At 46.3% G+C, this 53,481-nt stretch carries 83 protein-coding genes, 1 tRNA gene and 1 pseudogene (1 of these 85 cut by a window edge); 76 read left to right on the plus strand and 9 right to left on the minus strand.

Going from position 1 to position 53,481, the window contains the following annotated elements:
- A protein-coding gene (locus tag XI25_RS29315; RefSeq protein WP_046681349.1) for a FecCD family ABC transporter permease crosses the window boundary here: on the plus strand, nt 1-229 show its 3' end. The gene continues 794 nt to the left of window position 1, outside the view; only the last 229 of its 1,023 coding nucleotides appear in the window; the start codon falls outside the window, past its left edge; the stop codon is at nt 227-229.
- 25 nt (nt 230-254) lie between these two features.
- Complete coding sequence (locus XI25_RS29320; RefSeq protein ID WP_046681350.1) at nt 255-1,808, plus strand: alpha/beta hydrolase; 1,554 nt, start codon at nt 255-257, stop codon at nt 1,806-1,808.
- A 248-nt stretch (nt 1,809-2,056) separates the two neighbouring features.
- On the opposite strand, the gene XI25_RS29325 is transcribed toward XI25_RS29320, so the two are convergent.
- The gene (locus tag XI25_RS29325; protein ID WP_235440495.1) at nt 2,057-2,704 is read right to left on the minus strand and encodes a PAS domain-containing protein; all 648 of its coding nucleotides are present in this window, start codon (nt 2,702-2,704) and stop codon (nt 2,057-2,059) included.
- Nucleotides 2,705-2,876: 172 nt separating this feature from the next.
- On the opposite strand from XI25_RS29325, the gene XI25_RS29330 reads away from it, so the two are divergent.
- From XI25_RS29330 to XI25_RS29340, 3 genes are all read left to right on the plus strand, one after another.
- Nucleotides 2,877-3,242 (plus strand): helix-turn-helix domain-containing protein, encoded by a 366-nt coding sequence (locus XI25_RS29330; RefSeq protein WP_046681351.1) that lies wholly within the window; start codon nt 2,877-2,879, stop codon nt 3,240-3,242.
- A 58-nt stretch (nt 3,243-3,300) separates the two neighbouring features.
- Entirely contained in the window at nt 3,301-3,921 is a 621-nt protein-coding gene (locus tag XI25_RS29335) for an HAD family hydrolase (protein ID WP_046681352.1), read from the plus strand.
- 84 nt (nt 3,922-4,005) lie between these two features.
- Nucleotides 4,006-4,088, plus strand: a tRNA-Leu gene (locus tag XI25_RS29340).
- Nucleotides 4,089-4,188: 100 nt separating this feature from the next.
- Here XI25_RS29340 and XI25_RS29345 read toward each other — a convergent pair.
- Together XI25_RS29345 and rocF are read right to left on the minus strand one after the other, a co-directional pair.
- Nucleotides 4,189-5,391 (minus strand): ornithine--oxo-acid transaminase, encoded by a 1,203-nt coding sequence (locus XI25_RS29345; RefSeq protein WP_046681353.1) that lies wholly within the window; start codon nt 5,389-5,391, stop codon nt 4,189-4,191.
- 51 nt (nt 5,392-5,442) lie between these two features.
- Complete coding sequence (gene rocF / locus XI25_RS29350; protein ID WP_046681354.1) at nt 5,443-6,348, minus strand: arginase; 906 nt, start codon at nt 6,346-6,348, stop codon at nt 5,443-5,445.
- Nucleotides 6,349-6,590: 242 nt separating this feature from the next.
- Here rocF and XI25_RS29355 point away from each other — a divergent pair, with 242 nt between their 5' ends.
- The 4 genes from XI25_RS29355 to XI25_RS29370 all read left to right on the plus strand — a co-directional run bounded on the left by XI25_RS29355 (nt 6,591) and on the right by XI25_RS29370 (nt 8,400).
- Nucleotides 6,591-7,010: an organic hydroperoxide resistance protein gene (locus XI25_RS29355; protein ID WP_046681471.1), complete on the plus strand. Its 420-nt coding sequence runs from the start codon at nt 6,591-6,593 to the stop codon at nt 7,008-7,010.
- A 210-nt stretch (nt 7,011-7,220) separates the two neighbouring features.
- On the plus strand, nt 7,221-7,463 hold the full coding sequence (locus tag XI25_RS29360) for a zinc ribbon domain-containing protein (protein WP_046681355.1): 243 nt from the start codon (nt 7,221-7,223) through the stop codon (nt 7,461-7,463).
- A gap of 87 nt (nt 7,464-7,550) precedes the next feature.
- Complete coding sequence (locus XI25_RS29365; RefSeq protein WP_046681356.1) at nt 7,551-7,829, plus strand: hypothetical protein; 279 nt, start codon at nt 7,551-7,553, stop codon at nt 7,827-7,829.
- A gap of 154 nt (nt 7,830-7,983) precedes the next feature.
- Nucleotides 7,984-8,400: a thiol-disulfide oxidoreductase DCC family protein gene (locus XI25_RS29370; protein ID WP_046681357.1), complete on the plus strand. Its 417-nt coding sequence runs from the start codon at nt 7,984-7,986 to the stop codon at nt 8,398-8,400.
- A gap of 20 nt (nt 8,401-8,420) precedes the next feature.
- Here XI25_RS29370 and XI25_RS29375 read toward each other — a convergent pair whose 3' ends face one another.
- A complete protein-coding gene (locus tag XI25_RS29375) occupies nt 8,421-9,305 on the minus strand; it encodes a thermonuclease family protein (RefSeq protein ID WP_046681358.1) in 885 nt (294 codons plus the stop codon).
- Nucleotides 9,306-9,723: 418 nt separating this feature from the next.
- On the opposite strand from XI25_RS29375, the gene XI25_RS29380 reads away from it, so the two are divergent.
- A complete protein-coding gene (locus XI25_RS29380; RefSeq protein WP_046681359.1) occupies nt 9,724-10,878 on the plus strand; it encodes an AAA family ATPase in 1,155 nt (384 codons plus the stop codon).
- A pseudogene (locus XI25_RS29385) lies at nt 10,871-11,755 on the plus strand (CpaF family protein); the annotation flags it as partial. The gene XI25_RS29380 and the pseudogene XI25_RS29385, both read left to right, overlap by 8 nt.
- Before the next feature lie 20 nt (nt 11,756-11,775).
- On the opposite strand, the gene XI25_RS29390 reads toward XI25_RS29385, so the two are convergent.
- Nucleotides 11,776-13,257 carry a recombinase family protein gene (locus XI25_RS29390; RefSeq protein ID WP_052759796.1) on the minus strand — a complete coding sequence of 494 codons (1,482 nt, stop codon included), beginning with the start codon at nt 13,255-13,257 and terminating at the stop codon, nt 11,776-11,778.
- Nucleotides 13,258-13,688: 431 nt separating this feature from the next.
- Entirely contained in the window at nt 13,689-13,979 is a 291-nt protein-coding gene (locus XI25_RS29395; RefSeq protein ID WP_046681360.1) for a hypothetical protein, read from the minus strand.
- A gap of 177 nt (nt 13,980-14,156) precedes the next feature.
- On the opposite strand from XI25_RS29395, the gene XI25_RS29400 reads away from it, so the two are divergent.
- Complete coding sequence (locus XI25_RS29400) at nt 14,157-14,492, plus strand: LytTR family transcriptional regulator DNA-binding domain-containing protein (protein WP_046681361.1); 336 nt, start codon at nt 14,157-14,159, stop codon at nt 14,490-14,492.
- 170 nt (nt 14,493-14,662) lie between these two features.
- On the opposite strand, the gene XI25_RS29405 is transcribed toward XI25_RS29400, so the two are convergent.
- Nucleotides 14,663-14,878, minus strand: a complete 216-nt coding sequence (locus XI25_RS29405) for a helix-turn-helix transcriptional regulator (protein ID WP_046681362.1) — start codon at nt 14,876-14,878, stop codon at nt 14,663-14,665.
- A 198-nt stretch (nt 14,879-15,076) separates the two neighbouring features.
- A complete protein-coding gene (locus tag XI25_RS32635) occupies nt 15,077-15,448 on the minus strand; it encodes a helix-turn-helix domain-containing protein (protein WP_046681363.1) in 372 nt (123 codons plus the stop codon).
- Between the two features lie 139 nt (nt 15,449-15,587).
- Here XI25_RS32635 and XI25_RS29415 point away from each other — a divergent pair, with 139 nt between their 5' ends.
- The 58 genes from XI25_RS29415 to XI25_RS29675 all read left to right on the plus strand — a co-directional run bounded on the left by XI25_RS29415 (nt 15,588) and on the right by XI25_RS29675 (nt 44,918).
- A complete protein-coding gene (locus XI25_RS29415) occupies nt 15,588-16,550 on the plus strand; it encodes an ORF6N domain-containing protein (protein WP_052759797.1) in 963 nt (320 codons plus the stop codon).
- Nucleotides 16,551-16,763, plus strand: a complete 213-nt coding sequence (locus tag XI25_RS29420) for a hypothetical protein (RefSeq protein WP_046681364.1) — start codon at nt 16,551-16,553, stop codon at nt 16,761-16,763. It begins immediately after the preceding gene.
- Nucleotides 16,764-16,771: 8 nt separating this feature from the next.
- Nucleotides 16,772-17,035 (plus strand): hypothetical protein, encoded by a 264-nt coding sequence (locus XI25_RS29425; RefSeq protein WP_046681365.1) that lies wholly within the window; start codon nt 16,772-16,774, stop codon nt 17,033-17,035.
- A gap of 53 nt (nt 17,036-17,088) precedes the next feature.
- Complete coding sequence (locus XI25_RS33560; RefSeq protein WP_160308967.1) at nt 17,089-17,238, plus strand: hypothetical protein; 150 nt, start codon at nt 17,089-17,091, stop codon at nt 17,236-17,238.
- A 200-nt stretch (nt 17,239-17,438) separates the two neighbouring features.
- Complete coding sequence (locus XI25_RS29430; RefSeq protein ID WP_046681366.1) at nt 17,439-17,672, plus strand: hypothetical protein; 234 nt, start codon at nt 17,439-17,441, stop codon at nt 17,670-17,672.
- 84 nt (nt 17,673-17,756) lie between these two features.
- Nucleotides 17,757-17,966 carry a hypothetical protein gene (locus XI25_RS29435; protein ID WP_046681367.1) on the plus strand — a complete coding sequence of 70 codons (210 nt, stop codon included), beginning with the start codon at nt 17,757-17,759 and terminating at the stop codon, nt 17,964-17,966.
- The gene (locus XI25_RS29440) at nt 17,963-18,184 is read left to right on the plus strand and encodes a hypothetical protein (protein ID WP_046681368.1); all 222 of its coding nucleotides are present in this window, start codon (nt 17,963-17,965) and stop codon (nt 18,182-18,184) included. The genes XI25_RS29435 and XI25_RS29440 overlap by 4 nt, the downstream gene beginning before the upstream one ends.
- On the plus strand, nt 18,177-18,779 hold the full coding sequence (locus XI25_RS31705) for an ERF family protein (protein ID WP_052759798.1): 603 nt from the start codon (nt 18,177-18,179) through the stop codon (nt 18,777-18,779). Before XI25_RS29440 ends, XI25_RS31705 begins: the two co-directional genes overlap by 8 nt.
- Nucleotide 18,780: 1 nt before the next feature.
- On the plus strand, nt 18,781-19,194 hold the full coding sequence (gene ssb / locus XI25_RS29450) for a single-stranded DNA-binding protein (protein ID WP_046681369.1): 414 nt from the start codon (nt 18,781-18,783) through the stop codon (nt 19,192-19,194).
- A gap of 248 nt (nt 19,195-19,442) precedes the next feature.
- A complete protein-coding gene (locus XI25_RS35585; protein ID WP_235440496.1) occupies nt 19,443-19,826 on the plus strand; it encodes a hypothetical protein in 384 nt (127 codons plus the stop codon).
- A gap of 29 nt (nt 19,827-19,855) precedes the next feature.
- Complete coding sequence (locus XI25_RS29460; protein ID WP_046681371.1) at nt 19,856-20,128, plus strand: hypothetical protein; 273 nt, start codon at nt 19,856-19,858, stop codon at nt 20,126-20,128.
- Between the two features lie 21 nt (nt 20,129-20,149).
- Entirely contained in the window at nt 20,150-20,326 is a 177-nt protein-coding gene (locus XI25_RS33860; protein WP_200901497.1) for a hypothetical protein, read from the plus strand.
- Nucleotides 20,327-20,328: 2 nt separating this feature from the next.
- The gene (locus XI25_RS33565) at nt 20,329-20,496 is read left to right on the plus strand and encodes a hypothetical protein (RefSeq protein WP_160308968.1); all 168 of its coding nucleotides are present in this window, start codon (nt 20,329-20,331) and stop codon (nt 20,494-20,496) included.
- Nucleotides 20,497-20,572: 76 nt separating this feature from the next.
- Nucleotides 20,573-20,764 (plus strand): hypothetical protein, encoded by a 192-nt coding sequence (locus XI25_RS29465; RefSeq protein ID WP_046681372.1) that lies wholly within the window; start codon nt 20,573-20,575, stop codon nt 20,762-20,764.
- Nucleotides 20,765-20,821: 57 nt separating this feature from the next.
- Nucleotides 20,822-21,097, plus strand: a complete 276-nt coding sequence (locus XI25_RS29470; RefSeq protein ID WP_046681373.1) for a hypothetical protein — start codon at nt 20,822-20,824, stop codon at nt 21,095-21,097.
- Between the two features lie 22 nt (nt 21,098-21,119).
- Nucleotides 21,120-21,329, plus strand: a complete 210-nt coding sequence (locus XI25_RS29475; protein ID WP_046681374.1) for a hypothetical protein — start codon at nt 21,120-21,122, stop codon at nt 21,327-21,329.
- Entirely contained in the window at nt 21,326-21,556 is a 231-nt protein-coding gene (locus tag XI25_RS29480; RefSeq protein ID WP_046681375.1) for a hypothetical protein, read from the plus strand. Before XI25_RS29475 ends, XI25_RS29480 begins: the two co-directional genes overlap by 4 nt.
- A 22-nt stretch (nt 21,557-21,578) precedes the next feature.
- On the plus strand, nt 21,579-21,776 hold the full coding sequence (locus XI25_RS29485) for a hypothetical protein (protein ID WP_046681376.1): 198 nt from the start codon (nt 21,579-21,581) through the stop codon (nt 21,774-21,776).
- A 6-nt stretch (nt 21,777-21,782) separates the two neighbouring features.
- Nucleotides 21,783-22,019 carry a hypothetical protein gene (locus tag XI25_RS29490; RefSeq protein WP_046681377.1) on the plus strand — a complete coding sequence of 79 codons (237 nt, stop codon included), beginning with the start codon at nt 21,783-21,785 and terminating at the stop codon, nt 22,017-22,019.
- Nucleotides 22,020-22,108: 89 nt separating this feature from the next.
- Nucleotides 22,109-22,432 carry a hypothetical protein gene (locus tag XI25_RS29495; protein WP_046681378.1) on the plus strand — a complete coding sequence of 108 codons (324 nt, stop codon included), beginning with the start codon at nt 22,109-22,111 and terminating at the stop codon, nt 22,430-22,432.
- Nucleotides 22,433-22,942: 510 nt separating this feature from the next.
- Nucleotides 22,943-23,245: a hypothetical protein gene (locus tag XI25_RS29500; protein WP_046681379.1), complete on the plus strand. Its 303-nt coding sequence runs from the start codon at nt 22,943-22,945 to the stop codon at nt 23,243-23,245.
- Nucleotides 23,246-23,411: 166 nt separating this feature from the next.
- Nucleotides 23,412-23,777 carry a hypothetical protein gene (locus tag XI25_RS29505; RefSeq protein ID WP_046681380.1) on the plus strand — a complete coding sequence of 122 codons (366 nt, stop codon included), beginning with the start codon at nt 23,412-23,414 and terminating at the stop codon, nt 23,775-23,777.
- On the plus strand, nt 23,774-24,157 hold the full coding sequence (locus XI25_RS29510; RefSeq protein WP_046681381.1) for a hypothetical protein: 384 nt from the start codon (nt 23,774-23,776) through the stop codon (nt 24,155-24,157). Before XI25_RS29505 ends, XI25_RS29510 begins: the two co-directional genes overlap by 4 nt.
- Nucleotides 24,154-24,522: a BC1872 family protein gene (locus XI25_RS29515; RefSeq protein WP_046681382.1), complete on the plus strand. Its 369-nt coding sequence runs from the start codon at nt 24,154-24,156 to the stop codon at nt 24,520-24,522. The genes XI25_RS29510 and XI25_RS29515 overlap by 4 nt, the downstream gene beginning before the upstream one ends.
- A complete protein-coding gene (locus tag XI25_RS29520) occupies nt 24,519-24,782 on the plus strand; it encodes a hypothetical protein (RefSeq protein ID WP_046681383.1) in 264 nt (87 codons plus the stop codon). Before XI25_RS29515 ends, XI25_RS29520 begins: the two co-directional genes overlap by 4 nt.
- Before the next feature lie 132 nt (nt 24,783-24,914).
- Entirely contained in the window at nt 24,915-25,097 is a 183-nt protein-coding gene (locus XI25_RS29525; protein ID WP_046681384.1) for a hypothetical protein, read from the plus strand.
- Nucleotides 25,098-25,101: 4 nt separating this feature from the next.
- The gene (locus XI25_RS29530; protein ID WP_046681385.1) at nt 25,102-26,064 is read left to right on the plus strand and encodes a DnaD domain protein; all 963 of its coding nucleotides are present in this window, start codon (nt 25,102-25,104) and stop codon (nt 26,062-26,064) included.
- 130 nt (nt 26,065-26,194) lie between these two features.
- Nucleotides 26,195-26,659 carry a YopX family protein gene (locus tag XI25_RS29535; RefSeq protein WP_046681386.1) on the plus strand — a complete coding sequence of 155 codons (465 nt, stop codon included), beginning with the start codon at nt 26,195-26,197 and terminating at the stop codon, nt 26,657-26,659.
- 160 nt (nt 26,660-26,819) lie between these two features.
- Nucleotides 26,820-27,020: a hypothetical protein gene (locus XI25_RS29540; RefSeq protein ID WP_046681387.1), complete on the plus strand. Its 201-nt coding sequence runs from the start codon at nt 26,820-26,822 to the stop codon at nt 27,018-27,020.
- 130 nt (nt 27,021-27,150) lie between these two features.
- The gene (locus XI25_RS29545; RefSeq protein WP_046681388.1) at nt 27,151-27,558 is read left to right on the plus strand and encodes a RusA family crossover junction endodeoxyribonuclease; all 408 of its coding nucleotides are present in this window, start codon (nt 27,151-27,153) and stop codon (nt 27,556-27,558) included.
- A 522-nt stretch (nt 27,559-28,080) separates the two neighbouring features.
- A complete protein-coding gene (locus XI25_RS29555) occupies nt 28,081-29,115 on the plus strand; it encodes a hypothetical protein (protein ID WP_046681390.1) in 1,035 nt (344 codons plus the stop codon).
- On the plus strand, nt 29,116-29,400 hold the full coding sequence (locus XI25_RS33570; RefSeq protein WP_046681391.1) for a hypothetical protein: 285 nt from the start codon (nt 29,116-29,118) through the stop codon (nt 29,398-29,400).
- A gap of 46 nt (nt 29,401-29,446) precedes the next feature.
- On the plus strand, nt 29,447-29,626 hold the full coding sequence (locus XI25_RS29565; RefSeq protein WP_046681392.1) for a hypothetical protein: 180 nt from the start codon (nt 29,447-29,449) through the stop codon (nt 29,624-29,626).
- Nucleotides 29,607-29,999, plus strand: a complete 393-nt coding sequence (locus XI25_RS29570; RefSeq protein WP_046681393.1) for a hypothetical protein — start codon at nt 29,607-29,609, stop codon at nt 29,997-29,999. Before XI25_RS29565 ends, XI25_RS29570 begins: the two co-directional genes overlap by 20 nt.
- Nucleotides 29,965-30,396, plus strand: a complete 432-nt coding sequence (locus tag XI25_RS29575) for a sigma factor-like helix-turn-helix DNA-binding protein (protein ID WP_046681394.1) — start codon at nt 29,965-29,967, stop codon at nt 30,394-30,396. The genes XI25_RS29570 and XI25_RS29575 overlap by 35 nt, the downstream gene beginning before the upstream one ends.
- 426 nt (nt 30,397-30,822) lie before the next feature.
- On the plus strand, nt 30,823-30,984 hold the full coding sequence (locus XI25_RS33575) for a hypothetical protein (RefSeq protein ID WP_160308969.1): 162 nt from the start codon (nt 30,823-30,825) through the stop codon (nt 30,982-30,984).
- A 51-nt stretch (nt 30,985-31,035) separates the two neighbouring features.
- Nucleotides 31,036-31,191, plus strand: coding sequence for a hypothetical protein (locus tag XI25_RS33580; RefSeq protein ID WP_160308970.1), 156 nt, complete (start codon nt 31,036-31,038; stop codon nt 31,189-31,191).
- 91 nt (nt 31,192-31,282) lie between these two features.
- Complete coding sequence (locus tag XI25_RS29580; RefSeq protein WP_046681395.1) at nt 31,283-31,546, plus strand: hypothetical protein; 264 nt, start codon at nt 31,283-31,285, stop codon at nt 31,544-31,546.
- Nucleotides 31,533-31,748: a hypothetical protein gene (locus tag XI25_RS29585; protein ID WP_046681396.1), complete on the plus strand. Its 216-nt coding sequence runs from the start codon at nt 31,533-31,535 to the stop codon at nt 31,746-31,748. The genes XI25_RS29580 and XI25_RS29585 overlap by 14 nt, the downstream gene beginning before the upstream one ends.
- Nucleotides 31,749-31,767: 19 nt before the next feature.
- A complete protein-coding gene (locus tag XI25_RS29590; RefSeq protein WP_046681397.1) occupies nt 31,768-31,971 on the plus strand; it encodes a hypothetical protein in 204 nt (67 codons plus the stop codon).
- A 17-nt stretch (nt 31,972-31,988) separates the two neighbouring features.
- On the plus strand, nt 31,989-32,357 hold the full coding sequence (locus XI25_RS29595) for a terminase small subunit (protein ID WP_046681398.1): 369 nt from the start codon (nt 31,989-31,991) through the stop codon (nt 32,355-32,357).
- Nucleotides 32,354-34,186 (plus strand): hypothetical protein, encoded by a 1,833-nt coding sequence (locus XI25_RS29600; protein ID WP_046681399.1) that lies wholly within the window; start codon nt 32,354-32,356, stop codon nt 34,184-34,186. The genes XI25_RS29595 and XI25_RS29600 overlap by 4 nt, the downstream gene beginning before the upstream one ends.
- Nucleotides 34,186-34,416 (plus strand): hypothetical protein, encoded by a 231-nt coding sequence (locus XI25_RS29605; RefSeq protein ID WP_046681400.1) that lies wholly within the window; start codon nt 34,186-34,188, stop codon nt 34,414-34,416. The genes XI25_RS29600 and XI25_RS29605 overlap by 1 nt, the downstream gene beginning before the upstream one ends.
- Nucleotides 34,409-34,660, plus strand: coding sequence for a hypothetical protein (locus XI25_RS29610; RefSeq protein ID WP_046681401.1), 252 nt, complete (start codon nt 34,409-34,411; stop codon nt 34,658-34,660). Before XI25_RS29605 ends, XI25_RS29610 begins: the two co-directional genes overlap by 8 nt.
- Nucleotides 34,661-34,698: 38 nt before the next feature.
- Nucleotides 34,699-36,597, plus strand: a complete 1,899-nt coding sequence (locus XI25_RS29615) for a portal protein (protein WP_046681402.1) — start codon at nt 34,699-34,701, stop codon at nt 36,595-36,597.
- A complete protein-coding gene (locus tag XI25_RS29620; protein WP_046681403.1) occupies nt 36,590-36,856 on the plus strand; it encodes a hypothetical protein in 267 nt (88 codons plus the stop codon). Before XI25_RS29615 ends, XI25_RS29620 begins: the two co-directional genes overlap by 8 nt.
- A 30-nt stretch (nt 36,857-36,886) precedes the next feature.
- Entirely contained in the window at nt 36,887-37,018 is a 132-nt protein-coding gene (locus tag XI25_RS35990; RefSeq protein WP_268794588.1) for a hypothetical protein, read from the plus strand.
- A 124-nt stretch (nt 37,019-37,142) separates the two neighbouring features.
- Nucleotides 37,143-38,045 carry a hypothetical protein gene (locus XI25_RS29625; RefSeq protein WP_046681404.1) on the plus strand — a complete coding sequence of 301 codons (903 nt, stop codon included), beginning with the start codon at nt 37,143-37,145 and terminating at the stop codon, nt 38,043-38,045.
- Nucleotides 38,046-38,048: 3 nt separating this feature from the next.
- Entirely contained in the window at nt 38,049-38,483 is a 435-nt protein-coding gene (locus XI25_RS29630; protein WP_046681405.1) for a hypothetical protein, read from the plus strand.
- A gap of 18 nt (nt 38,484-38,501) precedes the next feature.
- The gene (locus tag XI25_RS29635) at nt 38,502-39,386 is read left to right on the plus strand and encodes a Mu-like prophage major head subunit gpT family protein (RefSeq protein WP_046681406.1); all 885 of its coding nucleotides are present in this window, start codon (nt 38,502-38,504) and stop codon (nt 39,384-39,386) included.
- Between the two features lie 13 nt (nt 39,387-39,399).
- Complete coding sequence (locus tag XI25_RS29640; RefSeq protein WP_046681407.1) at nt 39,400-39,642, plus strand: hypothetical protein; 243 nt, start codon at nt 39,400-39,402, stop codon at nt 39,640-39,642.
- A 178-nt stretch (nt 39,643-39,820) separates the two neighbouring features.
- A complete protein-coding gene (locus tag XI25_RS29645) occupies nt 39,821-41,020 on the plus strand; it encodes a hypothetical protein (RefSeq protein ID WP_152669249.1) in 1,200 nt (399 codons plus the stop codon).
- Nucleotides 41,021-41,033: 13 nt separating this feature from the next.
- Nucleotides 41,034-41,216, plus strand: coding sequence for a hypothetical protein (locus XI25_RS29650; RefSeq protein ID WP_046681409.1), 183 nt, complete (start codon nt 41,034-41,036; stop codon nt 41,214-41,216).
- Nucleotides 41,217-41,243: 27 nt separating this feature from the next.
- A complete protein-coding gene (locus tag XI25_RS29655; RefSeq protein WP_046681410.1) occupies nt 41,244-41,888 on the plus strand; it encodes a phage adaptor protein in 645 nt (214 codons plus the stop codon).
- 1 nt (nt 41,889) lies between these two features.
- Nucleotides 41,890-43,311 (plus strand): hypothetical protein, encoded by a 1,422-nt coding sequence (locus XI25_RS29660; RefSeq protein WP_046681411.1) that lies wholly within the window; start codon nt 41,890-41,892, stop codon nt 43,309-43,311.
- 11 nt (nt 43,312-43,322) lie between these two features.
- Complete coding sequence (locus XI25_RS29665) at nt 43,323-44,012, plus strand: hypothetical protein (protein WP_046681412.1); 690 nt, start codon at nt 43,323-43,325, stop codon at nt 44,010-44,012.
- A 48-nt stretch (nt 44,013-44,060) separates the two neighbouring features.
- The gene (locus XI25_RS29670) at nt 44,061-44,645 is read left to right on the plus strand and encodes a hypothetical protein (protein ID WP_046681413.1); all 585 of its coding nucleotides are present in this window, start codon (nt 44,061-44,063) and stop codon (nt 44,643-44,645) included.
- 54 nt (nt 44,646-44,699) lie between these two features.
- A complete protein-coding gene (locus XI25_RS29675; RefSeq protein ID WP_046681414.1) occupies nt 44,700-44,918 on the plus strand; it encodes a hypothetical protein in 219 nt (72 codons plus the stop codon).
- A gap of 241 nt (nt 44,919-45,159) precedes the next feature.
- On the opposite strand, the gene XI25_RS31710 is transcribed toward XI25_RS29675, so the two are convergent.
- Nucleotides 45,160-45,624 (minus strand): helix-turn-helix domain-containing protein, encoded by a 465-nt coding sequence (locus XI25_RS31710; RefSeq protein WP_052759799.1) that lies wholly within the window; start codon nt 45,622-45,624, stop codon nt 45,160-45,162.
- 96 nt (nt 45,625-45,720) lie between these two features.
- Here XI25_RS31710 and XI25_RS29685 point away from each other — a divergent pair, with 96 nt between their 5' ends.
- From XI25_RS29685 to XI25_RS29710, 6 genes are all read left to right on the plus strand, one after another.
- Nucleotides 45,721-45,936, plus strand: coding sequence for a helix-turn-helix domain-containing protein (locus XI25_RS29685; protein WP_046681415.1), 216 nt, complete (start codon nt 45,721-45,723; stop codon nt 45,934-45,936).
- A 61-nt stretch (nt 45,937-45,997) separates the two neighbouring features.
- Nucleotides 45,998-46,204 carry a hypothetical protein gene (locus XI25_RS29690; protein ID WP_046681416.1) on the plus strand — a complete coding sequence of 69 codons (207 nt, stop codon included), beginning with the start codon at nt 45,998-46,000 and terminating at the stop codon, nt 46,202-46,204.
- The gene (locus XI25_RS29695) at nt 46,182-47,003 is read left to right on the plus strand and encodes a phage antirepressor KilAC domain-containing protein (protein ID WP_046681417.1); all 822 of its coding nucleotides are present in this window, start codon (nt 46,182-46,184) and stop codon (nt 47,001-47,003) included. Before XI25_RS29690 ends, XI25_RS29695 begins: the two co-directional genes overlap by 23 nt.
- Before the next feature lie 499 nt (nt 47,004-47,502).
- Nucleotides 47,503-49,359 (plus strand): hypothetical protein, encoded by a 1,857-nt coding sequence (locus XI25_RS29700; RefSeq protein WP_046681418.1) that lies wholly within the window; start codon nt 47,503-47,505, stop codon nt 49,357-49,359.
- 35 nt (nt 49,360-49,394) lie between these two features.
- A complete protein-coding gene (locus XI25_RS29705) occupies nt 49,395-49,778 on the plus strand; it encodes a glucosaminidase domain-containing protein (RefSeq protein ID WP_052759800.1) in 384 nt (127 codons plus the stop codon).
- Nucleotides 49,779-53,423 carry an LPD38 domain-containing protein gene (locus XI25_RS29710; RefSeq protein WP_046681420.1) on the plus strand — a complete coding sequence of 1,215 codons (3,645 nt, stop codon included), beginning with the start codon at nt 49,779-49,781 and terminating at the stop codon, nt 53,421-53,423.
- Nucleotides 53,424-53,481 lie beyond the last annotated feature (58 nt).

Consider the following 53,481-nt stretch of genomic DNA (forward strand, 5'->3'; position numbering starts at 1 on the left):
CAGCATCGGTTTTGTCGGATTGATCGCTCCCCACATGGCCAGACAGCTCGTGGGCTTGAAACATAAACATATCATCCCCGTCAGCGGAGTGGTCGGTATGGTTATGGTGCTGATCGGCGATTTTATCGGCAAAACCGTGTTTGCCCCGGCCGAGCTGGCCGTCGGCATCGTCATTTCCATGATTGGAGTGCCTTATTTTATTTTTCTCTTTATTCGTTCGCGAAAATAGGGAATCCATTATACAGGAGGAGCATATGAATCGATTTCAACAGCTCGTCGTGGGGCAGAGAGAAGTCATCCTTTACCTGCCGCCGTCCTATGAAGCCACGAACAGGTTTTATCCGGTTGCATACGTTCAGGATGGCGGAGACCTTTTTACCGATGGTTTAAATTACTTGGAGCATCTGTTTGCTGCCAATCGCCTGGAGGAGGCCATCCTTGTCGGTGTCGTTACTCCTTCAAGAAACGATGAATACACCCCCTGGCCGGCTGATCCCCTGTTGGACGGTTATCCAGCCTTCGGAGGCAGTGGGAAGGCATATGTGGACGAGCTCGCGGATGTGGTTAAGCCGTATATCGATAGTCGTTACCGCACGCTGAGGGAGGCTGATTCCACCGCCATGATCGGCGCTTCCCTCGGCGGTTTGGTATCCCTGTTTGCAGGCTATTGGCGGCCGGATGCCTTTGGACGCATCGGGCTGCTGTCGGCTTCCTTTTGGTATGAGGGGGTCATGGATTACATACGGAACCACGAAGCTCCGAACTTGGAGCAACGCGTGTACATGTCCTTCGGGAGCTGCGAAGGGATATATAAAACGAGTATTCAGAAAAATATGGTTCCTTGTTCAAAAGAAGCACATCGCTTATGGCTGGAGAAAGGATATCCGGAAAGCCATCTGAAGCTGGCCATAGACCCGGATGGAACGCATGATGCGCTGTTTATGCTAAAGCATTTTCCTGAAGCGTTGAAATGGCTGTTTGATAAGGAAGCTGCCGTTCCGGATAACCGCATGAACGCCGATATGGGCGCTTACCGCGTACCGGGGACTCTTACTTGGGAGATGAAGTCTAGCCGTACGGGACGCGAGTACCGCATATTCATTGCGGTGCCTGTCGTTCCCCCGCCTGAAGAAGGGTATCCCGTGTTGTATGCTCTGGATGCCAATGCCTCTTTCGGCTCTTTGGCGGAATCGCTCCGGCTGCAGTCTCGCGGTCCGCATGGAATACCTCCGGCGCTCATCGTCGGCATCGGTTATGATTCCGAGGATCCGATCGTAAGCAAGGAACGGTTTATTGATTATACGGTACATGCGGATGAAACGGAGCTTCCTCCGCGGCCGAACGGTTCCGCCTGGCCGGCGACCGGCGGAGCCGAAGCGTTTCTTGCGTTTATTGAAGAGGAGTTAAAGCCGGCCATCGAACGGTCTTTTCCGGTTAACCGGGCCAAACAGTCATTTTTCGGACATTCCCTTGGCGGTTTTTTAACTCTGTACGCGCTGTTTACCCGTCCCGCGGCTTTTCGGCGGTATATTGCGGCAAGCCCCTCCATATGGTGGAAGAATCATATGCTGCTTGAGCTGTTGAACGCCAAGAAAGCCGGATTCGAATCATTGGAACCGGGTGCGGAACTGCTGCTTTGCGTGGGAAGCGGAGAAAAGCCGTCCATGATCGCGGATGCCAAGAAGCTGCATCAGGTTTTGGATAACGTCCGGGGGCTTCCGCATTCTTTTCTGGAAGTGGAGGGCGAAGGCCATGTCTCCGTGCTCCCGGCACTGATCAGTCCGCTGCTTCGTTATGTTACGGGATAAAAATGGGACATGTGCCGTGAAGTTCTGACTAACTTATTTTCGCACGTTTTACTTATCGCCAAGAATCGCGGAACATGTCCCGACTAGCCCTTTCCGTACGGTTCAAGATGGGTCGGGGAAGCCGGAAAGCCAAATTATATATTTGTATATTCAAAAAGCCTTAGCCCGGTCAGTTTCCGGTCTAAGGCTTTATTTTGTTCAACCGGAAATCCTGCCATTTCTCGGTAATCTCGCATGATTGCATGCGGTTATTCATCCCTTGAAGAATGGTCTTCATCCAGAACCGACGAATAACTCGGATACAAGCGCCTTATGCAGGAAGGGCAGATGTCGTGCGTGAATTCAATCGGCATCCGGTTCTCCAAATAACTTTCCACGGGTTCCCATGCATCATCCGTGTGAACGTGTTTGCAAACCGCGCAGATGGGAACATGCCCCGGCAATGTGCATGTATGGGAAAGGGCCTGCTCCAAGCGGATTTCTTTTTTCTTGAATCGTGTAATATCCGAAAACGAAATGACGGCTCCCTCGATCCGTGAGCCCTGATTGAAGGTCAGAGGCTGGGCCTCGCATAAAACCCAAATTGTTTTTCCGCGCCAGTCGATGGGGTATTCCGCAATGTAGTCCGGCTCGCTGCCTTGAAGAATATTTCGAATAGAGGGCAAGTATATTTCCTCAAAAAATACCCTGTAAGAGGAACTTCCGAACTCATTCGGATTCAATTCGAATAAGGAGATGCCTTGGGTAATGATGTCCGGTGAAATGCCGTGCTTTTCGGCCATCGATTTCAGGGGCTCGTTAATTTGGTCAATCGTGCCGTCCCGGCTGATGATCATCATGCCTGATTTAATGTAATGAATGGCATCATTCCATGACGGAGAGAAAATTTTCGGCAACCTACTCGCTCCTCCGGTTTAATTACTTGGTCAAAGAAAACTACGGATACACGGTAAATATGGTATAATTTAGACGTATACACCCTATTATACACGTAATTACGTCATATATCAAGAGAAAAATTACGTAAATAAGTATTTTTTTAAACAGCACTGGGAAGGCGGTTGCTTGATGCAGTCTATATACCAACGAATCGAACATCTAATTGAAAGCCGGGGAATGACGAAAAAAGCTTTTTGCGAAAGCCTCGGAATCAGCACGGGGAACTTTGGAGACTGGAAAAGAGGGAAGACAACGCCGAGCACGAATAAACTGATCGAAATTGCCGCATTTTTCTCCGTGAGCCTGGATTGGCTCATTATCGGAAAAGGAAGCCCGTCATCCGGCGTGATGGAAATCCGCGAGGGTTACGGAACCGAGGCGGCCGACGGGGAAGCGGTGCAGGTTGAAGGCCTATCCGACCAAGAGAAACAATTCATTAAGGAATACGTGGAATTTACGGAGTACAGGAAGCATAAAAATAATCGGGCTGAGTAATGCGGTTTGTGCTTTAAACCGGCATGAAGTTCAGCGGTTGAGGAAGGAGATACGATTTATGTATGATTGTATCATTTTTGATGTCGACGGAACTTTGATCGATACCGAAGCTGCGGTTCTCGGTTCCCTCAAGAAATTTTTGGCCGAAAAGGGCTGTACCGTTCCGGTTGACGAAAACCTCCGTTTCGCGCTTGGCATTCCCGGAAAGGATGCGCTCTTGAAACTCGGGATTCAAGACACGGAGGAAGGCTGCCGGATATGGAATGAATACATGAAGGAATTTATGGATGACGTTCATCCGTTTCAAGGAACCAGGGAAGTCTTGGCTGAGCTCAAGAGTAAGGGGATACGGACCGGAATCGTGACCTCCAAGACCCGGCAGGAACTGCAGGATGATTTCGTTCCATTCGGCCTGATGGATCAACTGGATGTTGTCGTTTGTGCCGACGATACGGAAAAGCATAAGCCATGCCCTGAACCGCTGCTGAAATTCCTGGAAATTTCGGGTGCGGATCCTGCCCGATCGATTTATATCGGGGATACGATGTATGATGCCGAATGCGCGTCCGACGCACACGTGGATTTTGGATTAGCTTTGTGGGGAGCACCGTCGCCCGATCAGGTCAAGATTGCCGCACATCGGCTGAAGCACCCATCGGATATTACGAGCTTGGTCTGAAATTAGGAAATATTTCAACTTTACATTTTGGTTTAAGATCTATATAATAAGGAATGTTCTCTTGTGGAACGTCTCCTTATATATGCGGTAGTGGTGGAATGGCAGACACGCTATCTTGAGGGGGTAGTGGGTGTATACCCGTGGAGGTTCGAGTCCTCTCTACCGCATCATAACTTTTTCGAAACAAAAACCAGTCTTGAGCATCAAGGCTGGTTTTTGTTTTATCTATTTTTATTTAGCTATAGAAGTTTATTTTCAATTGATTGCCTAAACGTTTTCTTCCATTAGAACAAGGTTGAGGAGCTCGATCGCCCAGTCCAACTCTTCCTTCGTTATGATGAGCGGGGGAGCAAGGCGAATCGTAAACTCATGGGTTTCCTTCACGAGCAATCCAAGCTCCTTCAGCCGTTCGCAGTAGGGTCTTGCCGCTGCAGCCAACTCGATTCCGATAAACAGACCGCGTCCGCGCACTTCGCGAATGACGGGGGACGGAATCGAACGAAGCCGGGTCATCAAGTATTCGCCAAGCTCTGAAGAACGCTGCGCCAGCTGCTCCTCCTCCAATACCTTTAAAGCGGCTATGGCCGCGGCTGCGGCTAGAGGGTTACCGCCGAAGGTCGAGCCGTGAGAGCCGGGAGTGAACACCCCAAGGACTTCGTCGCTCGCCGCAACCGCCGATACCGGCATGACCCCTCCGCCCAAGGCTTTGCCCAAAATATATACATCCGGCACGACATCTTCCCAGTCGCAAGCGAACAAACGGCCCGTTCGCCCGAGACCTGTCTGAATTTCATCGGCCATGAATAAGATCCGATGTTTTTTGCACAGCTTTTCGGCTTCCTTAAGGAAGCCCGGGGGAGGCAGGACTATACCGGATTCCCCTTGAATCGGCTCGATCAGAAGCGCTGCGGTGTTCGAATGAATGGCTTCCTCCAGTGCCGAGATGCTTCCATAAGGAATGATTTTGAAGCCCGGGGTGAATGGCCCGAAGCCTTGCTTATACGTTTCCGAAGAGGAGAAGGAGGTAACCGTGACCGTTCGTCCGTGAAAATTGCCTTCGCAGACGATGATTTCCGCCTGATTTTGGGGAATGCCTTTGGTCTCGTAGCCCCATCGCCTTGCCGTTTTGATCGCCGTCTCCACGGCTTCAGCGCCCGTGTTCATCGGAAGGACGCGGCTTTTGCCCGTTATTTTGGATACGGCGCTATAGAATAATCCCATTAGATCATGGTGGAAGGCACGCGAGGTTAAGGTGACGCGGCCGGCTTGCTCGATAAGGGCTTGAATGATTCGCGGGTGACGATGGCCGTGATTCAAAGCGGAGTAAGCGCTCAGCATATCCATATAGCGGTTGCCCTCCGGATCTTCAACCCAGACTCTCTCGGCTCGGGTGATGACAAGAGGGAGCGGCGTATAGTTGTTGACTCCATGCTGCTGTTCAAAATTTATTAGGGACTGGCTGTCCGTCATCAAATCACTCCTAGAAAAAGATTGTAAAAAGCGGCTTTTAGAACACGCTGCTTAAAGAATGCGCTTGCCGAGCGCTGAACAGATCAGCTCATTCGCGAGTTTAACGGTTTGTTTATTATGGTCCAATAGCGGATTTACCTCGACGAACTCGGCAGAGGTTAAGAGATTGGCTTCAAACATCATTTCAAGGGCGAAATGGGCTTCCCGGTAAGTTGCTCCTCCCCTGACCGTAGTCCCGGTACCGGGAGCTTCGTACGGATCGAGACTGTCAATATCAAAGCTCAAATGTACGCCGTCGGTACCGTCGCTGACGATTTCAAGCGTTTTTTCCATGATGGCAGCCATCCCGTATCGATCAATCTCGTGCATGGTAAAGCAGGTTATTCCCAAACGCTTAATCATTTCGCGCTCTCCTTGGTCCAATTCACGCGCTCCCACGATGACCACCTTCGCTGGGTCAAGGGGATGGCAGCCTTTACGGAGTTCGGTCAACAATGGATGTCCTTGATCGAGGCTGACTGCCAGGGACATGCCATGAATGTTTCCGGAAGGGCTTGTGTCGGGCGTATTCAGATCTCCATGCGCATCGAACCATATGACACCGAGACGTTGATAATGCCTGGTCAGTCCCGCTATCGTTCCAATGGCGATGCTATGATCTCCCCCAAGAATAAGGGGAAAGGTGCATTTCTCCATGAGGCTATCAATCTTGTCGCGAAGCCTGGCATTCACCTGAGCAATCGTTTCCAGATGCTTAAGCTTGGAGTTCCTGGGGGCGGACGAATCCGTAGAGGAATCAATCGAGATGCTTCCTTCATCGCTGACATGAACGTGAATGTGATTCAGCTGGCGAATGAGACCGGCATCGATTAGAGACTTCGGCCCAAGCTCAGCACCGGGACGGGCGCCGCCAAGACCCAAAGGTACGCGAAGCAGGGAGATTACGGAAGGACTCATAGGAACGGGCTCCTCTCCAATACCGTAGGTTTTTCGACTACTAATCTATGTGTATGCTCGAGGAGGGGGAGATCATGAGCGGGAGATTCTTTTGCATGAAAAAGAAGGTTGTTTATGGGGGATACATCATGCGCAGCTTTTTGTGGAATGATCATGATGAACCGTTTTTTGGGGTTTCATTTTGCGTCGAACGTTTAAGTGAAAGTGTAGGGAAAATAAATTGCGGAGGAGATGATGGAGAAATGCAACCGTTGTACACAGCCGACGTCAAAATCATGGGAGGCCGAAACGGCTCGGTGGAATCGTCTGATGGGGTATTGAGACATAAGTTGGCCATGCCCAAAGAGCTCGGCGGCTCCGGCGGTGAAGGCACCAATCCCGAGCAGCTGTTTGCGGCGGGTTACGGGGCTTGTTATGAAAGCGCCTTGGCCAACATCGCCCGTAAGGAAGGGGTTGTTCTAAAGGATGTGGTGGTTCATTCGCAGGTGATGATCGGGAAGGATGAGGCGGATGGCGGATTTAAGCTGGGCGTGAAGCTTAACATTCAGATGCCCGGCATCGAACGAAAACAAGCTGAGGATCTGGCGAAAAAGGCCCATGATTTTTGTCCGTATTCCAAAGCAACCCGCGGAAATATCGAAGCGGAACTGAACGTGATCTGACGGGGCATCCAAACAGCAAACGCTGGTCCGGATATTGCCTTTCCTTGCGGACGGAGCCTTTTGGGAGGACCGTCCGTTTTTATTCCTCGCAGAAACGTCATCAAGCCTCCCAAAAGGACGATGGCGTCTTTCTTGTCGAAATTTGTAACGTGATGGCTTCCTTGTCCGTATGTTAGGGTATGGTTGGATTTAGAAGGGAGGCGATTGGAAATGCGTATTGAGGATATGATCGAGGAAAGGTTCGTTTGCGTCAAGTGCGGAGGGAACCATTGCGAAACGAAGGAAGTCTCCATGACGGGGTCCGGGCTCAGCAAAATGTTTGATATTCAGCACAATCATTTTCTGTTTGTGTCATGCAGCAACTGCGGCTATGTGGAAGTATTTAACCCTGATATTTTGAAGGGCAAGAAAAGCGGGCAGCTGGGATCCATACTGGACGTGTTCTTCGGTTGACATCGTCTTTAAAATTCTTTAATATGACTAAGTACCTTAAAGTACAAGTCGTTTGAAGAACGAAATTTAAATAAACGGGTGATGCACATGCCATACAGACCGCAGATAACCAACGTGACTAGAGCCGGAAGCAACGAAAAGGAAGGACTCTACGAGTTCATTATCAACTTGGCTGACGGAACAGATTGCCGCGTGTTCTACAACCGTTTTCCGGAATGGAAAATGACCAATGTCAGCCGACTGGGAAAGACACCATGTCCGGTTTGTCGCAAAGATTTCATTTGCAAATGCATGGAAAAGTTTTCTTCCGATTTTGACCAGCAGATGAGAGACGGAGAATGGCTGAGCAAAGCTGCAGCAGAATAATTGAACATGGCACGACCAAGCGTGGGAGGAGACTTCCACGCTTTTTTCTAAATATATAAAGAAGCGATCGTCCATGAGGAAGACGACCCGCTATTTGCCTGTAGGCTTCATATTGCCGGTGCCGGGAAGCGGACCGGCTGGAGGAGGTAAAGGTATGGCTGCAAGAAAAGGACCGGACGATTATATCATCGTGCTGATCGACGGCGTGTGTCACCTGTGCCAAGGGCTCACGAAGTTTATTATTAAAAGGGACCCTTCCGGCGTCTTCCGGTTCGCTTCCCAGCAGTCGGAAATCGGGCAGGATATTCTCCGAAAGGGAGGATTGGACGGAGGCCTTGCGAACACGGTTGTTGTTGTGGACCACGGAACCTATTATACCCGGTCCGCGGCGGCGCTGAGGATCGTCCGGCATCTTCCGATGCCTTGGCCGCTTTTGTACGGCTTTGTTATTCTTCCGAAATTTTTAAGGGACTTTCTTTATCGGTGGGTCGCCAAAAACCGTTACCGGTGGTTCGGAAAGGATGAGCAGTGTTTGATTCCGACGCCGGAAATCCGGCGCCGTTTCTTGTAGGCGTTTTTTTTGGCCGGTTATTAGCGCGGCGCGCGAAAGCCCGCTTCCGCGGCTTCTTCTTCGCTGCAGAACCATGACTCCGGCTTGGTTCTTTCATAGTAAGGGGAGTCCGGGGTATGGTAGATTTTCTCTCCTTTGGCGTTGATGTTTCCCTTGATTCTGCATCCGCCAGGGGAGGTTGAAGAGGGGGCTCCCGTATTCGGGCCAGTCGTTGCAGCGCGGTCCGCCTTCTGCTTTTCCGGATGAAATCCGTCTTCCCGGGCATAGTCTTCAACGCTCCAGATGCCCAGGGATCTGCTGCGGCTGATCTTCTGCAGGTCGTTGAATTTATCCACATATCTTACATTCGGTTGATAGATGTAGGCAACGCGGGCCAATCCCTGTTCCAGAAGCGCTTCTTGAACCATTTTGCCGTCCGCGTAAACATAGGCGAGCAGTCTGGAGTATTTATCGCGGTTCGGACCGATGTCGAATTCCAGCTCCAGTTTTTTGGCGTTTTCCACCATTTTTTTGGTGAATGCTTTTGCCTCCGGACCGAATGGCTGCACGCCGAGGCGGGGATGGCTGGTTTCGGGAGTATCCACCAACAGGAAGCGGACGTTTTCCGTTTTTCCCTCGTACTGCACGCTGATCGTATCCCCGTCCACGGCTTTCACGAGCTTGACCTGAACCTTGGCGATGTCGAGGTTATCCGTAGGATAGGATTTGCTTTGATTCCGTGAGTCTGTTCTATGCTGCTTATCGGATTTGTCTGTTTGAATAGAACCGCTGCCGGTTGTAGGCGATTGCTGCTGAATCGCTTGCCCGGAATGCGATTGGGTCAACTCCTTCATTGCGGGGGGTTCCGAACAGCCTGGCAATAGCAGCAGGCCCGCAATAAGGAATGGAAAAATTGCTTTTTTCATAGATGTCGTCACTCTCCCGGCTGAGATGCTTTGGAAACGATAGTTGCAGGAGCTGCTGCTGAGCGTATGGTTAGATCGGAAAGGGCAGATCATGCAGGGAGTCCGCTTTCCGGCAACGCATTTATAACTTCCGCTACATTCGGTCCATGTTGTCATAAATATCTCGATAGACGGTTTTATATATCAGATAGGATTTTATGCCAGGAACGTTTGTTCCTGCCGTGTTCATTATGATCGGTTTTCATCTTTTTGGCAAGTGGCACAGCATGATTTAAAAAAAATGGCTTGCCGTTTGATAGGAAGTTATGATATTCTATGTAAAAATATAACAAAACAACGGAAGCACCGTTCCATGTCCGCTTTTTAGCGGCTCGAACGGTGCTTTTTTGCGTTGTTTTCAAAAGAGAGGAGATGCGGCATGCAACCGGTCAGGCTTGTACTGGCTGTTCAGGATAAGGGATACGTTGAACCGTTGCTTCATTATATTCAGTGCAGCGAGTATGCGGTTATCGTCCAGGTAACCGCCTTTACCCGGGCTGAAGCCTTCCTGCAATTCATGGAAAGCGGCAGCAGGCCGGACCTGGTAGTCGGTGACACGGAACTGTTGAACGCGTGGCTGTCCGCCGGCGAACCGTCGCTTCCGTGGATTGCCCTGATCGAAGGAGGAGAAGGAAAGCCCGAAGGGGACGGCCTGACGGTTTCCAAATACCAACCGTTGTCTCGACTGCTGGAGAGCTGGATTCAATATGTCCGGGAGAGACGCGGCGGGGCAAAGATGGATCGGACGGAGGGAACCCGGATCATCGGCATCACTTCCGCGCTGGGCGGATGCGGAAAAACGACGACGGCCGTCAATATGGCCAAGCAGTTGGGCGTGATGGGTTCCAAGGTGTTTTATCTGAACCTGGAGACCGTGAATTCGAGCGCGGTCTTTCCGATTGGCCCTGAAAGAGGCGGGAGGCCGTTTTCAAGGCTTCTCTACGACCTCAAGGCCGTACAGGAGACCGGTGAAGAGGCTGACGTCGAGCCTTATATCCTGAGAAGCGAGGCGTTGAAATGTGATGTGTTTGCGCCGAACAGGCATATAGGGGAGTTGATGGAAATGACGTTTGACGACACGAAGACGCTCATACAATCCATATCCGGAAGCGGACGATACGATTTTATAGTGCTGGATTCCGATTGGGTTGCCGGTGAGCGGTTTCAGGCGCTGGTCACGGAGTCGCATCTGCTTTGGTGGATTTTGCTGGATGATTTGATCGGGATGTTTAAGAGCGGGGCGCAGCTGAATGATCTGGAGCGGCAGGACCCTGATTTATTCAGGAACATGATGGCAAAGAGCAGGTTTATCGTGAACCGTTACACGGGCAGTCTGGCCAATTCGCTGCCGCGGAGCGATATGAGTTTCGACGGCGCGCTCCCCTATATCCCTTCATGGAAGCAGGTTCGGCAGGAGGAAATCCTGCTTTGCTCGCCCATTTTTCAGAGGGAAATATTGAAGCTGTGCGGCGATATGCTGGGCGAGACCAGGATTATGCCTTCGGGAAGCACGGGTGATGCCGCTTATGCATGAGGAAGAAATCTTTACCTCCATCCGCAATGAAGTACGGGCCGGACTGGATATTACGGCGGCTGTCGGAAACCGCGAGCTTATGCAATATATCGAAGAAACCGTATGGGAACGCAGGGAACTTGAAGGATTGACGGCTTCCGGCAAACGAAAGCTGGTGAGAAGGGTGTACGACTCTTTTCGCGGACTGGACGTACTGCAGCCTTTGGTCGATAACCCCTCGATTACGGAAATTATGATCAACAGCCACCAAGAGGTGTTCATTGAGCAGGAAGGGGAAGTAAAGCGCCTCCCGGTTCAGTTTGAATCGCAAAACCGCCTGGAAGACATCATCCAGAGCATCGTCGGTACGGTGAACCGGGTCGTGAACGAATCCTCGCCCATCGTGGATGCCCGGTTAAAGGACGGATCGCGGGTCAATATCGTGCTGCCGCCGATTGCGCTGAAAGGCCCGACCATGACGATCCGCAAATTTCCCGAGTCGCCGATGACGATGGAGCAGCTGATCGGCAGGGGGGCGCTTAGCGAGGAAACGGCCTACTTTCTCCGCACGCTGGTCAGGGCCAAATACAACATTTTCATCAGCGGCGGGACGGGATCGGGAAAAACCACCTTTTTAAATGCGTTGTCACAGTTCATACCGCCTGATGAAAGAGTGATTACGATTGAGGATTCGGCTGAATTAAAGATTGTGACGGTACCGAATCTGGTCTCCTTGGAAACCCGAAATGCCAATACGGAAGGACGAGGAGAGATATCCATACGGGACCTGATCCGTTCGTCCCTGCGGATGAGGCCGAACCGGATTATCGTCGGGGAGGTTCGCGGAAGCGAGGCGCTTGATATGCTGCAGGCGATGAATACCGGACATGACGGAAGTCCATATCATACAATATGGATCTAATTAAACAGAACTTCGTCAATTCTCGCTTCAAAAAATTTATTCTTTACGCCCTTCGGATTAGTTAATGGTGTATTGATCGTAATTTTCTTGAACAACGTAAATACAACCATCTTTTTCTCTTCGTCATCAATCAAAGGCCAAAGCTCTTCCATCTCGGCCAACTCTTCGAGTTTCGGTATCGCTGACAGAGATACTTCGTTCGCAGCTATTTTTTTCTTAGCTTCCTTTTCTTTCTCATCTTCCTCAGTAATGCGTTTGCGAACCTCTTCCTTAGATATCAACCCTTCAACGAACATGTATTGCCATTTTTCCTTGCGCTCCACAATTCGTGCCAACTCTCTTTTCGCATCGTCAACTTCAGATGTTTTTTTCGCCTGATCTTTTAACAGGGCCGATGACTCTTTAGCCAGCAGTTGAGAGTCTGCTCTAATGGACATGATATATTCCATCATCAAATGTTCAATGTGGACCTGTCGGAATATAGGCATGTCGCAGGAGCTGTTTGCATGTCGATTCGCACAGATATAGTATGGTGTACGAACGGTTTCGCCTCCAGCCATTCTTTTTGTCGTCAACTTACCGAACATAGCCGCGCCGCACCGTCCACACCGTAACACGCCAGAAAACCAATATGTTTTGATTCTGCTGTATCCGCCATGTGTTTTTCGTTCCATGAATTTTTTCGTTTCTTCATATTCTTCGCGCGTGAATACAGCTTCGTGATCTCCCTCACCGTAGATGCACTTAACCCGTTCATCCCGTTTTGTGTTCGCGTATGTCCCCTTGTTTGTTTTTGAGCCCAAGCGTATGATGCCAGCATAGAATGGGTTCTCTATCGTGTAAGCTACCGTGGCAGCTGTCCATTCACTTCCACGGCGCAATTTTCCTTCCCTGTTCATTTTCATAGCTATCGACTTATATCCCATTCCTGACATGTACAACCCTCGAACTTCCCGGATTAGCTCTTTTTCCTCGGGGATGAGTTTACCTTCTGACGTGTATCCATATGGATATACACCGCCAGGGCGCTTGCCTTCTACCACCATCTGCTCTACGCCGAACCGCACGCGCTCAGATATAGTTTCCCGTTCCCATTCAGCCATAGCGCCAACCAGAGTAATGAAAAATCGTCCCATGGCCGTTGTGGTCTCGAATATTTCTGTACTTGACTTAAACTTCACTCCATACTGATCAAATGTCTTAAGTAACTTGTGAAGGTCCGCTACAGATCGAGTGAGACGGTCTAGCTTGTACACTAAAACAACATCGAATTTTTGTTCTTCCATGTCTGCTAATAATCGTTGCATATCTGGACGGTTTAGATCCTTGGCAGAATATCCGTCATCTATATAAAAGTCGTATATCTCCCAATCTTGGGACTGAGCGAAGTTAAATAAACGCGCCTTCTGTCCTTCTACTGAAAAACCATCTTCGGCTTGCATTTCAGTACTGACCCGGATATATAAAGCTGCTTTCATGGTGCACCCTCCCACACTTTCTTACTTGGATTGTACTGGTTTATGGGTAAAAGAAAAAGCCCCGAATATCGGAGCTTGTATGCTATAATCTGGAATGTACAACACGCCTAAGTGGGTGGGCTCCCTCCAGAGGGGAGGTGAGTCCATATGAACTTCTCTTTTTCCGATGTGATCATTTTCGCAGGGTTTGTTATTGCGTTATTGACATACATCGATACAAAGAAGAAGTGACCCACTAGGTTCGCGCCAGTGCGGGTCACTTCTTCACCGTAATTCAACTTACTTGGAGGGGGACCCACTCAAGCTGTTGTACTGAGGACGGTTGGCCGACCGTCCTTATTTATATTCTTATCTTATCATACCCGTTTTTAGTCCTCAAGAATTAGATCACACTATAAAAGATGACTGTATGGACCATACAATCAAGCATTTTATTCAACACCCCGTAGATGAGCAGACAATTTTATTAATCCGCCACACACAGCAGCGAAAATCCAAAAACCGACAACGTCAATAATAAACCACTTATATCCAGGAAATTGAAAACCACTCCATATCATCTCCATCCATCCAGGAGGATCATACAATTTTCTACCCCATCCATCATAAAAACCGTCATCGCCGACGCTCATAATGAAATAACCTTTAAAAACATAATAAATAAAACCGACGATACTAATTAATGCAATACCTAGGATTATGTAACCCCACAACTTTTTCACGCTTTCACCTTGTTTAACTCCCCATCGGATGGGGTATTTGCTTTATACAAACAGTCAAGCACATTATATCCTATTTCCCGTGATTTCCATATATTATTCAATGAATATATATGTAGAATGATGTATCATTTTATCGCTTATTCACTACTTGATAATAGGAGACATCATGAAGACATCATGAAAATACTAACAGTAAAGATGTTTGGCAGAACTGATGATTTATCTGATTTTGTGGAAATTAAATTATCTGACATTAAATACATCGATCTCTGGAGCCCCACTGAACACTCTTCAAAAGTTCCGGCCTACCATACCTCTAATGGGTCTTACCTCGCATTAAGCACTATCAAAGACATATCCCAAGCATACGCAAAATACGGCTTCGAGTCGTTTGATAAATCAACGGTAATAAATAAGAAAAAGATAAAAAGCCTGATCCCGATTAACAACGGAACCAAGGTTGTATTTACTGATGACACCTATGTTAACGTCAGGAAAAAGTTTTTTCGATGAAAGTCAATACCCCTTAAACCCCATTATACGAATATTATTTTCATATATTCGACAACATACGACAATATGTATTTGGTATATTTAACTAAAGACCAACAATGGCGAAGATGGTTGTAGCTCAGTACGTATATATCAGTACTTATCCCTAGAGTAGAGTGAAACCTACTCTGCTATCGCCATTCCATTACGAAAAGATCATCGATCTTGCAGTTCAGGTAATAAGCAATGAGTGCAGCTTTTTTGATCGTGATATTAGCATGCCGTAAATTGATAATATCCGATATGGTTTGTTTGCTCATTCCTGTCATATCTGCAAGCCATTGTTGGTTCTTACCGATTCTTTTAAGGTGATCTGGAATGCGACAGCGAACGGGATAAAATTCCATCCTCGCTGCCACCTTATTATTTTTTTAACCGAAAACAGAACATGTGTTCCTATTTGACGATTTGTGGTATGATTTACACACAATAAAAAACGGCTGCAATAAACGTAAAAGGGGTTGTGCAGATGGATGAGCGGTTGTTAATGTCAGCAAAAATCATAATTGTTAAAAAAAACCTATGTGTGCATGAAAAAGAACTTATTATCCGTTTTTCTGAGCTGATTTCTTCATCTTTGCAAGATTATGAATCAAATCACGAACTGCTGCTTCGACAACCGGATCGTCTCGGAGGCTGACCTTATATTCTGCCTCCGCCTCTTTAATCACATCTAAAATAACATCTTCAGGGAGCGAATATTCGCTCTCTTTTTCATTTCTACCATTTAGTTGGTCGATGGATACTTCATAAAGGTCAGCTAATTTTTGTAGCATATCTAAGTCTGGTTCTCTTATTCCGTACTCCCAGTTGGCATATGTGCTGCTTCTTTTGAGGCCAAGTTTTTTGGCAACAAGCACTTGAGACCATCCTCTTTTTTCTCTTTCTTCCTTTAGGCGATCCCCTAATACAGACATGTTTACACCTCCTAACACTGTAGTTTAACACTCTTACACACAAAAAATAATTTTTTACACGATAAGTGTTGACTTACACGCTATGTGTATGTATTATAGAGACATGAGTTACACGAAATGAGTAAAAGGTGGTGATTGAATGAGACTTAAGCTTAGGCAACTACGACTAGATAAAGGTGTTAGTCATGCATATCTTGCTGAAAAGCTTGGTTATAAAACGCCTAGTGGGTACAGCAACATAGAGTATGGAATTAACGGCCTAAGGTTTGAACAAGCGTTGATACTGGCGAATGAGTTTGGTGTTGATGTTTCCGAGTTGGAAGAAAAAAATTTTGAACAAAAACTACACGAAATGTGTAATAAAAAAAACTGCCTAAAGGAGCGAATGAAAATGAAACAATTGAAAGTTATTGAGAAGAACAATCAGCGTGTTTTAACCAGCGCCCAGCTTGCTGAATTTTTTGGGACAGACTCCAAAACAATTAGTTACAACTTTAATTACAACCGAGAAAGATTCCAAGAAGGAAAACACTTCTTCGTCTTAACGGGAGAGGCGCGTAAAGAGTTTTTATTTAACTATCGTGAAATTCACGACAGTTCAAAACACGCTAAATCGATTTACCTTTGGACAGAAAAAGGCGCATTCATGTTGGCTAAGTCACTTAATACTGATAAAGCTTGGGACGCTTATAGCGCGCTGGTGGATGACTACTTCAATAAAGTAGAGCGGCTGCAAAGTATGAATGTTCCTACGGAAGTTCCGACAACGATCGAAGGAATTCTCGAATTAGCAGTACTTAATATGAAAGACCTTAGAACGGAGCTAAATGCCGTAAAGCAAGAAAACCATCAATTAAGGCTAGTTGTTGACAACGAGATCTGGTTGACAGACCACCAAAAGGCCTCGATTCAGGAAGCGGTAAATAAACGCGTTGGAAAACTCAAATCAAAAGGTTACGATGCGCACTTCCAAGGTATTTATCGAGCGTTGAAGGATCATTTTTCCGTCCCTAATTATTCCAAAATTAAGCGCATCGATTTTGAAAGGGCACTCGAAATCATCGCAGGTTGGTTTCCTAAAAAGAAAGACGAGGCGATTTGAATGTTCTATCTAAAAACTGAAATCGACGGAGAAATGTACAAAGTCGAAATCTACGATGATGAAATCTTTACAACATGCTTACTATGCGGAAACGAAATTCAGGTCGATGCCCATACAATCATTGATGTTCTGAGGAACGGCGGTGATTTTGCATCAACCGCAATCAGTTGTGGCTGTAATCCAGAAAAACCTAAACTAATTCGCATCAAATAGGAGGACGCATGAAATTCCAAAATTACCACGATGATGTGATCGAAACCATGATGTCCCAACTTATAGACGCTTTGAGATCAGGACAAGTCTTAAATGATTCAGAATCAACGGAAGCCTTTCAACTTGCTACAGAGCTTTATGAACGAAAATACCGCAAATGTTTAAAATGCATGGATGAAATGCTCATTGAGTATAGAAACCTTGCTGACTCATATAAGGAATTACAAGAACGATACTTAGAGCTTTCCAAGCGAAAAAAACACAAAATCTAGTTACTTACTCATGAGTATTGTACTACAAATTGAACATCAGGAGGTATGACAAGATGAACGCACCATCTAATCCCGGTTTATCCCAAAAAGCATGGAAGAACATGCATCGTCTGATTGTTGAACTGAATGAAAAATACAAAGTCGAAATCGCAAGCAATCGTCAAGAGAAAGGGGCTGTACAAAATGGCAAAAAATCCGCGTGAGATCGAAAACCCTATCATAACCCCAGTATTCACCTTTAGACCAAAGCACCCAGCACCAACATACGCACGCTGCGGCTGCGGCAAGCCGGCGCTGTACGAAGTGTACGAGCATCACGAACCACACTGCCGGAGTTGCATGCTTGATGCGGTAGATTGCAGCACTTTCGTGCAGGTTCGGCGGCTTGAAGGAGGTTATGACGATGCAAGCTGAATTGACGGAATACTACGTAGTCACCCAGTGCGGTCGGACCTTCGGATGGTCTGATACCGACTTTGACAGCCTGATCCGGTCACTACATTTTTCCGGGTACACCCCGGTATACATCAAGCCCATGAGCGAATACGAAGCCGAAGTCATGGCCCGGGAAGAGCAAGAACGCCTAATGGACGAGTTCCGCCGACAATTTGACGAGGACGTGAGAAAGAGCGCATGAGGGAAACCAAGTGGTTTAAAACCGTGGATGACATCATTGAGTACTACAGAGGGGGTTGTTACGAAAAAAAGGAGGACAAGCATAATGTTTCTGACCAATCGGAGGGTGTATCTGGAGCTTGCAAAGATCGCCAAGGAGCGCGGCACACTGACAAGCACGTTGTTGAGAGTGTACAAGCGAAACATGGTGAGGGCATATAGACGAGAAAAGGCCGCCGAAGCCACGGCAGCCAAATCGAGCCAATATCAATATAACTACAGCTATTATAACACAAATTCGAGGTGGGTGGCATGACAATTAAATATCGATACGTTCCACGTCATAAGGATAAATCCCACTATCTTGATATGCATGCTCAACCTGTGATGGATATATCCAAAGCAATCAGCTTTAAAAGCGCGGATGATGACTTTGCTATTTGGCTGCTGGGAAGGTACGGTCCGAAGCCGCCAACGAATTACGAGCCGGTATTGATGAAGATCATTTATGAGGAGGTTCAGAAGCATGAGTGAAGAGAAAAAACCTAACCTTTATCAAAAAATAAGCGCTGTCATGAAGGACGTGGAATACCTCTCAAAAGATGATGCCATTGAGTTTAAATCCACAAAATATAAGGCTATTTCGGAGGAAAAAGTTACATCGACCGTTCGGGCAAGCATGATCAAACATGGATTAGTCATACTTCCAATCGAACAGGAGCATAAACGCATTGATTCGCTCACCACAGTTGATGTGAAGTACAAGATCATTGATATTGACACTGGTGATTTTGAAATACTCGCAAGTTCTGGTACTGGCGCAGATACCCAGGATAAAGGCGTAGGAAAGGCCATGACATACAGTTACAAATATTTACTGCTTCGGTCCTTTGCGATTCCTACAGGTGAGGATCCGGACAAGGTTAGTAGTGCCGAATTGGACGAGAACCATCGCAAGGAAGAAGAAAAGATTTTGAAACAAATGTCTCAAAAATGGAAAATACTCGCTGGATCAGATGAAGGCTTTGAAAAATGGGTTGAAGAAATGCGTTCCAAGGGCGCCAAAACCCAGCAAATGCATGAAGTATTAGCAAGAAAATTACTTGATAAGAACAAGGAGAGTGCATGACATGTTAAACCGAGTTATCCTGATTGGTCGCCTTACCCGAGATCCTGAACTTAAATACACGCCAAGTGGAGTGGCAATTACTAATTTCACGTTAGCCGTAGATAGACCCTACACCAATGATCGCGGCGATCGTGAAGCCGACTTTATCCCAGTTATTGTATGGAGACAACTAGCTGAAATTTGTGCGGAGTACCTTAAAAAGGGCAGATTGACAGCGGTTGAGGGCCGCATCCAAGTCCGTAACTATGAGAACGCCGAAGGCAAGCGTGTATATGTAACCGAGGTTATCGCAGACAATGTGCGGTTCCTGGAGAGCAACCGGCAGGAGAGCGGCCAAAGTGAGGGCCGCAACCGTGATCCATTCAGTGATGACGGAAAACCGATTGATATTAATGATGACGACCTTCCATTTTAAGAGGTGATCCCATGGCACTCCCAAGAAAGAAACCCAAGAAACCCATAGCCCCATGGCGGCAGAATATCCTTGATCATCACCACAGCCGCCCCTCCCGGTCGGATCGAAACGAGTTTCCTCAAAAAGTGGTCCGGGAGTTGATAGAAGAAGCGAAGGGACTATGTCAGTGCGGCTGCGGCAGACCAGACACTGAGACACACCATGTCATGCCCCGGGCCCGAGATGGCCGTGGTGTTAAAACTAACGGCATGCGAGTAAACGGCGTCTGCAATCAGCGGTTTCACGCGAATGAGGACGAGTTACAAAAATGGATCAAAGTCTACACCGAACGATACGGACCTTACTTTTGGTACGACGAACAAGATTGGGAAGAACACCGCAGGAAAGAGGCGGCAGAAACACAGGCAGCCGAAGCCAAACGCCTACAGGAGGAACGATTGGACCCGGTGGTAACTTTACTTGCTACCGCAGCCGGTAGGCCACTGAGGGCCAAAGAAAAGCGCCTTATAGAGTCCCTACCGGACAAGCAAATGAACGTGTTTGCGGATCTGATGGCGGATGTCGTAAACGGCCTGAACAAAGCGGCCAGCTTCTATCCTACCCATGGATACGGACATTATTTCGAGGATTAACCCATTAACCCCCAAAGGAGCGATAAACGATGCAAACAGTAAAAGTTAAGTTGATGATCACAGAAACACTGAAATATGACCGTGAGGTTATCGTAGAGGTTCCAGCACATATGACAGAAAGAGATATTGAGGAGGCTTTAAATAAGGCAGAAAGAAATTATGGTTTCGATGGGGTTGACGGTATCGTTCATGCCCTAAAAAGACAAGGAATTACATGTCCAGACGGGTTTGATCAGGACTTATCTTCTCCAAATTCAGTTGAAGCAGAGTGCTATGACTATGAGGTTTACGACGAAATCTAACTACTATAGGAGAGATAAAGGATGAAACCCAACAAGATGCAAGACCCTAAAGTAAAGGCGGCAATTCGTTTGCTACAAGCAAAAGGAATCACCATCGAAGAAATTGAGGAAGCATATCGATACTATGATCGGATTAAGCGAAGTCAGGATCATCTACTAGCAGGCTTAACCTCCCATACCAATTCAAAGGAGCGATAAAGGTGAAGGTTAAAGAACTGATTGAACTATTGAGCAAACATGATTCTGAAAGCGAGGTTCAATTTGGAATATGGGACCCAGAAACAAGCGAAGCAAAAGAAACATTCACGATTATAGATGTCAGCCGCTATGACCCCTTTGATCCTGTTTTGTATATCTGGGACAAATAGTCTACCCCCATACCCCATATAACGATGTACGGCGATTAGCAGGCACACTACGAGTGACATAAAGGCGGTGATTGGCGTGAAATTAGTGAAGTTGAAAGAGGTAGTCAAGGACTTGGAAAAGCTAAAAGACAGCTATGATGATTTACGCTTATTAATCACGGATCAAGTTAGAGATAATCAAATCGCAGAAGCGAGAAGCAACTTTGAAAAGCTTGAAAGCTTGGGAGCAGCCATTGAACATATGGAAAACTTGAATGTTCAAATATAGGCAAGGCTTCACGGTTCGAGCAGTTATAAATCATACCCCATATAAGGAGAGATAACAATGAGCAAAACAATAGTTTTTGACCCTCCGAAAGAATTCATCGACAAAACGGTAAAAGGAATTGCAGATAAACATCCCGACAGCATGATTGTTCTAGCTCCATTCGCCGGTAACATATCCACACACGCGCCAACCAAGACAGGTAAATACAAAGGCTATCATCGGATGAAACTTGAAATCTTGATACCGGAAGAGGCGATCAAGGGTGAAGACGCTCTTAATGATTTCGGAGCATTTGCGGTTCTGAGACTGCCAATCGGGTACAGGATCACTTGATTAAGAGCGAGGAGAGATAACAATGAAAGCCAAAATCACAATAACCCTTGAGTGCGAATATGAAATTCGCTCCGAGTACTACAAAGGCATTACGGAAGTGCCTGACAATGATCAAGATCGATTGGAATACGACATATTGATGGCAAAAGAAGACCATTGGATGTTTTTAGAAAACGGGGACTGGAAACTGAAAGAGGTAACGGGCCAGTTGCTGGAGGATGATAACCAATGAGCGAACAGAACAAGATAGACGAGATAAAAGCCTATGTTGAACTTTGTGAAGAAGAAGGCTACAAATTTCAACATCTTGATAACCTCAAATACCTATTACAAGAGATCGAACGCAAGGATGAAGCGCTGAGGTTCTACGCGGACGAGGACAATTACTTTTATCCAGGAATGCGAGACAAAACAGACGTAGAAGTAGACTGCGGCCAACGCGCTAGGGAAGCCCTATAAACCCAAGGAGGGATAAGACGGAATGAAGGCGCACCGACAAATCAGAAGTAAACGAGTTAGTTCGGAAACGGGAGTGGCGGTTACGGTTGCTGAATCCTATGAACCAGGACGTTTTGAAAAATGCCTGATGGAAATGGAACGACTGCTTAAGCCGTTTGCTCCGGATGAACGGAAAAGTATTGTGGCTGCTTTAGCAAGAAATATGGTCAAGGAGGGATAAGGTGGAATGGATAGACTGGATGAATCGAGATTATCTGAGTTGTATGATGCAGCAGACAAAGCGCGTGGATTAGAAGCGCACTTAAGCAACGAGGTTTTTGATTTGATATCAGCTGTAGAAGGATCTTATTCCGAGGTAGATAGACTACGGAAGGCCATTGAAGAAGCCTTAGATCGTATATGCAACGTCCAACCTAATGCAGCAGGATTTATTCTTGCAGAAGCTTTAAAGGAAAAAGATTAAACCCTATACGGCTGCCGCTATCGCTGAGCATATTCGTTCGACTCGATGGCGGCTATGCCGCAAAACCAAAAGTGAAAGAAGGAAGACATATGGACAAGGAACCTTTTTCGTATAAATATACCCGACCATGCCTTGATTGGTTCGATTGGGTATCGGTAGAGATAAAACCGGACGATTACTGTTATTTTCGGATTGAGCGTCGATTTGGTCCTTCGTGGTGGTTGATTGGGATGAACCCGAAAAATGAACCAAAGTACCATTGGAAAGAGGAGCAAATTGGAGAAATAAGCGATTATGACCTACGGCGCTTTATACAGTGGGCTAAATCAGAAAGTGGGAGCAAGATTATCGAAGTGAAGGCCATTAGTGGATCGTTTGACATTATCGAAGAAATATTGAAGTTCTCAGCATGATTGCATCTCATAGGCCGAAGGCTCCGATTCGACCGAAATACCCAGTGAAACGGGGGCCGCATAAGGCCGTTATCCATCCCTTTAGAGAGGAAGAAGAGAATATATGGAAGGCTACATTAGCCGAGAATTTAGGATTTGGTGTGGCAAATGCATAGAGTCGAGTCAACATAGCTGCTCCAGAAAGGCATTAGCCGAGAAACACTTTAGGAAAAATGGATGGAGGAAAACGAAGAAACAAGGCTGGGTTTGTCCGGAATGCTATAAGAAGCGATACGAAGGGTGAGAAGATATGAAATCATGTCCTCATTGCGGTAATACCGAATCATATTACGTTAAGCAAAGAGTGAAGGGAAATATAAATTTTTATATTAACTATGACGGAACGGAAGCAGGTAACACGGAAATGTATGATTATTTGCAATACACAACCTTAAAATACGGATACTGTTCAGGATGTCATAAACGACTCTTTAAGGTAGACGAAAACATGCGTCCTTTGGAGGGGTAGATATGAATAACCAAAAAAAGCTAGAGCTGAAGCGTGAACAAGTAGCCGAATTTCTAAAGGCAGCCCGAGCGGATCTGACAGAAGATGATTGGAAAGATGCAGACTTAATCACCGTTCTTCAATGGGCCTTGCCGACTTATCAGAAATGGACCAATCACGGAACATGGAACGACACCCCACCAGTACCCACCACCTCCATTAAGCCGGGAGATACACGCCAGCTGCTTCATAACACGATTAAGGTGATGACAGATCAGCAGGTTCAGATGGTTGCGAAAAGCCTTGGTTTGGAGGTAGTGGAATGAAGATAAGAATCACCGGGAGTAGTCCGGTAGGGACTCAATACCCGATTTACCACTTAATAGGACAGGAATTCGAAGTGAAAGATTCCGATAAGGACGGGTACTATATCGGCTACGGAGAAACAGGACTCTATTTCATACATTCTTGTGAGTGTGAGGTGGTAGTGGAATGAGTAGAGACTGGCAAAAGGATATGGAACTGTGTAAGCAAACTGACGGCAACAGCCCTTGGTCGAGGGAGTTGTTAATGGCAGAACAGCCAGACATCACAATCTATTGGCTCCAACAATACACAGCAGAAAAAGAACGGGCAGATAAGGAATGCCACATAGCTAAAGAATGGATGGACGCATATTGGTCTTTACACGCTAAATACAAAGCCCTAGAAGCCCGTGAACAGAAGCTAAGGGAAGCAATAAAGTGGGTCAAACAAATGTTTGAAAGCGAATGGACGTATGAACTGGGAGTCGGTGAAGTGGTGGATGAGATCATATGCAGGTTCGAATCCCTTTATCCAAAGGAGGAAAAAATATGAGTAGCGCATGCGTATGCCATATAGAAGGTGAATGGTGTTTCTATTGTGAGATGTATGTACCTTTGGAAAAAGAGTTTAAGGCGGAGAAAGAAAGCAAAACACGTTGGAAGGTATCAGCTCAGAGCGAAAAGAAACTTGCCGAATATTGGGAAGCCCAATTCACAGCAGAGAAAGAACGTGCAGATAGGCTTGAAGAGTTTTGGAAAGATGTAGCTGCCGAACAAGCTCAATTATATTTAGATTCATCCGAACGGGAACAGAAGTTAAGGGAAGCACTGGAATACGAAATTGAGCTTCATGTTTTAAATGGTTCAGGAGGCAGGGAGAGAGAATTGCGTGAGTTGCTGGCATCCCTTTATCCAAAGGAGGAAACCCAATGAAACGGGAAGAGATATTGTCCTTGGAGCCGGGGAGAGAATTGGACGCGCTGGTAGAACAGCATGTATTCAAAAAACAAGTTGTATGGCTCCAAGACGAGTACACCGATCCTTTTCCTGTCGTGCCTGTTTCGAAGGATGAAATCGGTTATATCGTAGACTATTCTTCATCCGAAATATCTGCTGCATGGGACGTAGAAGAGCAAATAAAGACATTAAGGCTCCATGTCGAGTACATCCAAGCACTAAGGAAAGTTGTAATGAGTACGGGTGAATATGTTGGGTTGTTCGATTATATCCACGCAACTCCTGAACAACGTTGTAAGGCCGCATTACTGGCAGTATTAGAGGAGGGAGAAACAAAGTGATCATCGGTATAGATTTATCCAATAAACCAGATAGAACAACGATCCATACAAGAATCAATGACAAGAAAAGAATCTCTAGCTGCTTCAGAAAGTTCGCAAATGCTCATTTTGAAAAATGGGGATGGGAAACGTTCTTGTGGGACGGTGATCAGATAGCTGTGGAATACGCTGTATTGGACAGTGCGGATGAAGTAGTTAAATTGCACGCTAAGATACTGAACGCACACTCCATCAACCTTCCAGGGGAGGAAACAGAATGACCATAGTAGATTGGATGTTTGAACATCCTTGGATGACATTTTTTATATGCATAGCGTTCGCTGGAGCAATTGGGGATATCGGATCAAAAATAGGCAGAAAAAGAGACAAATAGAGGTCAAGGAGTGATAACAGTGACACCTGAGCAGCAGTTACGGCTATGGGAGGACGAATTGGCGCTCGCCACACAGGACCTATGGACGGCAGAACGCCTGGACGACCGCGGCGGCATAGCCTGGAACGAGGAACGGATCCGGTGGGCGAAGATACAGATTAACAACCTAACGGACCTGGATAAGCATAAGAAAGGGGCATAGGTACATGGCCAGAAAGGTTTACGTATCAAGCGACATGTCGGCAGACGAAACCTTAATCGACATCGCTGAAATCGATCCCGTGGCTAACCTGCTCTGGCCGTGGTTTATCACAGCCTTTGACGATTGGGGGCGGGCCCAAGCTGCACCAAAGCGGATCAAGAATACCATTTTTCCGGCAAACGATTTAGTAACCGTTGAAACTATTAATAATGCACTGTCTTTATATCACGACCATAAGCTTATCCAATTATATGCAGTAGATGGAAAAGAATACATGAGCATTAACCCGGAGAAATGGTTCAAGTGGCAGACACACATCCGGAAGGAAAAGCGTGAAACGGACGGTTCAAAGTGTCCTCCGCCCGCAGAAGACGACAACAGCGCGCAACCGCGCGCAAGTGCGCGAGATATCGCGGAGAGTAGCGAGAATGCAATCAACCGCGCGGCCCTTACAGCACAAGGCGCGCGCGATAGCGCGGGATTGCGCGCAAATCTCACAGATTGCATACCTTCACCTTCACTTTCACCTTCTCCTTCACCATCTATTAAAACATGTAGTAGTAGTAGTGGGGGCAATCCGTTCACGCTTTATGAATCTCACCAATTCGGAAAAATAGACGACCTAACAAAAGATTTCATATGCGAGACAATCGAGACATATACCGAACCATTTGTCATAAGGGCCATGAAGGAAGCAGTCATCCAGAACAAAATAGCGTGGAGCTATGTACAGAGCATCCTAAAGCGCTGGAAAGATACCGGACACCCTGAACCATGGACACTGGAGAAGCCACAGACACCGCAGAACACCGTGCCTTTTAACAAATATCGTAAATCGGACAAGCCGATCATTCCTGTGGCGCAAGAAGTAACCCAGGGGCAGGTCTATACAGACGAGGAATACGAAGAAGCGATGAGACTGGCAGCTGAATTAAAGGCAAGCAAAAAAAGGAGTGTGAACGAATGAGCAGACGCACCCGCAAAACGAAACGACCCGCTGAACAAAGAGGGCGTAAGACGGACGCAGATTGCTAAACAACTGGGCGTTCCTAAGATCCACGTTATCCAAGAACTAATACGATTAGGAGGATGAAACCATGAGGGACATAGTGCTTCAGGCAGTTGATAACGGGAAGCTCATAACAGAGTTCTATCCCAAGTCAAATTATAAAATTGAGATCGATTGGGACCAGAAACTAAAGTTATTTGAGTTTAATTCACGAACAGAAACGTATACCGAGTACGGTGACAACCTTCAGATGCCGGATTGGGAAGTAGTAGACGGTGGGATTATCAGATTTCCGGTCGGACTCAAGGACAGAAATGGTAAATGGATCTATGATGGCGACATTCTTGTTTTTCAAAACAAAAACATGAACAAAAGTGAATTACTCGGATACATGAAGTATGACGCAGACCGCGCATGCTGGACCTGTACCAAGACGCTTGAGGACAATGTGTACGGACTTCCATATAACGATGAATGCGACAACGGAGTTCATGATGAAAAGAACGTTGAAATTATCGGTAACATCTACCAAAACAAGGAGCTGATCTCATGAACGCATACAGCAGAAAGCACACACCTGTACCAAGACCATATGAGCCGGGGAAGATCATTACCGTGACAGAACGAGAACGCGCAGAAGCGTCGCTGAAAGAGTGGAAGGCCACGCCGGAAGAGATTAAGCAAATGCTGAGTAAATACGGAGGTGGGGCAGCGTGAAAAAGTATATCGCAGTGCCGAAAGAAGACCTGCACTTATACCCTCACACATGGCAACAAGGTCTGGAATACGAAGTTGTAGAAAGGAATGACCGTCTTATGATCGCATCAGATCAGGGGGACACAGGTTGGTACTTGGCAAAGAAAAATCATCTTGAAGAAGTGTTTGAATTCAAGGATGGAGGTGGAGCAGCGTGACACAGCGCATGAAGTTTAGGCTACTGGTCAACGGCCAGGAAGTCGAGGTCGGTACACTCCGGCAGCTCACAGGCAAGCTCAAACACTGGCGTAAGCAAGTGGCCGATGTCAGGATTGCGCCGGTGGCGTCATGATCCAGTTCGAAGTAAACGTGCCGCCGATGGGTGCCGTCCGCATGACACAGCGCAGCAAATGGAAGAACCGATCAGCTCAAAGCTACTTGCAGTATAAAAGTGTAGTCGGATACGCAGCAAAGAAACATTTTGTCGAGCCGATCAACGGACCGGTTGCCACAGAAATCGATTTTTACTACCCGGTGCCAAAAAGCTGGAGCAAAAAGGAGAAGGACAGGGCGCTAAAAGGCGAAACCTTCCCAACGGTCAAACCGGATATCGATAACGTCGTCAAAGGCATTTTCGATTCTCTTAATAAAATCGCATGGGAAGATGACAACCGAGTCGTTGCACTCATAACCCGTAAATACTATTCGACTCAACCACGGATCGTCATCAAAGTTTGGGAGGTGGAGGTTGCATGATAGCCTGCTGGATATATCGAGACGGTGAATATATGCTTTTCAACGATTCTGGAGCCGTTATAGCCACGTTAACACCATTGGACGGACAAATACATGGTCAGAATATAAAAACGTCTCTATGAGCCTACTGGATGGTTTAAAATCGATGGTCATAGAATCATAGGCAAACCACCTGATAGAGACGAGAGGAAAGGAGCATGAGTCATGGTAAAGTGGCTGTGGCGAACAAAACGTCCAGAACAATCCACATGGGTTTACTGCCCGGGATGCAACGAGGATTTATGCAGCAACAACAGCTTTGTAAAAGACGCTGATTACGTGTATTACAAATGTTCGAATTGCGGGAGAGAAAGCAAATGGGATTTTGATGCGGGACCCGTTCCGGTGGAAATCAAAATGTCAAATCAAAACCACATAAGTAAAACCACAAAATATTGAGAAAACGAAAGAAAATACCCTATTAAACCACAAAATATGGTATAATAAAGCTAAATAATCAACTATTTCGGGAGAGGTGTAAAAATGGGAGTAGCAACGGATATTCAAGGACTGCAACAACAACTGGAGCAGGTACGGGCAGAGTATCATGCGGAAAATCAACGGGGAGCGCTCAAGGATAGTCACAAGGTGGCAGAACTGGAAGCGAAGATGGCAGATATATCGCAAAGGTTGGACGTCGAACAGAGACTCATCCAGCATGAAGCAAAGATTGAAGAGTCTCATAATGAAATCGCCTATCTAATGGACACCATAAACGTGAAGGGAATCAGCATGCGAGAGCTTTGCCGTAACGAGGAAGCTTATCAGCTATTAAAAGAGGCCGTGCAGCTAACACTGCTAGAACGCGATGAGAAGTGGCTAGAAGAAAATAAACAGTTGAAAGAAGAGTTGGCTACAGAAAGACAGGAAAAAGCGACACAGCGTATTGAGATTAACCAGCTGAAGGTTGAACTTGAGGATGCGCAGAACAAACGTGACGCGGCTGTAGCTGAATTGGAAGACAGCAAGAAAGAGATTGCACGGCAAAACAGTCACATTGACGACCTGCGTCGGCAAATCGCGGTTGGAGCTGCGGGTGCAGTTAAAACGATTGATATCGGCGATGCATATGAGCGTTACATGAGCAAGAAAAAAGAAGAGGAAGAAGCCAAGCCGGCCATATATGATGTTGAACAATTGGACTTCAAAGGCAGCTTGTTCCGCGCCAAACTGGCAGAAACGGACGAAGAAATCACCTTTGGATACCTCGAAAAAGGGAAGTATCGGGAGGTGACGGCCCAAGAGGCTGAATCGTTTCGTCGATCCGCCGAAGAACGTCGTCATGCGGATATGGTACAGCATGGGCAAAATGATGTCGTGGAGGCGCAGGGCGAACTAATTCCGCCCAAACCGCAGTTTCAGGACGTATACAGCCCAGGCACAGAGCACGGAATGGATGAAACACACCCTGGTGGAAAAGTGGAAGATCAAGCAGTTGGAAGCGTTGAGGAACGCCTTAAAGCGCTCGAGCAACGAGTAAGTGCATTGGAAGGACAGGCGAAGGGAGAGGCGGCTTAAATGAGTAAGAAACAGTATGGTAGTTTTGGAACTATTCAAGGGTTGTTGGAGGAAATACCGGAATCTGAGGTAAAAGCGAAAGAGGAAGAAGTCACAGGATTTGTAAAAGAATCCCTAACTACTGAAGGCCTTAATCCTGATGACTTTTATTATGAATCCATTATCCGACAATCATATTATGACGGAAACGACACGGACGAAAAGCACCCTCGCGTATGGGATGAGCCTATTTTTAACAATAGTGTTCCATTGGTGACGGTGGCGATCACGGCTACAGAAAGATGATGGAGAGGCGGCGTAATGCCGTCTTTTCTCTACCGGAGGGTAATACATGGAAATAAAGCAAAGAGTCCGGCATAAAGGTACCGGAGAAAAAGGACATGTCAGTAGGATGATAGACGGTTGGGTATTTGTCTTGTTGGATGGATACAGGACGGCATTGCCATATCGGGAAGAATGGCTGGAGACGATTGAGGAGGGAGAGGTGACTGGTGGACAAACAGAAAATTGAAAGGGCAGCAGATTTGGCGAAAATGGTGGCTCTGCAGAGCGCATCTAAACATCGTGCTGCATCGGAATGCGAAGTATCTAAACTGATGTTGGATACAGCGAATGATAGGGAAGGATTGGAACGGCACATCAGAGAGGATCTAGCATATAAATTCGGTGAAGTTATAAATAATAGCGAAAAGTTCAAAGTTCAATCAGAAGAATTTAGCCCGAGTCATAGTTTATATCTGGTGATGAGAAACCGTATGGAAGCTTACATCTTCACTAAAGAAGAATTGACACAGGTATTTGACGACCTCATTCATGCTATTACTCAAGAATTGATTAAGGAGGGAGACCATGGACAAGAACAAAGTAGTTTACCTGCTGAGTAGATTCAATTCGTTTGAGTACGCTGTAAGAAAGACGCAAGATGCTCACGGAGGGCCGTTACTACCGCGGAACAAGATTGATAATCGATTGCTGCCAGCTAATGTTTGGGATAACCGGCGCTACACTCGGATTGTGGAGTTTATACGCGGCGCAATCAATGAGTTATTGAGTGACAACGAAAGAATGGTTATCATGAGGAAATACCTTGATCGCAACAAAATGTCATTAAAAGAAATCGCGAACGACTTGAACCGGGACCGTGGAACGATCTCTAAATGGCACACCGGAGCATTGGAACAGCTTTGCACAGCGCTGGAACCACTCGATGATGAATATGTTCACATTAGCAATCTCGACCATATGTTTGATCAAGATTGGAGGTATAGCGAGTCGGCATGAGGATTAAATTTGTGTGCGAGACGTGTAAGAAGGAAATACAAGTGGATGAGGACATCTACAAACGGAAGTATGAGGGGGAAAAAGAGTGCCTTTCATGCAGGAAACCCGCATAAAACCCGCATTTTTCCCGCAAAAGAATCACCCAAAACCCGCAGCCTTTCTGGTAAATTAGTATTATAGGGAACAGTGAATGAGCGCCGGTAGCTGAATGCGCAGTCGCCGTTCACACTGTTTCTTAACCATTGCACCCACGCCCTTCAACAAGCCGAGCCCCGCGGCATATCGGGGCATCCCATACATAAAAGTGACGGATACACGAAAAGGAGGTGAAAGCTTCCCATTACGTGATTAGCGACCGTCACTTTTTTTGTTTGACAGTCACATGAAACAATTTATCGTGTATATTTGTTATATGGAGGTAAGGCGATGGACAATTTTGATTGGGACAAATATAAGATTGGTAAGATTGATGTTACTTCGGGATCGATGTCATCAGAAAAAATAGAATTTGGTGGGGTAATTTCCGGGAAAATAAATGTAAAAGATATATATGCTACAAATGTTGTAGTTAGCGAAGAAAAAACATAATTTAAGGGACCATGAGTTTAAAGTATAAATGAACGTGGAGGTGAGCGTGGGGTGTTAGACGAGAAGAAAATAATGAAAATCGTTGATGATCATAAAAAGCAAGACGACAGATTGAAGGAGAAGTTAACAAATCTACCAAAAGAAAAATGGGATGAAGGTTTCGTGAAAGAAGCTTATGAACGTTTGAAGTCAACTAAGCGCCTATAAGGGCGCTATTTTTCTTTTGCCGAAGGACATCGAGGCGACCGAATCACCCAACGAAGTGGGGGCCGGATAATGGTTATAAGGAGATGATATTTTGACCGCGAGCATAGAAACGAAAAGATTAAAAGCATTCGACATGAATAGAAGTAAGTCGGATTTATATAAAGACATGGAGGAGTTCGAAAGAAGGTTTAGCGTGCTGCTCGACTTCAAAGCTCTTGATGACTTGCAGCAAACAATATACAGAACGGCATATGAAGATGCTATTCGGACATTTGTAGGTGAAGATTGGGGGAAATACACTGAAATTGAAGTGAGGATTAAAAGAAAGGTGAGGATAAATAGTGAAACTCCATAAAGACGGAACACCAGAAGAATTTACGGTCGAAGTAAGCTTTGCGGCAGCAAGCCTGATGAACGGAAAGGGACTGTCAGATGAAGTGGAAAGCGTGATGGCAGAGCAGATCAAAGAAGCAGGGAAAAACATGAGTGATTATAAGATCATTCGCACAGAAGATTACCGGGATGAAAAATACATTTACACAGCAGTACCGAAGTGATTAGAAAGGAGTGAACACTATGAAGGACGATCTCAAGGTTAATAGCGACCAAATACACATTATTGAATTACCGAAACGAAAACCACAGATCACCATCGGGGAAGAAAGTATCGAGGCAAAAGAAGATGGCACTGTCGAGTTGAACGGTAAACGCATAGAGACATTGAAAGACGCAGAGAAAGCTATGGGCATGATAATTAAAGCATTGAGCGGACGATTTTAGGGGGGGAGGTGAACACTGTGGCATTGACAGCCAAACAAGAGCTATTTGTCCAAGAGTACCTGAAAGACCTCAATGCCACTCAGGCAGCGATTAGGGCAGGGTATAGCGAAAAGACTGCGGCAGAAACAGGGTATGAAAACCTCAGAAAACCTCAGATCGCCGCCGAGATCGAAAAAAGGCAGCAAAAGATCGGCGAAAAGAACGAAATTACCGTGGAATGGATCCTTGAGGAGATGAAGGACACCTATCGGCAAGCTAAAGAAATGGGTGAGCTGTCCGCAGCCAACAAGTCGCTTGAAATGCTTGGCAGGTACAAGGGGATGTTCAACTTCAAGCTGAAGGTTGATGCGACAGTCACCAAAAAGCTAGAGGAATACTTCGCATGAGAACCTGCCGAGATATCATCAACCGTCGTAAATACCTTTGGAACACCTATCATGACATTGAGCGAGACAATGAATTCGTAGCAGCAGCCGTAAATTATATCGTTGATCCCCAAAACGCTATGGTGAGAGAGGAGATCAAACGATACCCTGAATACCTGATCGAGATTTCCTTTGTCATCGTAGACAAGGACAAGAACACCGTCCCGTTCTTTCTCAACGAGGTACAGCAGAGTTTCCTAGATGACATCAACAAGGCCAAGGATGCATACCGCGAGGGCCGTCGCCTTCATCTCAAGTTCCTGGTGCTGAAAGGTCGGCAGCAGGGGTTTACGTCGTTTATCACGGCTTATCAGCTGGCGAATGCGATCATCAGTAAAAACTTCTCAGGCTTCACGCTGGCGGACAGTGGAGATAACACCAACACGATATTCGAGGACAAGGCTAAGTACATCTACAACCAGTTGCCGGATCAACTTAAGCCGACGGAGAAGTATAACAACCGCAGAGAATTCCATTTCGAAAACCTAAATAGCCGCTGGCGTGTAAACACCGCCGGGAACAAAGAGGTTGGTCGTTCCAAGACGATCAACTTTTTTCATGGTTCTGAGGCCGCATTTTGGGATTCCATTGATTCCATTATGACCGGCTTAGGTGAAGCATTGACCAAGGACAGTATCCAGATCCTTGAGACCACAGCAAACGGCCTAAACGAGTTCAAGGACATATGGGATGGGGCCGAGCAAGGCGTGAACAACTGGGAGCCAAAGTTCTATCAATGGTGGCTTACTCCCGAGTATGTTCTGCAATTTGAGGATGACGAGCGTGAGGAACAGTTCAAACACGATGTCCTCAATCCATCGACGGAGTTTTTTACCAAGCTTAAGTTCCTGCTTGATCATGAAGGGCTTGAGTGGAATCAGCTCTATTGGTACTACGGCAAATACAAGGACCTACGGGATAAACTTCCCCAGGAGTACCCTTGTACACCGGAAGAATCCTTCCTGGCATCCGGTAGACCGCGGTTTGACGTGAATGTGCTGATGGAATACCTAAAGCACTGCGTTCCCGGTGAGATCGGCAGGCTGGAATTACACGGTGGGCGCCCGGTGTTCGTTAAGGATGATAGTGGAAACCTTGAAGTCTGGAAACGACCGCAGCCGGGTAGAGAGTATTTCATCGGTGGCGACATAGCCAAGGGTAAAGCAGATGGGGACTATTCATGTGCTACCGTATGGGATGCAGATAAGAACCTTGTCGCCATGTGGCACGGACACATTGACCCGGACGCATTTGGTAATCCGATCCTTACGAACCTGGGAAACTGGTACAACGAAGCCCTGATAGCACCGGAAGAGAATAACCACGGCTTGACCACAATCAACGCTATGAAGAACACCTACTGGAACATATATAAGCGCACGACCCACGACAAGGTGACTGACGTTGAAAAGCAGGAATTGGGATGGTGGACAGACTCGCGTACCAAGCCGCTGATGATCGACAATCTTGCCAAGCTTATACGCGAGCGTCAGATCGGCTGCAAGTCGGAGCGTATGATCAAAGAATGTATCAAATACGTAGTCGGTGATAACGGTGACACCAATGCCGCAACAGGCAATGATGACACCGTAACGTCATCGGCTATTATTTTGCTCGTTATGGACCAGTTCATCACGGAGTTGGCCGATATCACTTCATCTGGATCTACGCTTGTACAGGCCGAACAGGGAAGTTCATATGTCCAGTCCGGTGGGAATTGGGTCCACGTTAGCGAGATAGAGGACGCTGGCAGTGAGGATGACCAGTGGTTCAGAAAGGCGGGATGGTAATGAAAACTAAGTTAGTGCTAGTAGATGTTGATGGAAATGAAGTGGAGAAAGAAATCGAATGTAAACCAGGATGCAGAATGATAGTCAAATACAAAGAGGGTGCGTCTTATGCTGATGTTGATGGATATTTAAGGGGTGTATCTAGGTGGCTTAATGGAGAACTTAATGTTCTTTATGTGCCGCATTGGGTAGAGATAACATTCGTAAAATTTGGTGATGAGGATGCTTAACGTACTCTTATGCATCCTCATACTGGCTATATTGGTCACAGGAGCGTACTTTGCCGCACAACATGTCGTTACCCTGCGGACCAATCACAAGATGCTCACAGAGGAACACAACCGGGCTGTAGAGTACATTCAGACACTTGAGGATGATATTAAGCAGCTGACGTTTGAGAGAGAGCAATATCAGCAGCGCGAGCAGATGCAGCAGCCACAGAAGAATGGCTGGGATAACTTTGCAATACGATAGGTCGCCAGTAGGCGGCCTTTTTACTTGGAGGTGAGCGCATGAAAGACAAGCCCATAGACGTGATTGAGAAGTACCAGGATGAATTCTCGGTCCCGGAGCAATCGGATGAGAAAAAGGAACTTGCCAAACGGGTGCAGACGCTATTCCGCGGCGCCTGGGACGCCAAGGAGAACCTTGGATTGCCCCCGACATGGCGCAAGTGTGACGATTACAAAGTGCCGGGCAGACAAAACCCCAAGCAGAGCCATGAACATCCGGGAAGCGAGACAAATATAATTCATCCGATCATCGAGAGTCAGATAGGAGACTTGGTCGATAAGCCGTTCAACACATCAGCCAAGGGATGGGAGCCATCCGATGACATGTTTTCCGAGCAGGCGCAAAACATCATGGACTTTGTACTGTTCCGCAACCGATTCCCCACAAAAATGAACGTGGCCGAGCATGACCGGCTGGAACTGGGGACGACCATCATCAAGGTATGGTTCGATCCAGACGACCTGGACGGTCGGGGCTTGCCGAAGTTTGAACCCATCAGCCCGGCCAACTTCTTCCCGGACCCGAAAGTTCCACGAGCGGACCTGCTGCAGGATGCGGAATTCATCATACACGCCGTGCCTCGTCCATTGACATGGATACGCAACAAGTTTCCGAAGTGGGGGAAATACGTAAAACGCGAGGTGAGTGTGCCATACGACCCGGAGGACACGTTTACGGACGCGCAATCGGATCAGGTCAGCCCTAATATGTCGCAGAGGGCGTTATTACTCGAATGCTACATGAAGGACGAGAACGGCGAACTGTATTGCGTACACGTAGCCAATCATCTTGTGTTGGAGGACAGCCGAGAGAAAGGTGTTAAGATTCAGCGCCGGAATAAATACCCGTTTGTCATGATCCCTTGTTACCTTAAGCGAGGCACAGCATGGGGCTATGGTGACGTGGAGTTATTGATGCCTACTCAGGACCTTATCAATGAGCTGGACGATCAAATCCGCATGGTTCACCGAATGTCAGGCAATCCGCAGATTGTAGTCGGGCAAGGAGCCGGGCGCAACTTTAATTTCCGCAAGTGGACAAATGAACCGGGGCTCCGAATTCCGATGCGTGACCATAACGCTTGGTCCATCGTGCCGCCACAGACTGTTTCTTCTGATGTTATTGTTCGCCGAGAGAAAGCCTTCGCTGAAGCCGATACGATCAGTGGTCGTTCTGATGTTTCAAGGGGCGAGAAACCGGGGCAGATTACTGCAGCCGCCGCTATTATGGCCCTGCAGCAGGCCGGGCAGAAAGGTGTCATCCATAAGGCGAAGATGTTCAAGGAAGGTTGGGCTGAGGTGCTTGAGCTTCTTTTTGACGAGGTCGTCGAGAATTGGGATGAAGAGATGTGGATCCGCATTGACGGAGACGAGCCGGACTACCATTTTGTAAATCCGGCGCAGTTTAAAGAAGTGGAGATCATGATTCCGAACGATGTTGAGGGCGAGGAACCATTGGTGCCTCTTACGGATATGGAAGTATCCGAGGACGAGGAAGGAATCACCTCAGAAAAACCGATGACCCGGGACGCTCAGTATGACTTTGCGCTCAACATTGGCGACGGCATGCCGAATGATAAGGCGTTTATCTATCAATCCCTGCTGGATCTGGTGAACATTCGTTACCCTGAAGGGCCGGTCATCCGTTACGGTGAGCTTCGTTCGTACCTTCGCAATCAAATCGGCTTACCACTTGATACCGACGATGACCCGCAGGATACACCACCGCCGATGCAGCCGCCAATTGAACAGATGCCGCCGGACGCTATGCCGGAAATGCCGCCAGCACAGCAGATACCACAAGGACCACCGCCAGAAATACCGCCTGAGGTCTTGCAGGCACTTATGCAGACACAACCGGCACCTCCTGTGATGCAAGGGGGTGGAATCGTTGGCTAACACACGATACATGACGCCGCAGGAAGAACGGTATATGTACCATCTGCTTAGTGGTGACCCGTTAATCGGCAGCTTCATCCGCAATCAGATGCGGCACGGGGCTGGTGACCCACTAGCAAACCTGCCAGTGTGCCCGAAGTGCGAAAGGCCGAGCCTGTACCATGACAACGGCGCTATCTGCCCCACATGCGGCACATTCGCTGTGAAGGAGAAGACACACCGGGTGAAGGACCACATAAGGCAGGGTTATTACCGATGAAAAAAACTATACGTGAAAGGCGGTGAGGACATGGCCGATAAGAAGAAATCTAATGCATGCACCACAACCCAAAAGGGGTATGGCGAGAATAACCGCACGGTGGGGCTGAAGAAGGATTACAAGGTAACCGGTAAAGTGGACAACAAAAAAGCGAGCAAATAACAGGGCTATCGCAGAGCAGCGGTGGCCCTTTCACATATCCGCGCACTTGGCGCTGACCGGGTGAACAGCACTCACGGGCATGAAAAAGATTTCCGATGCCGGGAGGTCAAAAGGAGGAAAAACCATGGATTTGCAAACGTACCGCGAAATGAAAGAATCGGGCATGACCGCTGAGAACACTCAACCGGACGTACAGGATGCCGCTGTATATGAAGAACCGGATACATACGACGATCCTGTCGATGTAACCGACGATCCGGAAGAGGATGTCGAGGATACCGTCACAGACGATCTTGACGATACCGTAGATCCGACGGATGACGAAGAAGATATCGAACTCCCGGAAGCGCAAAAGACGGCCTTCCAAAAGGCGCTAGAGCGCGAGAAACGCAAGCTTGCTGAGCGTGAAGAACAGCTTAAGAAAGAGTACGAAGAGCAGTACAACCCGTACAAATCTTTCTTCGACCAGCTGGGCGTTGATCCTGCGACGGCACAGCAAGCCATTGAACGTAACAGAATCCAGCAGCAGGTCGAACAACTGGCCTATGAGCAGGGATGGACAGATGATCAAGCACAGGCTTACCTTCAAAACCAATTGGAGCAGCAACGGCAGGCTGAGGAATTGCACGACCTCCGGGTAACGGTGCAGATCAGCGAACTGGCAGACAAACCCGAGTTTTCCGGGATTAAGCAAATGAAAGACTCCATCAAGCAACTGATTAAGGACTCAGGTGGTAAGTTGACCGCGGAACAGGCCTATTGGGCTATCGGCGGTCCAGACAGAGCTAAGCAGTTACAGCGAGAGGCACAACAACGCGAGATCGCCAAACGAGCAAAGGCCAAACGCACCGTTCAAGCGGACAATCCGGTCACGGTTCCGACGGAAAAACCTCTCTCACCGGACGTGAAACGTGCAGCCGTGGAAGCCGGCATCAGCGAGAAGGAAGCCCGGCGTCTGATGGATATGCCGAACGATTTGGAGTCTTACCGCAAATGGAAATCAACACAAAATCAAAGGAGGGCCTAATACATGGCACGATTTATTGAAATGATCGACGGCCGCAACCAGGCGGTAGTCAAATATTTTAACGTTGGGGCTAACCAAACGATTAAGGAAGGGGACGCCTTGCAGATCGATGCGGCAACAGGCAAGGTTGTGGCCGCGGTCGGTGGTTCCACGACGCTGATCGGTGTGGCTAATAAGGACATTACTACAGGTGGTACAGTGTCGGCCAAGGACAATATCAGTGTGACGCTATTCAAAAACTCCGTATTCCGGTTTTCCTTCACTGGAACGACCAAAACGACGCTGGATGAAGCCGACCTGTATACAAAAAAATTCGACCTTGGCGACAAGCGCACCATTAACTTGGACGATACAACTGGCGGCATGTGCCAAGTGATCGCCTATGACAATACCAAAAAAACAGCAGACGTGGTTATCTCCACAGGTCTGGTATTTTAAGAGAGGACGTGACCTAATATGCCAATGAACACAGGGCAATTTAATAACCTATATACACGCAAGATTGACGAAGCATTTTTCGAGGCTTGGGTCGAAGAGCCGGAACAATGGTCCCGAATTGCTAACGACAAGAAAGGTGACAGCAACAATCATACCACGCAAATTATTGCTGGTATGAGTGCATGGCAATCTAAAAAGGAACTTGAGAACGCGAAAGAACAGCGTTTTAAGCAAGGTCCATTGATCGTAACCGAGTATGAGCCATTCGGCGTTGAGGTCGTAATGTCACGTGAGCAAATAGATGACGCTAAATATGGCGAGGTTGAGGACATGGCACGTGATGCTGGTCATGCAGGCCGTGAAGCCGTTGAAAGAAACTTTGCAAATTTCCTGAACGAACTATATGACCGCCCTTTCTACGACGGAAAACCTATTTTCTCCGAGGATCACCCTAACTATGGTGATGCAGGTGGTACACAAGATAATAAAATTACAGAAGCGTTAGCGGACGGATCGCTGAAAAACGCAATTATATTGTTTGGTCAACAACGTGACGAAGGCGGAAAATTGATTGGTTCTAATCCAACAAAACTGGTAGTTCCGGCATCATTGCAGTTTACTGCGGCAACAATTTTGCAATCTGCACTGGTTGCAGGTACGGTAAACAACGATAAAAACGTTATCCCGGATATGGAATTGGTAGTTAATAAGTTTTGGGATACACAAAAACGATGGATGATCATGGGATCGAGACATAAGATTAACCACATTTGGCGCGTTCAACCAGAATTCAAGAAAAAACCGTTCATGGAGGACAACGGAGCGCAGAAATGGCTTGGTTACTTCCGCGAAGCGAATGAGGCTACCAACTGGCGTCATGTTGTAGGCTCTGATCCGGCCTAAGGAGGGACTATGAATGGGTAAATTACCTGACCAATCTGCACCTATCCCTAAGTCGGCGCCGATGGACTTTGATCGCTTGTACGTCCAGGGGAAAGAAATTCTCCCAGGTGAGGGCGGTAAGGTGTCACCAAGCAAGAAAATCAAGAATATCAAGCCCATCAACACCAAGGGAGAAGTAGATCCGGTATTTGTGGCAAAATGCTTTAATTTGCTGCTGACCGAGCTTCAAAACGCCGGGTTGATGGAAGATAAGTAAACAGTGGGGAGGGCTTCGGCTCTCCCTTATTTTTGTAATGCGAGGTGGAATATGGACCATTTTCAAGGAGTCACACCAGAAGAACGATGGAAGAATGAATTTCTGAACGAACAACGGCGTCAAACCCAACTTCTTGAGCAGATTGCGCAACTGCTCAATGAGAAGGGGAAGCCGAAACGTGGAAAGTGTGGTGATAAGCATGGGAATGAGTAAGGTTAGCGAAATAGCGAGCTCAGTAATTGGAGACTCCATTTCGAATATTAAAAATTGGGGTAACGTTTTTTACAACGCTCAAGATCATGGAGTTTTTCCGGGTGGAGCGGATGTTACAACCAAACTACAATACTTAGTAAACTTAGCAAAATCAACAGGGAGAACTTCGATTTTTTTATCACATGGAGATTATTATGTAACTGGACTTACAAATGATGATGGAATCTATTTCTTTGGAGATAATGCAAAGTTCGTAGGCGGATATGATCGTGTGATTTATCAGATGGGAAACCCATCTGTGGAACGAGGAAAATCGTCACCGATGACATACAACTACACTCCGAATCGAGGAGGTCTATTACAATTCATTCAAGGTGATGACACTCAACCGTCAACAGCAGGGGTAGTTCCAAGTGTGTACATTCAACGCGTAGATAGATCCTTAACAGCCGACGATCCTGGGCACCTAATCACACCTTTGTACGTAGCGCATAAACGTTTGCCTGGAGGAACTGGATGGCTGTATTCGGGCCTTTTTTATCTTGAGGACCAGTCTAATACGGGGACTGCTCAATCGGCTGCAGTTGCAGGTATGGCTTACGCGAAAAACAAAACTGCTGTATGGGGCGTATATGGTGATGCTTACAAGTTTAGTTCGGAAGCTACAATCACAGGAGCAGAGTTTGACTCACAAAACCATTCGGGTGTTCACGATTTCTATAATGATGCCAATCCTGTAGGTGTTCCATTCTCTTGTGGCGTTTGGTTGAATCCCGCAGGTGGGGCCATAAGTAGTTTTGGATTAGGTGTAGGTGGTGGAGCGATTCCTAATATTTTCGATTGTGGCATCTATATAAAATCTGCATTGAACTATGGAATTGATGTTCAGGCTACACCGCAGACGATCATTCGTTTCAAGAATGGAGCGAAACGGGCCAGCGATCAGACATTTAACGGGATCGGCCTTGATACTGGAATTAATGCGAATTATGGTATCGCCGATCACACTGGAGCAATACACCTATGGTCTAACAAACTGGCATTTGGTGACATAGACGATTATGGATATATGAAATACAACGATACGAATAAATACCTTGAATTTTACTTTGGTGGAGTTCGAAGGGGATATCTAGATTTATCGGGAACAGATCATGCATTGTAAAGGAGATGGCGATATGGATAAGCAGTATATTGAGAATCAAATCATTCAGTCCAAGGTGAAAATTCACGACTGGAAAAAGTTAATTGAGGAAGAAGAGAAAAAACTGTTTCAGCTTTATGGGGCTCTTGAAACGTGGAATATAGTGGAGTCCAGAAAACCACAACTTGTTCATGAAAATAATGCCCATACTGCTTGAGCATTGTTAAGTTTGGGAGGTATATCAATGTCAACAGCCGCAAATCTAATGGCCGATATCAATCTACGATATCGAAACACATTCACCACTACCCAAAAACTTGTATGGTTTAACGAGGAACAACAGGAATTGTTTGGTATCCTACAGATCGACTCCCCACCATACGCATTTAAAACAGTAGCCAGTCAGAACTTATACCCGTTCCCTCTGGAATTTGATGTGACAAAAATCAAAGTTGTGACGTATCAAACAAACGATAATAACGTGTTCACCGAGGTCCCTGCTTTGAGGAACGACGACAATCAGTACGCTTCCTCGTCTAGCCTTTGGTACATCGTCATTTCGAATGCTATGTTCCTCAACATCCCCGGGGGGGCGGTCGACAATAGAACGGTGTACATCTATTGTGACTCAGATCCAACCGAGGTTACAGAGGCAACGATTAATCTTCCGCCGGACCTGCCTACCAAATACCATGAAATACTAAAATTTGGCGTTCTTGAGCGCATTGCAGCAGCACGTAAGGATGTTATTATGAAAAATAATTTTGCGGCAGACAAGCAGGACAAGATCGAGAACGTTCTCTGGGAACAAAAACTACAAGAACCAGAGTGGACGAAGCCCATAGACGTCATGCCTCGGGCAGGGAATCACGGATACAGGTGGTGGTAATATGGCCTATTGGCAAGCAGCGCGGAACAGTGAGGTAAGACAAGCGAATAACTTTTCAAAGGGACTGGATACCGAACACAGTCCTTTTTTTGTTGACGAAAACACCATAATCGACGGGTACGGATTCGACTTTGATAATTACCCAGCCCTTCAGGTGCGCGCCGGCCGAACCAATTACGGGAACAGCGGCGGGGCGAAAACAAATCTACTCACTCGGTTTGGAAATACGCACCTAGTCCGTGCGGTAGGAACAAGATTGCAATACAACAGCGGAGGAACAGCCTGGACGGACATACCCGGATCATATGCAGATATCGAATGGAGTGCAGCCAACTTTGATTTAAATGGTGCTGCACTTCTTCTTTTGAATCCGACCGATGGCGGTTACCACTGGACCGGAAGCTCTTTAAGGGGAATATCAAGCATGCCCAAAGGGAAATACATCACTTCGGACAACCTGAGAGTTTATGTAGCCAATAAGAGCGGAGAAGAAGACTATGTATACTATTCCGCATTCCAAGACGCCTTGGACTGGACCACGCCCAAGAACAGCGGTGCGGTTCAGTATTATACAGCATCAGGCGGTCCGATCACGGGAATTTACTCTTACAACGGTGGAATATGGGTGTTCAAAAAGGATTCCTATGCAATCATCTATCATACGGGCAGTGCGGACCTTGCTTATCGCTTGGTACCCATGGGCGGAAACATCGGCTGTGTGTCATCTAAAACGCTTGTAGAGGCTGGTCCGTTCCTGATGTGGCTTGGTATGGATGACGTATATGTAGGCGCTGGAGACGCCGCCAGAGGCGTAGGAGAGCCAATAAGAAAGTACCTCAACCAAATCAATAAGTCGGCGGTCGAGAACTCTTTCGCTTTTACCGCGAACAATCGCTATTACCTCTGCATCCCGACCGAATCAAGCGTTTACCCCAATATGTGCCTAGTGTACAGCTACGAACAGCGTCAATGGCTGCCATACAGTGCCAACCTCCCGGGCATGAACTGGGGCGTGTCGCTTAATGGTGAGGCCTATACCGGGGATTTTTGGGGACAGACGCACAAGATGAACAACGGCACTACTGATTCCGGTCAGCCGATCCCATGGAAGGTGCAGAGCCGGCCGTTTGACGAAGGCATAAAAGAGGCGGAAAAAGAATTGTGGGAGCTCCATTTGCTCGGATACTTCCCGTCCGGATCTACGCTAAAGGTTGAGGTTTCGCCACGGGATGACGGCACCGAGTGGTACAACATTGACTATGACCCAATCGCCAACAGCGGAAATACGCAAAACAAAAACCTAATCGTACCTATGGATGTCGTGCCATTATGCCATTATTATTCCTACCGTTTAACCGGTACCGGCCCGGCCACGATCCAAGAGGTACAAAGGTATTCACGCATACAACCTGTACAGTATTAAGGAGGGATCACATGCCAGTTCCGGACATAGCAGGACTTCCACCATTTGCGGATTTTAACGATGTTACCACCAAGATTGATGATTTAGTTCAACGATTGCGGCAACTGCTGCTTAACCTGGACACATTAAACATAAGGGAATTGCACGCCAGTAAACTTGTGGCTCAGTCTATAACGGGTGACAAGATTGAAGCAAATTCTATCAGTGCAAACCATATTCAGGCCAATGCTATTACTGCAGATAAGATCGAAGCAGGCGCGGTTACGGCAGATAAAATAGATGTCAACGAACTATCGGCCATCACAGCTAATTTGGGACACATAACGGCCGGCTTAATTGAGTCGGTGGAGATATTCGGGTCCTATATTGCGACAAGTAAGAGTTACCCAAAAGCAGAGCTGGATTCGACAGACAACCTTATAGGTGCTTATGCTACTCTAGACAATTACATCCAGATATACACTCCAAACAGTGGATTTTCGCCTACCATCAAATTCGGCACACCAGCAGGGGTAGCATATATAACTTATGATATTTTTGGTAATGCAATATCAGTTACAAGCAGTGATGCCAAAATTAATATATCTACTCAGCAGAGAATTGAGTTATTTGCTCAAGGTGGAGTTTTTGTAACAGACTGGAGAGATTTTAAAAATAATACTACAGGACGGTCGCTTCAAGACGACTTTGTTATGAAATAATAGACACTCCCTAATATTGGTTGATATACTTGAGGAAAATTGTTCGAGGTGATTACAGTGAAAAAACTAGTTGCCGGATTTATCCTTGGTGCATTCATCATGATGTCGGCTCAAGCATTTGGTGATGGTATATCATTCATTGGCAAGAAAGTTGATGGTCAGACAACTGTAACGATTAACGGAGAAGAAATTGGAGAAGCGGTTATTATAAACGGAAAAAGCTTCGCTCCAGTCAGGGAAATCACTGAAGGGTTTGGTGGGAAGGTGGAGCAGGCAAGTGGAAAGGGGATTGCATTGAAAATGGATGACGTATCCGTTTCGACTACAGATAATCCAAACACGGATAATACAAGTACAGATAATACAAAACTCAAAAGCGAACTTGAGCAAAAAATAGATCAGCAAAAAAAGCAAATTAAATCCATTAATGAGGTTATTGCAGGCCTAGAAGAACAACTGGTTCCATTGAAAGAAAAAGCGGATGCAGACAAAACAACTGTCGGTGTTGACAGAACAAAATACGAAATATTTAAAAACGTGCTTCAGGAACGTAAAGACAGCCTTCCGATCGAAGAAAAAAAACTCGCCGATCTCGAAGCGCAGCTGGCGGCGTTACAGTCACCGTCAAATTAGTTATGATATAATAGGTCATAATCCAATTATGGATTTTGAGTTAGGAGTGATACCGTGAGCGAAGAGTTACTGAAACAAATACTCGAAAAGCTTGATACCATCGACACCAAGGTGGACCGGATCGAACAGAAACTCGACGCCACCTTTGAGCAGGTAGCCAAGAGTGCGGAGACCATAAACGAGATCGCAGCGACACAGGACCGACATGAGCGTATCCTGGAGGTATTGTCTAAGCGTTCAATTGAGCATGAATCGTACATTCGCAGAGGTTGAGGTATATTCCAGTATGTGGTATTATCATGATGACCTACATTAGCCAACCTTAGAGTGGGTCATTTTCGTTTTTCGATGTAAGTGAGCAACGCCAACAGGAACACAAAAGGACTCTCTATTGAGGGTCCTTTTGTGTTGAGTAAAAAATTTGAACCATGTTGGTTTACGAAAAGGCATTTTTGGGATAGTAATAATATATGTACAGCAAAAAGGACTCTCTCTGTTGAGGGTCCTTTTGTTTTTACTCGGGTTTTCTGTTGTTTAATTCTAAGCATACGTGTTCAGGTACCATAGGTATTTCCATATAGATACTCATCATGTTACTTTTGGCGATTTCAAATCTCTTTTTATTTTCAGTAATCATTTTCTCATTGCTAAGAATGGTTGCAAGAATTACGTCTGTTGGTTGTTCTGACATTAGACGAGTTATTAGGCTGCGAGCATCTTTAATATTTTTTTCATAGTCATCTAGAGCCTTTATGATCCGTCTTGATCTCCTATCATAGTGAATTATTCCAAGCAAAAAATCAGCACTATCATTTAATTTCTTAGCTAGTAGTGCCAATGTTTCTAAATTAGGTTCACGTTGTCCATTTTCAATTTTCCCATAGCCTTGAGGGGACATGCCTATATATTCAGCTACTTCTTTTTGCGATAAATTCTCTCGTTCTCTCAACCATTTAAGACGCAAAGAAAAAATTTCCACAAAAAATACCTCCAAATATTGACTTATAAACAAAACGGATATATATTATTATTGTAAGTGACATTAAGTTTACTTTTTAAGGTGGTGATAAACAAAATGGCTAAACCAAAGACAAGGATTGAAATGATTCGTCGGCAATGTTTTTTGAGTCAAAAGGAAGTCGCCTCTAGGTTAGAAATGTCACCCGTTAATTACTCCAAGATTGAAAGAGGAGAAAGGAGATTGACAGTTGATGTTGCCAGGAAACTTGTGGATTTATTCCAACTAAATTACATCGATGACCTACTTGATGACGAAAACAAAGCAAGTTGATCCATAATGGATACTTAACATCATTTTATCAAACAAAATATTTAATACAAGGAGGATTAAAATGAACGAAGTAGGGATTGTAATTGATATCTCCAGAAGGTTGATTGAGCATCTTAAGTTAAGCACTGAAAATGCTCTATACATCATTGATCATGTTAAAGAAAATTTTGAGGAATTACAGAAAGCAGAACGTGATGGTGGTTTGCTTGAGTTTTATAGAAAATTAAAAGAAGGGAGAAAGCAAAATGAAGGATCTGATCTTATTTGAAGGAAATGAAGTAATAATTCTGATGCCGCAGGATGTGAACTTTAAATTCAATGGCGATTTCCTGATAAAGGCGAAAGACGTTGCATCAGTATTAGAATATCAGGGAACGTCTGCAACTCAAGAGGTGCTTAAGTTTGTAAAGCAAAATCAAGTGTATTTAGTGAAAAAATCTAATATGGTGAATCGCCATATTAGGATTCATAATACGGGCGAAACCTTTATAACGAATTTAGCTCTCAATAGGGTTTTGGGGAAATCCGAAAAGCCAAAAGCTGAACCGTTCCAAGATTGGCTTTATGAAGATGTTCTACCTTCAGTTAGTAAACGTGGTGTTTATCTAACACCTGCGGCAATCGAGAAGACATTAACCGATCCCGACTTCATCATCAGCATGGCTACCGAAATTAAACAGGAGCGCCAGAAAAGGCTTGCTGCGGAAATGCTGCTTAAAGCTCATGCTCCAAAGATAGCGTACTATGACATCATTCTAAAATCTAAAAGCACTGTAACAACAACTCAGATTGCTAAAGACTATGGTCTTACAGCCAATGAATTAAACAAAATATTGAAGGAGCAAAAGATTCAGTACAAAGTAGGCGATCAATGGGTTTTGTATAAAAAATATGCTGATAAGGGATACACTCAGTCAGAGACATTTAACTTTACGCATACAGATGGTACACCTGATGTAAGAATGAACACGAAGTGGACACAACGAGGGAGAATATTCATTCATCAGATACTAACTGAACTCGGAATAAAGCCTAACATCGAGAAAGAATACTGCGATGCAAACTAAAAAAGCCGCTTATTAAAGCGACTCTTTCCGTCACCTACTCTTAACTTGGCGGTTAACAGGTGACAACACACATAACGAGGGCAAAGCCCTTACAACAACATTATACCATTTACAACCTAGAAGTAAACGGTGTTTGCCCTCCATTGGAGGCTAAACGTGGAACAATTATTAATCAATTATCTACAGTCAAAGGGCATCGATCCCACGGAATTTATCACTACTCTTCAACAAATTATGGACAAGTATCCATCAAACTAATACCTGAGAGTCCTCATTCGAGGGCTCTTTTTTATTCAGCTATATTTTGAGCTCGGCTGATATTTCAGCCCAGCAAAATTCAGACATGGCGAAACGCCATAACATAAAATCCAGTCTCCGCCTTATAGGCGGAAAGTGAGTTAGTAGAAATATCGACCCATATGTACAAAGGAGTTGATCCTATGCGTAGTAGAGACGCCCCTAAGGTAATGACCAAATACTAACTTAAAGGAGTGAGAACATGGCAGCAACCGCCTATAACAAAAGCATCCGGCAGGCCTTAAACAAACAGGGCATCGATAACAGCCAAATCGGCTACAAGAACGGATACGTCACCGTCAACGGCAACAATTTCATGAAGGCCGACAAGAACTACAACGGTGCCGCCTTCACCAACCAGCAGAACTTCACCAACGCCTGGAATGCTTACTCACGAGCATCACAGCCGAAGGTGCCAACAGCAACCCCGACGACCACAACGCCAAGGGTTCCAACGGCTCCGGCCGGCAGCGTGCCGATCCGTTCGGGACTACAGTCTGCCGGATACAATCCGTCATCCATCGGATATAACAAAACGAACAATACGGTTACGCTGAACAATCAACCGTTTATGGTACCTTCGGCCAACGTCCAGGGGACCACATATGGCAATCAGCAGACGTTTAACAATGCTCTAAGTAACTACCGAATAGGCGACCTGACGAACCGAATCGTCAATAACACCAATCTCCCAACGAATCAGTACACATCACAAATTGACGATACCATCCGGCAACTGATGGACTTTGCAAAGAACCAGCAGCAGATTGATCCGTACAGCACACATCAATATGCGTCGTATAAAGCCCAGGCCGACCGTAGGGCAAACGAAGGTATACGGTCTGCACAAGAAGCCATGGGGTCATCCGGGTTCGGCAGATCTTTGGCGCTGGGCGAACGTGCGCAGGATGTTCAAAATCAAGAAACAGCCTATCTGGAGACGCAGGTTATACCACAGATCATTGCGGCAGAACAGGCCCGACAGCAGCAACAATACGATAACTTGTTTAGCGTGCTTAATCCCCTCATGAGTCAGCAGGGATATGCAGATACAAGAGCGCAGAACGAGCTTCAGAACGTCTATAACGCGCTTGGAGCAGTACAACAAGAACAACAGCGTGGATATGACAACGCCCGCGCAGACGCGGCGCTGACAGGAAATTACATGACGCCAGAAGCGCAGCAAGCCATTAACGCCTTGCTTGGACTCAAGCAACAGGCGGAGACAAAGGGGATTACAAAAGATCAGCGTACAGCGCTTAGCAAGCAAGCTGACGTGATTCGAAACGAACTTAGCATGATGGGAATTGACGCTTCTCAGTTTGGCGCCAACGTCAATTACAACACAGCAAGTAAGGTGAACCCAGGACGGACGCTTCAAGGGCAGCAACTAGACCTGCAGAAGAAACAATCCAACATGGATGCGGCAGGCATGGTCAGCAACCAAACAGGCCGGGTTATTAGACCGCAGGATGATTGGATGGGACTTTACCGTCAGGCCCAAAATCCTAATACTCCGTTAACCATGGATGCACAGCAACAAGCATTCAACAATAAGCAATTACTTGAGGAATTCGCTTATCGTAAGGCTAGAGACACCATTGCAGACACACAATGGCAAGCACAATTTGACGAAAATAATCGTCAGTTTGGCCTTGGTTACGCCATGGATCAGCTTCGGAGACAGGATGATCAGGCTTATAGAAATGCTCAAATCGCAATGGGACAAGACGATAACGCCCGTTTGTGGGTTCAAATGGAATATGAAATGGCTAACCAGCCAAACGGTTCTTCTGGCGGTTTAACAGCTAACCAGGTCCTACAGAGCATGAGAGGACTATACACTGATCCGGTGTATGAAACAGATGAAGCCGGGATCAAAACGAAGACAGGAAGCCAGATCACAAAGGACCCGACAAAACGTGAGCAGATGTTCCTCAACGTCGTAGACTCCGGCCTGAGTGACAAGGAGACTAATCAAATCTTGCAATCGCTCGGCATGACCAAGTCCGAGATCGACGGTTTGATGAAAAAGTATGGAGGCTCCTCGGGAAACTGAGTAGCCCCACAGCTTCCTCGGCTAGTGGGGCTACATTGAATCAGACGTTAAGTGGAGCGCTTAAAGGTAAAGGTGATGCATTTGCTGCTGCAGGCAAGAAATACGGCATCGACCCTGCACTGTTGGCCGCTATTGCGATTCATGAGACCGGAAACGGTTCAAGTAACGCTGTCAGGAAAAAGAATAACGTCGGCGGTATGATGGGAAAAAACGGACTGATGACGTTCGGTAGTGTCGATGAGGGAATAGATCGGATGGCATCAAACTTGAAACGACTATACTTCGATCAAGGGCTTACCACAATCCCACAAATTCAGAAGAAATATGCTCCGGTTGGCGCGTCGAACGATCCGACCGGCCTTAACAATCATTGGGTAAGTGGGGTGACAAGGTATTACAGAATGCTAGGAGGCAGCTAAATGGCTAGTCAATTTGACACAATACGTAATCGAATAAGACGAGGCGAAGAGGCAAAAAAGCGTGTATTAGAACGTGTCTACTCACCTAAGCCAGAACCTCAAGAGACATCGATGTTTGACGCTATCCGAAATCGATCTCTTGAACCGGAGCCGAGCACTGCCCATGCAGGAACTACAATGCAGAATTTTCCCGACATTAACCCTTTAAAATCGTCCCTTATGCGCGCTACCGTAGGAGACAAGCAGGCGAAGCAAACATGGGAACAGGCGTCGGGCGTCCAATTTAAACCTATCTTCGGCCCGCCACCACCGCCTCAGAAGTCAGAGTACGAAAAGGGTCTTCAAGCGATTGAAGAGAAGCGTCCAGCCGGCTTTTGGGGAAACGTATATGATTACACCGTTGGACCGTTTGCCAAGGCGAACAACTGGCTATGGTACGGTAACGACCCCGGGAGTTTTGTCACCCGGGCGGTCGGCACCGGGGGAGAAATGGTTCTCGGTACGCCGTCGGCCCGACCGGCAACCACCGGAAATGCGGCAGCAGATAAGGCTGCGGACATCCTGGGCACGGTCGGTGGCGTCGCTGGCATGGCATTTAACCCAGCTGCGGCCGGGGTCAAGGGACAGAACCTTTTAACTGGTCCACTTAACGTTGCGCGCGGCGCTCTAAGCACAAACGCCGGACAGAAAGCTCAACGGGCGCTCTCATACGGCATCAACTCAACCATGCCGCGGATGTCTACGGCTACGGCAGATAGGTTGGCACGCACAAGCCTAGAGGGCGCTATCACAGGAACCGTCGGTGGCGTGGCCCAAGGGCTTGTACAGGGGCAGGACAGCAACCAAGATATCCTACGTAATGCCGCACTAGGGGCCGGGCTTGGGGCTGTAGGTGATCCGATAATTTCTTCTTTGCCTGGAGTGGCAAAAGGCTTAAGCGGTAGGTTAAAAAATACGGGTTCATCCATTAAAGAAGGTCTTCAAGAAGTTTCCCCCAATGCAAATTTAGGGATCTCGGCGCTCAATAAGAGGTTAAGTCCATATGACAATTTGAAGACAGATACCAAGTCGCAAATCAGATCGAGAGCACAAATGGACCCGATAAAATTAAGCGGTACTGCTAACAGAATGTATACTGCTCTGGTAGATGACGTACACTCTCTTAATCAATTCGATAAACTGACAGAACGGGTGTTAGGAAAGCCTCTTGACGCTTCAGAAAGCACCCATAAACTAGCCCTTAGCTCTCGTGGTTCCGATATGATATCCAGACAAATTGTTACCGATAAATTGGTGGACAAGGGTGGTAACGTGGTTAGTGACTCTTTAAAAGATATACTTACTAAATTGCCCCGAGGTAAGTTTGTTGATTTTGAAGATTATCTTATCAACAAACATGCAATTACTCGATCTAAACGAGAGGAAAAGGTGTTTCGCGACGAACTAAATTGGACTCCTGAGGTTGGGAAGAATAAAATCGATGATTACGAAGCCGAATTTCCGCAATTCAAAGAAGTATCTGACCAGTTATACGATTTTAATAAAAACATGGTTAACAAATGGCTTGTGGAAACTGGCATGATTACTCCTGAACAGGCGAAGGCATGGTTTGATGCGAATCCATACTATATCCCGAACAAACGATACTTTACGGACCTTGAAAAAACAGGGAAGGGATTTGGCGGTAAATCAGGCGGATACGGAAATGTATCTACGCCAGTTAAGGGGTATCAAAAAGGAGGCTCTCAACGGCAGATAATAAGTCCAATTGAGGCCACTATCGAAAATGTGGACACCTATGTAAAAGCCGCAAAACGAAATCAGGTCATGCAACAGTTCATAAAGAATATAGAGCAGAATCCAGAGGCATTCAAGGATTTTGCCGAGATTGTGAAGCAACCAGAAAGGCTTGATGACATAACCAAAATCATGATGAGCGAGGATGGAATCGAAGAATTGCTTTCACGCTTCAGCGAGGATTTCGACAAGGTTATGCAACGTACGAAACTGGATAAAGACAATGTTGTGCGTGTCCTTGTTAACGGCGAGCCGGTACATGTAAAGATCAATGATAAATCTTTGCTTGAGGCCATTACTGCATTGGGACCGGATTCAGGCGGGAAACTTCTTGATGCTATAGGTTGGTTCACTAATAAAATGAAGATGCTGACTACAGGTGCGAACCCGATTTTCAACATTACCCGAAATGTTTTCAGAGATATTCCGCAAGCTTATGTTGCATCAAAGTCTACAAACAATCCATTAAGATTCATATTCGACCTTGCCGATGCTTCTATTCAAATTATTCGCAATAAAGACCTGTATCGACAATATAAGTCGTTAGGCGGAGGGCACTCGTCATCTGTTGCTGCCAATAGAAATTTATTGGCTCAAAGCAAAAGATCGGTATTGCCTCAGAATCCCATTAAGGGTGTTGTCCCAAGGGCTTGGTCGGCTTTAGAAAATATGATGAACGCCATAGAGTCTGCGCCACGACTAGCCGAATACAAGCGCATTTCTAAAAATGGTACTGGTGATGAATCACAGTTGATGAAGGCAATTTATGAAGCACAAGACCTAACAACTAACTTCAAAAGGAGAGGGACTTTAACACGTGAGCTTGATAAGGTATTCCCTTACTTCAATGCTGCGATACAGGGGATGGACAGGTTTGCGAGAATGTACAAAGACGATCCTGTCAAAGCAGCAATCAAATCGGTTTTAACCATCACTATCCCTTCTTTGGTGGCCTATGCAGTCAATCATGATGACCCCAATTATCAGAAGACCAGCAACCGAATCAAGGATAGTTTCATTTTAATTCCGAAAGGAGATGGAACTTTCTACCGAATTGCTAAACCGCAGGAGTTAGGGGCGCTGTTTGCTGATATACCTGAAAGGCTAATGAGGAAATTACAGGATGAAGACCCTGCAGCGTTCCGAGATTTCTCGGATCATTTAAGAACAACCTTTTTACCTCCTGGTGTTTCTGGGGCATTCAAGGACGGAAGCATCGTAGATAAAGCACTTGGGGTAATGGGGGATACAACTCTGGGTCCTTTCTTTAACGTAGCCCAAAACAGAAACTTTGCCGATGCTCCGATCGTGCCTGGATATTTGGAACGTAAGTCCCCTGATCTTCAAAGTGACGCTCGGACAAGTTCTCTTTCCAAATGGATTGGAGAGAAAACTAACACATCACCAAAACAGCTAGATTATCTAATTCGTCAGTACACTGGTGTTATTGGCCAACTTGGTCTCCCCATGATGTCTCCTGCAGGTCAAGGAAACAATGCCCTCGAATCATTTGGGAACGCATTTGTTCAAAATATGAGCGTGGACCCTGTATATTCTAATGACCTTTCTACCGAGTTCTACAACTATAAAGATCAGCTCGATCAAGCCTTTGTTGACAGAAAGGACAAGCCATTACCGAAGTGGTACCATGACGGTCTTAGAAAACAATTTGGGAAAATCAGCGAAAACATGTCATCAATACGTACGCAAATGCGGGAATTAGAGGGCGACACCAAAATAGACAAGAAACAAAAGCGTGAGAAATTGCGTCAGATGCAGGAATCAATTAACCAGTTAGCACAGAAAGGTATTGAAATAGCTAATGGTAGGGTGCCTTATAAGGATTGACTTTGATTTGGTGTCATGGTAAATTCTAACTACAAAATCCTAAAGCATAGGTCAAGAA

The organism is Paenibacillus sp. DMB20, from assembly GCF_000987955.1.
Classification (GTDB): Bacteria; Bacillota; Bacilli; order Paenibacillales; family Paenibacillaceae; genus Paenibacillus_AQ.

Bases quoted from the DNA above. Each gene is read 5' to 3' on its own strand.
- XI25_RS29700 (WP_046681418.1), top strand. From the start codon at position 47,503: ATGGCAGCAACCGCCTATAACAAAAGCATCCGGCAGGCCTTAAACAAA.
- XI25_RS29320 (WP_046681350.1), top strand. From the start codon at position 255: ATGAATCGATTTCAACAGCTCGTCGTGGGGCAGAGAGAAGTCATCCTT.
- rocF (WP_046681354.1), bottom strand. From the start codon at position 6,348: ATGAGTCCTTCCGTAATCTCCCTGCTTCGCGTACCTTTGGGTCTTGGC.
- XI25_RS32635 (WP_046681363.1), bottom strand. From the start codon at position 15,448: ATGTCTGTATTAGGGGATCGCCTAAAGGAAGAAAGAGAAAAAAGAGGA.
- XI25_RS29390 (WP_052759796.1), bottom strand. From the start codon at position 13,257: ATGAAAGCAGCTTTATATATCCGGGTCAGTACTGAAATGCAAGCCGAA.
- XI25_RS33575 (WP_160308969.1), top strand. From the start codon at position 30,823: ATGGACAATTTTGATTGGGACAAATATAAGATTGGTAAGATTGATGTT.
- XI25_RS29605 (WP_046681400.1), top strand. From the start codon at position 34,186: ATGAAAACTAAGTTAGTGCTAGTAGATGTTGATGGAAATGAAGTGGAG.
- XI25_RS29610 (WP_046681401.1), top strand. From the start codon at position 34,409: ATGCTTAACGTACTCTTATGCATCCTCATACTGGCTATATTGGTCACA.
- XI25_RS29590 (WP_046681397.1), top strand. From the start codon at position 31,768: ATGAAGGACGATCTCAAGGTTAATAGCGACCAAATACACATTATTGAA.
- XI25_RS29685 (WP_046681415.1), top strand. From the start codon at position 45,721: ATGGCTAAACCAAAGACAAGGATTGAAATGATTCGTCGGCAATGTTTT.
- XI25_RS29475 (WP_046681374.1), top strand. From the start codon at position 21,120: ATGAAAGCCAAAATCACAATAACCCTTGAGTGCGAATATGAAATTCGC.
- XI25_RS29405 (WP_046681362.1), bottom strand. From the start codon at position 14,878: ATGGAATTTTATCCCGTTCGCTGTCGCATTCCAGATCACCTTAAAAGA.
- XI25_RS29365 (WP_046681356.1), top strand. From the start codon at position 7,551: ATGCCATACAGACCGCAGATAACCAACGTGACTAGAGCCGGAAGCAAC.
- XI25_RS29600 (WP_046681399.1), top strand. From the start codon at position 32,354: ATGAGAACCTGCCGAGATATCATCAACCGTCGTAAATACCTTTGGAAC.
- XI25_RS29710 (WP_046681420.1), top strand. From the start codon at position 49,779: ATGGCTAGTCAATTTGACACAATACGTAATCGAATAAGACGAGGCGAA.
- XI25_RS29515 (WP_046681382.1), top strand. From the start codon at position 24,154: ATGAAACGGGAAGAGATATTGTCCTTGGAGCCGGGGAGAGAATTGGAC.
- XI25_RS29615 (WP_046681402.1), top strand. From the start codon at position 34,699: ATGAAAGACAAGCCCATAGACGTGATTGAGAAGTACCAGGATGAATTC.
- XI25_RS29500 (WP_046681379.1), top strand. From the start codon at position 22,943: ATGAATAACCAAAAAAAGCTAGAGCTGAAGCGTGAACAAGTAGCCGAA.
- XI25_RS29545 (WP_046681388.1), top strand. From the start codon at position 27,151: ATGATCCAGTTCGAAGTAAACGTGCCGCCGATGGGTGCCGTCCGCATG.
- XI25_RS29400 (WP_046681361.1), top strand. From the start codon at position 14,157: ATGAAAATACTAACAGTAAAGATGTTTGGCAGAACTGATGATTTATCT.
- XI25_RS29535 (WP_046681386.1), top strand. From the start codon at position 26,195: ATGAGGGACATAGTGCTTCAGGCAGTTGATAACGGGAAGCTCATAACA.
- XI25_RS29490 (WP_046681377.1), top strand. From the start codon at position 21,783: ATGGATAGACTGGATGAATCGAGATTATCTGAGTTGTATGATGCAGCA.
- XI25_RS33560 (WP_160308967.1), top strand. From the start codon at position 17,089: ATGAACGCACCATCTAATCCCGGTTTATCCCAAAAAGCATGGAAGAAC.
- XI25_RS29430 (WP_046681366.1), top strand. From the start codon at position 17,439: ATGCAAGCTGAATTGACGGAATACTACGTAGTCACCCAGTGCGGTCGG.
- XI25_RS29415 (WP_052759797.1), top strand. From the start codon at position 15,588: ATGAGACTTAAGCTTAGGCAACTACGACTAGATAAAGGTGTTAGTCAT.
- XI25_RS29690 (WP_046681416.1), top strand. From the start codon at position 45,998: ATGAACGAAGTAGGGATTGTAATTGATATCTCCAGAAGGTTGATTGAG.
- XI25_RS29485 (WP_046681376.1), top strand. From the start codon at position 21,579: ATGAAGGCGCACCGACAAATCAGAAGTAAACGAGTTAGTTCGGAAACG.
- XI25_RS29470 (WP_046681373.1), top strand. From the start codon at position 20,822: ATGAGCAAAACAATAGTTTTTGACCCTCCGAAAGAATTCATCGACAAA.
- XI25_RS29435 (WP_046681367.1), top strand. From the start codon at position 17,757: ATGTTTCTGACCAATCGGAGGGTGTATCTGGAGCTTGCAAAGATCGCC.
- XI25_RS29665 (WP_046681412.1), top strand. From the start codon at position 43,323: ATGCCAGTTCCGGACATAGCAGGACTTCCACCATTTGCGGATTTTAAC.
- XI25_RS29530 (WP_046681385.1), top strand. From the start codon at position 25,102: ATGGCCAGAAAGGTTTACGTATCAAGCGACATGTCGGCAGACGAAACC.
- XI25_RS29625 (WP_046681404.1), top strand. From the start codon at position 37,143: ATGGATTTGCAAACGTACCGCGAAATGAAAGAATCGGGCATGACCGCT.
- XI25_RS29635 (WP_046681406.1), top strand. From the start codon at position 38,502: ATGCCAATGAACACAGGGCAATTTAATAACCTATATACACGCAAGATT.
- XI25_RS29425 (WP_046681365.1), top strand. From the start codon at position 16,772: ATGAAATTCCAAAATTACCACGATGATGTGATCGAAACCATGATGTCC.
- XI25_RS29360 (WP_046681355.1), top strand. From the start codon at position 7,221: ATGCGTATTGAGGATATGATCGAGGAAAGGTTCGTTTGCGTCAAGTGC.
- XI25_RS35585 (WP_235440496.1), top strand. From the start codon at position 19,443: ATGCGAGTAAACGGCGTCTGCAATCAGCGGTTTCACGCGAATGAGGAC.
- XI25_RS29630 (WP_046681405.1), top strand. From the start codon at position 38,049: ATGGCACGATTTATTGAAATGATCGACGGCCGCAACCAGGCGGTAGTC.
- XI25_RS29695 (WP_046681417.1), top strand. From the start codon at position 46,182: ATGAAGGATCTGATCTTATTTGAAGGAAATGAAGTAATAATTCTGATG.
- XI25_RS29655 (WP_046681410.1), top strand. From the start codon at position 41,244: ATGTCAACAGCCGCAAATCTAATGGCCGATATCAATCTACGATATCGA.
- XI25_RS35990 (WP_268794588.1), top strand. From the start codon at position 36,887: ATGGCCGATAAGAAGAAATCTAATGCATGCACCACAACCCAAAAGGGG.
- XI25_RS29480 (WP_046681375.1), top strand. From the start codon at position 21,326: ATGAGCGAACAGAACAAGATAGACGAGATAAAAGCCTATGTTGAACTT.
- XI25_RS29420 (WP_046681364.1), top strand. From the start codon at position 16,551: ATGTTCTATCTAAAAACTGAAATCGACGGAGAAATGTACAAAGTCGAA.
- XI25_RS29375 (WP_046681358.1), bottom strand. From the start codon at position 9,305: ATGAAAAAAGCAATTTTTCCATTCCTTATTGCGGGCCTGCTGCTATTG.
- XI25_RS29345 (WP_046681353.1), bottom strand. From the start codon at position 5,391: ATGACGGACAGCCAGTCCCTAATAAATTTTGAACAGCAGCATGGAGTC.
- XI25_RS29460 (WP_046681371.1), top strand. From the start codon at position 19,856: ATGCAAACAGTAAAAGTTAAGTTGATGATCACAGAAACACTGAAATAT.
- XI25_RS33570 (WP_046681391.1), top strand. From the start codon at position 29,116: ATGAGTAAGAAACAGTATGGTAGTTTTGGAACTATTCAAGGGTTGTTG.
- XI25_RS29370 (WP_046681357.1), top strand. From the start codon at position 7,984: ATGGCTGCAAGAAAAGGACCGGACGATTATATCATCGTGCTGATCGAC.
- XI25_RS33860 (WP_200901497.1), top strand. From the start codon at position 20,150: ATGAAACCCAACAAGATGCAAGACCCTAAAGTAAAGGCGGCAATTCGT.
- XI25_RS29660 (WP_046681411.1), top strand. From the start codon at position 41,890: ATGGCCTATTGGCAAGCAGCGCGGAACAGTGAGGTAAGACAAGCGAAT.
- XI25_RS29355 (WP_046681471.1), top strand. From the start codon at position 6,591: ATGCAACCGTTGTACACAGCCGACGTCAAAATCATGGGAGGCCGAAAC.
- XI25_RS29335 (WP_046681352.1), top strand. From the start codon at position 3,301: ATGTATGATTGTATCATTTTTGATGTCGACGGAACTTTGATCGATACC.
- XI25_RS29380 (WP_046681359.1), top strand. From the start codon at position 9,724: ATGCAACCGGTCAGGCTTGTACTGGCTGTTCAGGATAAGGGATACGTT.
- ssb (WP_046681369.1), top strand. From the start codon at position 18,781: ATGTTAAACCGAGTTATCCTGATTGGTCGCCTTACCCGAGATCCTGAA.
- XI25_RS29575 (WP_046681394.1), top strand. From the start codon at position 29,965: ATGGACAAGAACAAAGTAGTTTACCTGCTGAGTAGATTCAATTCGTTT.
- XI25_RS29505 (WP_046681380.1), top strand. From the start codon at position 23,412: ATGAGTAGAGACTGGCAAAAGGATATGGAACTGTGTAAGCAAACTGAC.
- XI25_RS29565 (WP_046681392.1), top strand. From the start codon at position 29,447: ATGGAAATAAAGCAAAGAGTCCGGCATAAAGGTACCGGAGAAAAAGGA.
- XI25_RS29495 (WP_046681378.1), top strand. From the start codon at position 22,109: ATGGACAAGGAACCTTTTTCGTATAAATATACCCGACCATGCCTTGAT.
- XI25_RS29510 (WP_046681381.1), top strand. From the start codon at position 23,774: ATGAGTAGCGCATGCGTATGCCATATAGAAGGTGAATGGTGTTTCTAT.
- XI25_RS29440 (WP_046681368.1), top strand. From the start codon at position 17,963: ATGACAATTAAATATCGATACGTTCCACGTCATAAGGATAAATCCCAC.
- XI25_RS31705 (WP_052759798.1), top strand. From the start codon at position 18,177: ATGAGTGAAGAGAAAAAACCTAACCTTTATCAAAAAATAAGCGCTGTC.
- XI25_RS29640 (WP_046681407.1), top strand. From the start codon at position 39,400: ATGGGTAAATTACCTGACCAATCTGCACCTATCCCTAAGTCGGCGCCG.
- XI25_RS29330 (WP_046681351.1), top strand. From the start codon at position 2,877: ATGCAGTCTATATACCAACGAATCGAACATCTAATTGAAAGCCGGGGA.
- XI25_RS29555 (WP_046681390.1), top strand. From the start codon at position 28,081: ATGGGAGTAGCAACGGATATTCAAGGACTGCAACAACAACTGGAGCAG.
- XI25_RS29650 (WP_046681409.1), top strand. From the start codon at position 41,034: ATGGATAAGCAGTATATTGAGAATCAAATCATTCAGTCCAAGGTGAAA.